The sequence below is a fragment of the Pararhodobacter sp. CCB-MM2 genome, from assembly GCF_001691415.1.
GTDB lineage: Bacteria > Pseudomonadota > Alphaproteobacteria > Rhodobacterales > Rhodobacteraceae > Pararhodobacter.
Map to the genome: position 1 here is coordinate 54,526 of NZ_LRRR01000010.1, position 56,364 is coordinate 110,889.

Below are 56,364 nucleotides of genomic sequence, written 5' to 3' on the forward strand. Positions count from 1 at the left end.
CATGTCGAGACCGTGACCCTGACCGCCTCGGGCGGGGGGCTGCGCGACTGGCCGCTGGAGAAGCTGGCGCTTGCCACGCCCGAGGAAGCCGGCCGTCACCCGAACTGGGACATGGGCCAGCGCATCACCATCGATAGCGCCTCGATGTTCAACAAGGCGATGGAAGTCATTGAAGCGCATGAGTTCTTCGGCCTGCTGCCTGAGCAGGTCGAGGTGCTGATCCACCCGCAATCGCTGGTGCATGCGCTGGTTGCCTTCCGCGATGGCGCCGTCATGGGCCATCTCGGTGCGCCCGACATGCGCCACCCGATCGGCTATGCGCTGAACTGGCCCGAGCGGGGCGATCTGCCCGTCGCGAGATTGAACCTCGCCAAGGCCGGGCGGCTCGATTTCGCCGAGCCCGATCTGGCCCGCTACCCGGCGCTGGGTCTGGCGCGGCAGGTGATGGAAACGGGCGGGGCGGCCGGGGCGGTGTTCAATGCCGCGAAGGAAATCGCACTCGACCACTTTATTGCCCGAAACATCGGGTTTCTGGACATGGCTGCCGTGGTCGAGGCCACGCTGTCTGCCTATGCCGCGCGTCATGCCATCGGCAAGACCCCGGCCTCGCTCGATGAGGTTCTGTGTGTCGATGCCGAGGCCCGCGCGCTGGCCGGCACGGCTGCCACGGAGCGCGCCACCGCGCGCGTCTGAGGTTCTGAGGAAAGGAACGATCCATGGGGTTCTTGCCCGAATTCGGCAACCTGTTCTTCACGCTCGGCGCCTTCGTCGTGGCGCTGTCGATCATCGTGACCGTGCATGAATACGGCCATTACATCGTCGGCCGCCTCTCGGGCATCCATGCCGAGGTGTTCAGCCTCGGCTTCGGCCCGGTCCTGCTGAAGCGCACCGACAAGCGCGGCACGCAATGGCAGATCGCGCTTCTTCCGTTTGGCGGATACGTCAAGTTTCTGGGTGATGCCGATGCGGCCTCGGCGGGCGCGGATGAAGAGGTGATGTCGCATCTCGACGCCAAGCAGCGCCGCCGGACCATGCATGGCGCGCCACTTTGGGCGCGGGCGGCGACGATCTTCGCGGGGCCTGCGTTCAATTTCATCTTCTCGATTATCGTCTTCGCAGGTTTCCTGGCCTTTCAGGGCCTGCCTGCCGACACCCCGCGCGTGGGCGCCCTGTACCCGATGCCCGGCGTTGTCGAGCTTCAGGAAGGCGATCTGATCACTGCGGTCGATGGCCAACCGGTGCCGGAGCTGTCGGACTATTACACGGTCGCCTCGGAATTGGAGCCGGCCGGCGAAGTCACCTATACCGTCGAGCGCGACGGCGCGATGCTGGACGTGATCGGCCCGCATCCCTTGCCCGCACGGGCGGCCGGGATTGCGCTGAACTCGGCCGCGCGCGATGCCGGCCTGCAAGTGGGTGACGTGGTGACCGCCGTTGGCGACACGCCGGTCTGGTCCTTTGCCGAACTGCCGCCGATGGTTGGTGCCGCCGAGGGGGCGCCGGTCGATCTGGCCCTGTGGCGCGATGGCGAGACGCTGGAGGTCCAGCTGACCCCGCGCCGCACCGATCTTCCGCTGCCCGATGGCGGGTTCGAGACGCGTTGGCTGATCGGCCTGCAATCGGGCACGTTCTTCGACCATCCGACCCGCGCGGTCGGGCTGGGCGAAGCCGTGCCGATGGCCGTGGCGCAGATCGGCGGTATCGTCAGCAACTCGATTTCCGGTCTGTGGCACATGGTCACGGGGGCGATCAGCACCTGCAACCTGTCGGGCCCCGTCGGCATCGCCACCACCTCGGGCGAGATGGCGTCGGACGGTCTGGCCAGCTTCATCTGGTTCATTGCCGTGCTGTCTACGGCGGTGGGGCTGCTGAACCTCTTCCCGATCCCGGTCCTCGACGGCGGGCATCTGGTCTTCCACGCCTACGAGGCGATCCGGGGCCGTCCGCCCAGCGACCGTGTCATGGGCGCGCTGATGACCACGGGCCTCGTGTTGCTGGCAGCCATGATGCTGTTCGCGCTCGGGAATGACCTGTTCTGTTAAGGGCGGATTAACCATTAACGGCTATTAGGGAAGAGATGGGGCCCCCGGTCGGGAGCCCCATTTGTGCCATTTTTGGCGGCGATACAGGGGGGACACGACCCTGTGGAGCCGAAGATGCATATCGTCCTGCCCGCCGCCCGTTCCTTGCGCAGCCTCTATGTTCTGGGCTCTGACCGGCTGTGGTTCACGCTGGCCGTCGCCGGCGGGCTGATTCTGGCAGGCGAGTTGGTGCAGCTGTTGCTGCTGAATTCGCTGCCGCCGATCGAAGTGATCGGCTACTGATCGCCGTCTTCGGAGCCCATCTGCGCAATCTTTCACGTCACGCTCCTGTTTCCGTTGTCGAAACACCTATCTGCGCGATGCGAAGGGCAGGGGGCGCGCTACCGATCAACTGACATTGAGAAAACGGCGTTGCTGCGGTGCGGAAATGCCCTTGTCGACGGTGCGGCGTCGCGGTCGCCCCTGCCGTTGATCGGTGCATTGAATCCCCACATGTCGCGAAAAGCATCATCGGGTGCCGCAACTCTTTGACATTCAATCCCCGTCTCGCTAGCAAGAGCAAAACAAACGGCGGTAAACACGGGGCTTTGGGATGCGCGTCTCACACGTGGAAATTCATGCGCGCGATCTCGGGGGGGTTATGAAACCTCTGCGGGGGCTTGCAGCAGTTCTTCTTTTCACTTCTGTCATTTCGATCGGGGCCGCGACCAATGCGCAGGCCCAGACGTTCCAGTTCAACACGATCACCGTGAACGGCAACCAGCTGATCGATGACGATCAGATCGTGGCCTTCGCCCGGATCATGCGCGGCCGCAGCGTCAGCGCCTCGGAACTGAACGCCGCCTACCAGCGTGTGGCTGGCACCGGCTTCTTCCGTGAGGTGGACTTCGTTCCGCAGGGCGGCACGCTGGTCATCAACGTTCAGGAATATCCGCTGATCAATCAGGTCGCGATCGAGGGCAACCGCCGTCTCGACGACGAGCGCCTGACGGCCGTCATCACCTCGCGTTCGGGCGGCGTCTATTCGCCCTCGGTTGCCGAGGCCGATGCCAACTCCATCGCCGAGGCCTATGCCCAAGCTGGTCGACTGTCGGCCCGTGTGACCCCGCGCATCATCGAGCGTCGCGGAGGCCGTGTGGATCTGGTGTTCGAAGTCACCGAAGGCGCTGTCGTCGAGATCGAGCGTATCTCGTTCGTCGGCAACCGCGCTTTCAGCGAGCGCCGTCTGCGCAATGCCATCGACTCGGCGCAGGCCGGTCGTCTGTCGACCCTGTTCCGGGTTGATAACTACAACGAAGAGCGCGTCGCGCGTGACCGCCAGACGCTGGAAGACTTCTACCTGTCGCGCGGCTTCATCGACGCTCAGGTGCTGTCGGGCACGACCGAACTCTCGCGTGAGCGCGATGGGGCTTTCGTGACCTTCACCATCCGTGAGGGTCAGCAGTACCGCGTCGGCCGCGTGACCGTCGTGTCCGAAATTGCGGGTGTCGATCCGGCCGCCTACCAAGCCGGCCTGACCGATCGCACCGGTGCGCTGTTCACGCCGTCGGTGCTGGAGAGCCTTATCCAGCAGGCCGAGCAGGTTGGCTACGAATCCGGTCGCCGCTTCGTGCGCGCCGACCCGCGCCTTGTTCGCAACGAGCGTGACGGCACCATCGACGTCGAGCTGGCGCTGATCCGCGGCGAACGTGTGTTCATCGAGCGTATCGACATTCAGGGCAACGCCACCACGCAGGACCAGGTGATCCGTCGCCAGTTCGACGTGGCCGAGGGCGATCCGCTGAACCCGCGCGAGCTGCGGGAAGCCGCGTCGCGCATCCGCGCGCTGGGGTATTTCTCGGACGTGCAGGTGAACCCGGTTCAGGGTTCCTCGGGTGATCAGGCGGTTGTCGATGTTCAGGTCGATGAGACCTCGACCGGCTCGCTCGGCTTCGGTCTGAGCTACGGCGCGGACGACGGCATCGGCGGCAACATCTCGTATAACGAGACGAACTTCCTTGGTCGTGGTCAGCGTTTGAACCTGTCGTTCTCGACGGTGTCGAGCGCTCGCAGCCTGTCGATGAGCTTCACCGAGCCAGCCTTGCTGGGTCGCGACTTGGCATTCGGGCTGAACGTCGGTCTCAGCTCGACCACGGAATCTGATACCGCGCGCTTCGCGTCTGAAACGGTTCAGTTCTCGCCGTCCTTGACGTTCCCGGTCAGCGAGTATGGCCGTCTTGGCGTCCGGTTCGGTTTGCAGCGTGTCGGCCTCACGCCTGGCGCCAATGCAATGCAATATGTGTCGCCCCGTCTGCGCCAGGACCGCGGTGTCTATGACACCTCCACTGTGGGGTATACCTACACGTTTGACACGCGCGGCAACGACATCGACCCAGATCGCGGTTTCGTATTCCGCTTCGGTCAAGACGTTGCGGGCCTTGGCGGCGACCGCCGTTGGCTGCGCTCGACCCTGATGACCGGGTACGAACAGCGCGTGATGAACGGCGACGTGACCCTGCGGGCCGAGTTCGAAGCCGGTGCCGTGACCCATAGCTCGGACACGCCGAGCACGATCAACGAGCGCTTCGTTCTCACGTCGTCGCAGTTCCGCGGGTTCCGCAGCTACGGCATTGGCCCGGTGGGCTACTCTGCCAACGGCACGCGTAATGGTCTTGGCGGTAACTTCTTCGCCGTCGCCCGTCTTGAAGCAGAGTTCCCGATCGGTCTGCCGCAGGAATACAACATCCACGGCGGTCTGTTCCTTGACGTCGGTTCGGTCTGGGGGGTCGACAGCCCCGGCACTCTGTGTGGCGGCGGTGTCACCACCAACTGCGTGATCGACGACAACGCCCTGCGCGCCTCGGCCGGTTTCTCGCTGTTCTGGGACTCGCCGATGGGGCCGCTGCGCTTCAACTTCGCGACCCCGGTCAGCAGCGAGGATTACGACCAGTTCCGCAGCTTCGACCTGTCGCTGGCCACCCGGTTCTGATGGCCCGGCTTGCGGCCATTCTCTTGGCGGGGGCGCTGATCAGCGCCCCCGTTTCGCTGTTCGCACAGACGGACAGCGCCACGTCCGAGGCTGCGCCGCAGCTGCTCACGGCCACGCCGCGCAACCTGTCCGGGCTGCCCTACCGCATTCTCGATCAGGATCGGCTCCTGCGGGGCTCGCAATTGGGCCAACAGATCCTCGCCGGTATTCGCGCCGCCGAGGCGCGGCTCGAGGCTGAGAACCAGACACTCTTCGATCAACTTGCCGCCGAGGAGCGCGCCTTGACTGAAGCGCGCGCCAGCCTCAGCACCGAGGAGTTCCGCGCGCGCGCCGATGCCTTCGATGCGCGGGTCGAGGAGATCCGCACCGAACGCGCCCAGATCAGCCAGCAATTGGCGCGCTGGTCCGAAGGCGAAGCGCAACGCTTCTACGATGCCGCGCTGCCTATCCTCGTGGACATGATGAACGATGAGGGCGTTTTGGCCCTGCTGCGGCCTGAAACGGTGATCTTGGGCTCGGATGCCCTTGACCTGACAAGCGAGGCGATCGCGCGCCTCGATGCTGCAGGCGTTGACACTGGCGAGCCCGCGCCGTTCCCTCCCCTGACCGAAACGGCCCCCGATCAGGCACCCGCGCCGCAGAGCACGCCCTGATCGGCAAAGGGGCTGTCCGGGGGACTCCCTTGTCGGGGCAGGGCATCCTTGCTAGTGCTGGCAGGCCGGGGCGTAAGCCCTGTGCCCCCTGACAAGACCCGATTTTCTGCGGAGAGAGAAGATGCAAGACAAAGTTGACGCCCGCGACTGGTCGGCCACCACCGACGCCGATCTCTCGCTGATCATGCGCATCATCCCGCATCGCTATCCCTTCCTGCTGATCGACAAGGTCAAGGACATCAAAGTCGGCGAAAGCGCCATCGGCGTGAAGAACGTCACCTTCAACGAGCCGCATTTCCAGGGCCATTTCCCCGGCGCCCCGATCATGCCGGGCGTCACCATCATCGAGGCGCTGGCGCAGACCTCGGCGGTGCTGGTGGGCCTGACGTTGGACCTCGTGGACAAGGAGCCGCTGGTCTATTTCATGTCGATCGACAAGGCCAAGTTCCGCCGCAAGGTCGTCCCTGGTGACGTGCTGGAGCTGAAGGTCGATGTGCTCCGTGGCTCGTCGAAGATCTGGAAATTCCAGGGCACGGCCACCGTCAACGGCGAGATGGCGGCCGAGGCCGAGTTCATGGCGATGATCGACCTGACGAAGAAGGGTTGAGGCCATGAGCGTGGATCCCTCGGCAAAGGTCCATCCCTCGGCCGTGGTCGAGGAAGGCGCGGTGATCGGTCCGGATTGCCAGATCGGCCCGTTTGCGGTGATCGGCCCGGAAGTGACCCTCGGTCGCGGCGTCGTGGTCAAGTCGCATGCCGTGCTGACCGGCTGGACCGATATCGGCGATGAAACCGTGATCTATCCCTTCGCCTCGGTCGGCGAGGTGCCGCAGGACCTGAAGTTCAAGGGCGAGCGTACCCGGCTGATCGTCGGCAAGCGCAACCGCATCCGCGAGGGCGCGACGCTGAACACCGGCACCGAAGGCGGCGGCGGCGTGACCCGTGTGGGTGACGATTGCCTGCTGATGACGGGCGCCCATGTCGGCCATGACAGCCAGATTGGTGACCGGGTCATTCTGGTGAACCAAGTGGCCATCGCCGGCCATTGCCATATCGGCGACGACGTGATCGTTGGCGGCCTCTCGGGCGTGCATCAATGGGTGCGCATCGGCAAGGGCGCGATCATCGGCGCGGTCACGATGGTGGCGAACGACGTCGTGCCCTATGGTCTGGTACAGGCCCCGCGCGGCGAGCTGGAAGGCCTGAACCTCGTCGGTCTGAAGCGCCGGGGTGTCGAACGCTCCGAGATCACCGCGTTGCGGGCGGCCTATCAGATGCTGGCGCAGGGCGAGGGGACTTTCATGGACCGCGCGCGTCGTCTGTCCGAGGAAACTGACAGCGCCCATGTCCGCGAGATCACCGATTTCATCCTCGCGGCCTCGGACCGGTCGTTCCTGACCCCGAAATGATGACGGATCGCACGACCGCCCTCATCGCCGGTGCCGGCGGCCTGCCGGCAGCGGTGGCCGCACGGCTGGAGAACCCGGTGATCTGCGCGCTCTCGGGCCTTGCGCCTGAGGGGCTGGAAACCGACCTCACCTTCCATTTCGAACGCCTTGCGCCCTTCCTGCGCTCGCTCTCCGGTCAGGGGGTGCAGCGCGTGGGCCTCGTCGGCGCGATTGCCCGCCCGAAACTGGACCCGGCTTTGTTCGACCGGGAAACCGCCGCGCTGGTGCCGGCGCTGATGGCGGCCCTGCAGGGCGGCGACGATGGCGCGCTGCGCTGGTTCATCGAGTTGATCGAGAGCTATGATATGACAGTTGCAGGCCTGACCGAACTGGCGCCGGACCTTCTGGCGGGCGAGGGCGTGCTGGGCGCCCGCGCGCCGACCCCGGCCGAGGAAGCCGATGCCGCGCGGGGCAGGGCGATCCTGCAGGCGCTGGACGCGGTCGATGTGGCGCAGGGCTGCGTCGTGGCCTCGGGCCTCTGTCTGGCGGTCGAGTCGATCTATGGCACCGACGCGATGCTGGGCGACGTCGCTCGTCACCGACCCGAGCGCGAGCCGCAAAAGGGCGGCGTCTTCACCAAGCGCGCCAAGGCCGGGCAGGATCTGCGCGTCGACCTACCGACCATCGGTCCCGACACCGTGACCGCCGCGCAGGCCGCGGGCCTAACCGGCATCGCGCTGGAGGCCGGCAAGGTCGTCCTCTTCGACCGCCCCGCGCTGATCGCCGCCGCCGATGCGGCCGGCATCGCGGTCTGGGCGTCGTCGTGAAGCTGTTCCTCATCGCGGGCGAGCCCTCGGGCGATGCCTTGGGCGCCGCGTTGATGGAGGGGCTGAAGGCGCTTGCGCCGGGCGTCCAGTTCACCGGAATCGGCGGCCCGCTGATGCAGGCGCAGGGCATGGGCAGCCTGTTCCCGATGGAAGAGCTTTCGGTCATGGGCCTGGCCGAGATCCTGCCGAAGTATTTCCACTTGAAGCGCCGTATCCGCGAGACAGCCGCCGCCATCGCCGCCGAGGCCCCGGATGCGGTCGTCACCATCGACAGCCCGGATTTCTGCCTGCGGGTGCTGGCCATCGCCAAGACCGCGAACCCGGCGTTGAAGACCGTGCATTACGTCGCGCCCTCGGTCTGGGCCTGGCGACCGGGCCGCGCGCAGAAGATGGCGAAGCATGTGGATCATGTGCTGGCCCTGCTGCCGTTCGAGCCGCGCTATATGACCGATGCCGGCATGACCTGCGATTTCGTCGGCCATCCGGTGACGACGCAGCCCGTCGCGAGCGAGGACGAAGCCTCCGCCTTCCGTGCCGCGCAGGGCATCGCGCCGGACGCGCCCCTGCTGTTGGTCCTGCCGGGTTCGCGCCGCGGCGAGGTGGAGCGTCTGGGACCGATCTTTGGCGCGGCGTTGAAGCAGGTGGCGATCCCCGGTTTGCGCGTGGTCGTACCGACGGTCTCGGCCCGGGCCGAACAGGTGCGCGCGCTGGTGGCCGATTGGCCCGGCGCGCCGGTGGTGCTGGACGCGGCCTCGACCCCGCCCGACATCAAGCGCGCGGCGTTCCGGGCGGCGGATGCGGCGCTGGCGGCCTCGGGCACGGTGTCGCTGGAGCTGGCCGCGGCAGGCACGCCGATGGTCATCGCCTATCGCCTGAACAAGCTGAGCGAGATGATTATCTCGCGCCTGCTGCGGGTAGATACGCTGACGCTGGTGAACCTCGTCAGCGACACCCGCGCCGTGCCGGAGTTTCTGGGCGAGGATTGCCAACCCGCGCCGGTGGCCGAGGCCGTGACGAGCCTTCTGGCCGGCGGTCCGGCCCGCAAGGCGCAGCTGGCCGCGATGGAATTGAGCATGCAGCGGCTGGGTCGCGGCGGCGAGGCTCCGGGTTTGCGCGCCGCACGCTCGGTTCTGGCCGCGATCGGCTGACGAGAGGGGAACGGAACGGCGCCTTCGTGGGTTGGTCCTGCAAAGGAGGTGTCCATGCCGTTTTTCAAATCCCGCAGCCGAGAATTGGCCGAGAGCATCGATGCCGACGTGATCCCCGCTTCACCTGCCGACCGTCTGGCCCCGGTGGGTTATGCCGGCGGCATGTTGGCCATCGGTGCGCTGCTGGTGGCGACGAAACCGCGCATCGGTCATGTGCCGGATCCACGTCAGGCGGGCACGGGGCCCGGCGCCGGGGTGATCCGCAAGGCGGCCCGCGCCGGACGCGATGGCGTCTCGGTCTTCGCGCCGGGCAATGTCACGGATTCAATCGGCCGCTCTCTGATGCTGGGTGGGGCGGCCTTGCTGGCGGCCCGGATCCTTGACGAGATTTCCGCCCCGCGACGCTGACCGCGCGTCCTTAAGGAGCGGGGTAAGGTTAACCCGGCGGCGCGGGTTAACCTTGCGATCCGCTTAAGCGGTTAATAGCCGCGCCAGATCCAGCCACCGCCGAAGACCCGGCTGCCCTCAGGTTCATAGAACACGCAGGCCTGGCCCGGCGAGACGCCATCCTCGGGCGTCAGCAATTCCACGAAGGCCGTGGTCGGGCCGGTCGGACGCAGGATCGCCTCCGCCGGCGGTTTGGTCGAGCGGATGCGGACCCGCATCGGCCATTCCGAGCGGCTCTCGAACGGCTCGTCCCCCAGCCAGTTGATCTCGCGCACCGGGACGGTCTTGGTGGCCAGCGCCTCCTTCGGGCCGACGACGACGCGTTTGTTGTCGGCGTCCAGCTTCACCACATAGAGCGGATCGGCCAGACCGCCGATCCCCAGCCCGCGCCGCTGACCGATCGTGTAGTGAATGACGCCCCGGTGCTTGCCCAGAACGTTACCCTCGGTATCGACGATCTCGCCGGGATCGGCGGCGCCCGGGCGCAGTTTCTCGATCACCGCCGCATAATTGCCGTTCGGCACGAAGCAGATGTCCTGACTGTCCGGCTTGTCGGCGACCGAGAGCCCGTATTTCGAGGCCAGCGCCCGCGTCTCCGCCTTCGAGGCCAGATGCCCCAGCGGGAAGCGCAAGTAGTTCAGTTGTTCCTGCGTGGTCGAGAACAGGAAGTAGGATTGGTCGCGCGCGGGGTCGGCGGCCATGTGCAGCTCGGCCTGCGAATCACCAGCGTGGCGTTGGATATAGTGGCCGGTCGCCATGCAATCGGCATCCAGATCGCGCGCGGTTTCCAACAGATCCTTGAATTTCACCCGCTCGTTGCAGCGGATGCAGGGCACCGGGGTGGCGCCCGCCAGATAGGATTCGGCGAATTCCTCGATCACCGCCTCGCGGAAGGTGTTCTCATAATCCAGCACGTAATGCGGAAAGCCCAGCGTCTCGGCCACGCGGCGCGCGTCATGGATGTCGCGCCCGGCGCAGCAGGCCCCGGCTTTGGCCAGCGCCGCGCCGTGGTCATACAACTGCAGGGTGACTCCGATCACGTCGTAGCCCTGCGCGTGCAACTCGGCGGCGACCACGGAGCTGTCCACGCCGCCGGACATGGCGACGACGACGCGGGTTTCGGACGGGGGCTTGGCGAAGCCCAGGGAGTTCACGCTCATGTCGCGAAGCCTCCTGATGTCTAGTGATTGCGGCAGGTTTGCTTGGGTATGCGCGAGATATAGTAAAATGCTTCATACTCTCAAGGCCTGAGCCCCGACAGTATCAACGCCTCCTTAAGCCTGTCTTGCCAATTTCGAAGGTGGGATGAAGGAAAGGGGTGAAACCTATGTTTCTCAAGAAGATTGACGGCCCCCGTGCCGTGACGCTGCCCGACGGGACAGTGATCAGCCGCGCTGATCTGCCACCGTCAACGACCCGTCGATGGGTCGCAAGCCGGAAAGCGGTGGTCGTTCAGGCCGTCGCGCATGGGCTGATTCCCCGGGAGGAGGCGCTTGATCGCTACGCCCTCTCGGATGAGGAGTTCGATTCGTGGGCTGTTGCCGTTTCGACACATGGGGTGGATGCGCTTAAGGTAACTGCTCTCCAAAAGTATAGACAACTTTAGAGAGAGTGTTATTGGTTAAAGGACCCGGTAACCGTGCGTTAACGAATGTTGTTCATGGTTAGTGAAATCGAGGGTTAATGCGGAGTCCGAACTATGCGAGTCCTTCTCGTCGAAGACGATCCGACGACGTCGCGCAGCATCGAATTGATGCTGACGCACGCGAATTTCAACGTCTACTGCACCGATCTTGGTGAAGAAGCCGTGGAGCTGGGTAAGCTCTACGACTACGATCTGATCTTGCTGGACCTCAACCTGCCGGACATGGCAGGGCTCGAGGTCCTGCGTCAGATCCGGCTTGCGCGTGTCAACACGCCGATCCTGATCCTGACGGGCGAGGACAGCACTGACATCAAGCTCAAGGGCTTCGGTCAGGGTGCGGATGATTACATGACCAAGCCGTTCCACCGCGATGAGCTGGTGGCGCGCATTCATGCGATCATCCGGCGCAGCCAGGGCCATGCCCAGGCGATCATCCACACCGGCCAGATCTCGGTGAATCTGGATGCCAAGACCGTCGAGGTCGAAGGCAAGTCGGTCCATCTGACCGGCAAGGAATACCAGATGCTGGAGCTGTTGAGCCTGCGCAAGGGCACGACGCTCACCAAGGAGATGTTCCTGAACCATCTCTACGGCGGCATGGACGAGCCTGAGCTGAAAATCATCGACGTTTTCATCTGCAAGCTGCGCAAGAAGCTGGCAGAGGCGACCGGTGGCGAGAACTACATCGAAACGGTCTGGGGCCGTGGCTATGTGCTGCGCGATCCGGTCCGGGACAGTGATCGCGCCCGCGCCGTCGGTGCCTGACCGACGGCTGCACTGAACCGGCGCGTAAGATCTGGAAAATCCTCTCTCCGGCCCCTATCACGGGTCTAACAGACGGAGGGGAGCATGCAGAACGAGCGCCCGGTAGAAGACCTGACCAAGGCCGAGGCCGGCGAAGAGCTGGCCCGCCTTGCCGAGGTCCTGAGCCAAGCGGACGCCGCCTATCATCAGGCGGATGCTCCTATCCTGAGCGATGCGGAATATGACGCGCTGAAGCGCCGTAACCGCGCGCTCGAGGACCGTTTCCCTGACCTGAAGCGCGTCGATTCCCCGTCTGACCGGGTGGGCGCCGCGCCGGCCGAAGGCTTCGGCAAGATCCGCCATGAAAAGCGCATGCTGTCGTTGGGCAACGCTTTCGCGGATGAGGATGTGCAGGAGTTTGACCTGCGTATCCGCCGCTACCTCAATCTCTCAGCCGATGCTCCGCTGGCCTATACGGCCGAGCCGAAAATTGACGGGCTGTCGCTCTCCCTGCGTTATGAGCAGGGTAAACTGGTTTACGCCGCGACCCGGGGGGATGGCGAGACCGGCGAAGACGTCACCGCCAATGCCCGGACCATCGCGCAAATTCCGCACAACCTTACCGGGGCGCCCGAGGTGCTGGAGGTCCGCGGCGAGGTCTATATGACCAAGGCCGATTTCGAGGCGCTGAATGCGCAGGGCAGCCGTGTCTTCGCCAATCCGCGCAACGCCGCCGCGGGATCTTTGCGCCAGATCGACCCGGAAGTCACGCGCGCGCGTCCTTTGAGCTTCTTCGCCTATGCCTGGGGTGTCCTGTCCGAACCACTGGCCGAAACGCAGTTTGACTCGATCAAGCGGTTGGAAACCCTGGGTTTCACGATCAACCCTTTGACCCGCCTTTGCTCGGGCCCGGCCGACATGCTGGAGCATTATCGGCAGATAGAGAGCCAGCGCCCGGATCTGGGCTATGACATCGACGGTGTGGTCTACAAGGTGAACGACCTCGCCTTGCAGGAGCGGCTCGGGTTCCGCGCAACGACGCCTCGCTGGGCCATTGCCCATAAGTTCCCCGCCGAAACGGCCTGGACGCGGCTTGAGGCCATCGACATTCAGGTCGGCCGCACCGGCGCCCTCAGCCCGGTCGCGCGGCTGGCGCCGATCAATGTCGGCGGGGTGCTGGTGTCCAATGCCACGTTGCACAATGAGGACTACATTGCCGGCCGCGACAGCAAGGGTGAGCCGATCCGCGAGGGGCGCGACATCCGTATCGGCGATTGGGTGCAGGTCTATCGCGCGGGCGATGTGATCCCCAAGGTCGCTGATGTCGATCTCTCGCGTCGCCCTGAGGACGCCGAACCCTACCATTTCCCGCAGACCTGTCCGGAATGCGGCTCGGCCGCGGTGCGCGAGCCGGGGGATTCCACGCATCGCTGCACCGGCGGCCTGATCTGTCCCGCGCAGGCTGTTGAAAAGCTGAAGCATTTCGTCAGCCGGGATGCGCTGGACATTGACGGTCTGGGCGCAAAGCAGATCGAGATGTTCTTCACGGACGATCAGCTGCCGATCCGCGAACCCGCCGACATCTTCACCCTGAAAGCGCGCGATGCGGGGAACCTGACCAAGCTGAAGAACCGCGACGGCTTCGGAGAACGCTCGGCCGCGAAGCTGTTCGACGCGATCGACGAGCGTCGCCGGATCCCGCTTGCCCGGCTGCTCTTCGGCCTCGGCATCCGTCATCTGGGCGAGGTTGCCGCGGCCGATCTGGCGCGTCATTTCGGCAGCTGGGAGGCGCTGATCGGAGCCGTTGATCAGGCCGCCCCGGCCGCCGCGCGCCAGCTGGCCGCCGACGAGGCCGAACATGAGGAACGCGCGCGCGCGGCAGATGCGGGGCGCCGGGCCGAGGTGAAAAAGGCGCGCGATGCGATCTGGGAGGCGCCCGGCTTGCCTGAGGGCGCGAAGGCGGCCTGGGATGATTTGGTCGGCATCGAAGGTGTCGGCGCGGTGCTGGCGGTCTCGCTTGTCACGACGTTGACGCAGGAGCGGGAACGCGCCTCGATCAATCGCTTGATCGCGCAGCTGACCGACATCTTGCCGCCCGAGGCCCGCGCCACCGAAAGCCCGGTTGCGGGCAAGACGCTGGTCTTTACCGGCACGCTCACCCGCATGACCCGCGCCGAGGCGAAGGCACGGGCCGAGGCGTTGGGGGCCAAGGTGGCGGGGTCGGTCTCGGCCAAGACCGACCTGTTGATCGCCGGTGAGGCGGCGGGTTCCAAAGCCGAGAAGGCCGCGGCGCTGGGGGTCGAGGTGATCGACGAAGACGCCTGGATCGCGCTGATCGGCGGATGAGCGGGCGGCCGGAAATCCTGTTCCCGCTGTTTGGCGCGCTGGAGGGGCTCGAGGGGATCGGGCCTAAAACCGCGAAGCTTTTCAGCGGCCTGGACGTGGAGACACCGCGCGATCTGGTCTTCGTGCTGCCCCATTCGGGCATTGACCGGCGGCTGAGGGCCTCCGTCCGGGATGTGATGCCGCCCGAGGTCGCGACGGTCGAGGTGACGGTGGGCAACCATCTGCCGCCACGGCAGAAGGGGCGGCCCTACCGGATCCTGGTCGAGGATGCGCAGCAGGAATTCCAGCTGATCTTCTTCCGTGCGCGCGGCGACTATTTACAGAAGCTGCTGCCGACGGGCGAGCGCCGGGTGATCTCGGGCAAGGTCGAGATGTTCGACGGCATTTATCAGATGCCGCATCCCGATCATGTGCTCACACCTGACGAGGCCGACACGCTGCCGCAATGGGAGCCCGTCTATCCGCTGACGGCGGGGATCACGCAGCGGATGATGGCCAAGGCCACGCGTGATGCGCTGACCCGACTGCCCGCGCTGGAGGAATGGATCGATCCGGGCCAGAAGGCCAAGGCGGGCTGGCCGGATTGGGCAGAGGCGCTGAGGCAAGCGCATGCGCCGGGCTCGGCTGCGGATCTGTCGGCCAGTGCCCCGGCGCGGCAGCGGTTGGCCTATGACGAGTTGATGGCCCATCAGCTGACGCTGGCGATCGCCCGCGCGACGCAGCGCAAGGCGGCGGGGCGGGTGACCAAGGGCGACGGGCATCTGTTGCGCAAGGTTCTGGCCGCGCTGCCCTATGCGCCGACCGGGGCGCAGACCCGCGCGATTGCCGAAATCGCCGGGGACATGGCTTCAGACAGCCGGATGAACCGGTTGCTGCAGGGCGATGTGGGTGCGGGCAAGACGCTGGTGGCGATGGCCGCGCTGCTCACGGCGGTCGAGGCGGGCGGGCAGGGCGCGCTGATGGCGCCGACGGAGATCCTCGCGCGGCAACATCTGGAGGCGCTGGCGCCGCTCGCCGCCAGCGCGGGCGTACGGGTCGAGCTGCTGACCGGCCGCGACAAGGGGCGTGAGCGCGCGCGCAAGCTGGGGGATCTGGCCGGGGGGATGATCGACATCCTCGTCGGCACGCATGCCCTGTTCCAGAAGGACGTCGTGTTCCACGACCTCAGGCTGGCGGTGATCGACGAACAGCACCGTTTCGGCGTCGCACAGCGCATGGCCTTGGGCGAAAAGGGCTCGGCCGTCGATATTCTGGTGATGACCGCGACGCCGATCCCGCGCTCGCTGGCCTTGGCGCAATATGGCGACATGGACCTGTCGATGCTCGACGAGAAGCCGCCGGGGCGGAAGCCCATCGTCACCTCGCTGGCCTCGACCGAGCGGCTGGATGAGGTGGTCGGCCATCTGCAGCGGGCGATTTCCGAGGGCAGGCAGGCCTATTGGGTCTGTCCGCTGGTAGAGGAAAGCGAGACCGTCAACCTGACCGCCGCGCAGGCGCGCTTCGAATACCTGCGCGCCCGGTTGGGGGATGCGGTTGGGCTGGTGCATGGCCAGCTGCCGCCCGCCGAGAAGGATGCGGCGATGGCGCGCTTCGTCTCGGGCGAGACACGGGTTCTGGTCGCCACCACGGTGATCGAGGTGGGCGTGAACGTGCCCAACGCGACGATCATGGTGATCGAACGCGCCGAGAGCTTCGGCCTCGCGCAACTGCATCAGCTGCGGGGGCGGGTCGGGCGCGGCTCGGGCGCCTCGACCTGTCTGTTGCTCTATGATCCGCCTTTGGGCGAGACGGCCTCACGCCGGTTGAAGCTGATGCGCGACACCGAGGACGGCTTCCGCATCAGCGACGAGGATCTGGCGATGCGCGGCGCCGGCGACATGATCGGCACGGCGCAATCCGGTCTGCCGCGTTTCCGGCTGGCCGATCTGGAGCGTCAGGCGGACCTGATGCAGGTCGCCCAGAGCGATGCGCGCAAGCTGCTGCACGACGACCCCACGCTGCAATCGCCCCGGGGGCAGGCGGCGCGCGTGCTGTTGTGGCTGATGGAGCAGGACAAGGCGATACGGTTGATGCGGATCGGTTGATCCCTCTTTGTTCTCATTTAGTTCTTGCAATGATCGTCGAATCGTGAGAACAAAATGCTAACAACAGGGGAGATTTGGAATGCGCCGTATCCTTCGCCAACTCGACGACCCGCGTGATGACCGCCTTGCGATGCTCAGCGATGCGCTGGGGGTGGTCGCCCTCTTCGTGCTGCTCTACGGCGCACTCTACATTCCCCTGATGACCTGACGGAACTGACCTGATTTCGACCTGCTTCTGCCCTGCGGTCTGGTGCGGCATCTTCTGTCCTGATGCCCATGACCCATCCAGACACGCCTACTGACCGCCGCGCTGTGACGCGGCGGTTTTTTTATGCGTGGCAAGGGGTTGGAATCAGGCGGCGGCTTCTGCCTGCCGGGCGGCCTCGGCCGCGGCCTGCACCGACAGCAGGATCGAGGCGTGGCGGTTCTTGAACTCGCGCGCGGGCAGGAGGGTTTCGTAGCCGTCGAACGGAGCTGGAGGCACGGGGCCGTCCTGCTTCAACATGGCCTCAAGGTCCTGGGCGATGCCTTCCAGTTCCTCAGCGGTGCGACCGATCACGGCCTCGCCCAAAACGGCGGCCGAGGCCTGTCCCAGCGCGCAGGCCTTCACCTCTTGTCCGAAGCGCGAGACCTTGCCGTCCTTCATGTCCAGATCGACCGTGACCGTGGAGCCGCAGAGCGGCGAGCGCTTCTTGACGCTGGCCTGCGGCGCCTCGAGCCGGCCCAGATGCGGGATTTCCGCCGCCAGCGCCAGGATCTTGGTCGAATACAGCTTGATCAGGTCGTTGGTTTCGGACACGTCTGCGGCTCCTGTTGACGGTGAGGATATAAGCTATGCCTTTCGATCCGCAATCCCTGCGCTATGACGACAAAGGTCTGATCCCGGCGATCGCGCAGGACCATGCCAGCGGCGAGGTGCTGATGATGGCCTGGATGAACGCGGAATCCGTGGCGCGGACGCTGGAGACCGGCAAGGTCACCTATTGGTCGCGCTCACGGCAAGCGTTCTGGGTGAAGGGCGAGAGCTCGGGCCACGCGCAGAAGCTGGTGGATTTCCGCGTCGATTGCGACAGCGATTGCCTGCTGGTGCTGGTCGATCAGACGGGTCCGGCGTGCCACACCAACCGCCGCAGCTGCTTCTACACCGCGATCCGCGAGGGTGAGCCGGTGGAGCTGATGCAGCCCGAGGCCTAAAGGCCGACCATGCGCCGGATATCGTCAGGCGTCGCGCCTTCGGCCCGGTAGGTGGCGATGGCGCGGGCGTCGTCGCGCTTGGCGAGGCGCTTGCCGGCCTCGTCGCGGATCAGGCGGTGGTGGTGGTAGGTCGGGGTCGGAAGGCCCAGATGGCGTTGAAGAACCACATGGATTGCCGTGGCCTCGAACAGGTCTTGGCCCCGGGTGACCTGTGTCACGCCCTGTTCCGCGTCGTCCAGCACGACCGAGAGGTGGTAGGACGTGCCCATGTCGCGGCGCGAGAGCACGACGTCGCCGATCCCCTCGATCAAGGCCGCCAGGGGCAGGGTGATCTCGCCCGTCTCGCCCATAGGGCCGGCGCCGGTCTCGGTGAAGCGGATCGCGTCCTGGCCCGCCAGTGCCATGCGCATGTTCAAACGCAGCGCCTCGCCCTCGGGCATCGCACCCGAAGTGCAATCGCGGTGACGGCAGGTGCCGGGGTAGATCACGCCGTCGGGGCCCATCAGCGGCTCGCCCTCATTCGGGGCCGAGGCGGCCGACAGGATGTCCCGGCGTGAACATTGGCAGGCGAAGATCAGACCGCGATCCCACAGCGACTGCAACGCTGCGCGATAGACCGGCAGGCGGTCCGATTGGCGCATCACCGGCTGTTCCCAGCTGAGGCCCAACCACGCTAGGTCGTCGTAGATCTGCGCTTCCCATTCCGGACGGGCGCGGGAGCGGTCGATATCCTCGATGCGCAGAAGGAACCGCCCCCCTGCCGTGCGGGCGCTGTCATGGGCAAGGATCGCCGAATAGGCGTGGCCCAGATGCAGCGGCCCGGTGGGCGAGGGGGCGAAGCGGGTGATCACCCCAACCAGCCCGTGAAGGCCTCCTTGGCGCGGTCGGTATAGCCCTTGTAGCGGTCCTTGCGGCCCCGGCGCCCGCCCTTCATGTCGATGGGCGGGAAAAGGCCGAAGTTCACGTTCATCGGCTGGAAGGTCTTCGCCTCCGCGTCGCCGGTGATATGGGCGATCAAGGCACCCATGGCGGTGACGCGCGGCGGCGGCGGCAGGTCGCGGCCTTGGATCTCGGCCACGGCGAGGCGCCCGGCAACGAGGCCCATCGCGGCGCTTTCGACATAGCCCTCGACGCCCGTGACCTGACCCGCGAAGCGCAGGTTCGGGCGCGAGCGCAGGCGCATCTGATTATCCAGAAGCGTCGGCGAGTTGAGGAAGGTGTTGCGGTGGATGCCGCCCAGCCGCGCGAAGCCCGCGTTCTCCAGCCCCGGGATCATCCGGAACACCTCGGTCTGCGCGCCGTATTTCATCTTGGTCTGGAAACCGACGATATTATAGAGCGTTCCCAAAGCGTTGTCGCGGCGCAGCTGGACCACGGCATAGGGCTTGTTCTGCGGATCATTGGCGTTGGTCAGTCCCACCGGCTTCATCGGGCCGTGGCGCAGGGTCTCGCGGCCGCGCTCGGCCATGACCTCGATCGGCAGGCAGCCGTCGAAATATCCGGCGGTCTCCCCCTCGCGGAACTCGGCCTTGTCGGCGGCCATCAGCGCGTCGATGAAGGCCTCGTATTGGTCCTTGGTCATCGGGCAGTTGAGGTAGGCCTTGCGCTCTTCCTCGGTCTCGCCCTTGTCATAGCGCGACTGGAACCAGGCCTTCGACAGATCGACCGTGTCGAAATGCACGATGGGGGCGATGGCGTCGAAGAAGGCGAGGCTCTCGGCCCCGGTCTCGGCGCGGATCGCCTGCGCCAGCGCGTCTGACGTCAGGGGGCCGGTGGCGATGATCCAATGGCCCTCAGCGGGCAGTTCGGTGATCTCGCCGGCTTCGGTGCGGATCAGCGGATGGGCGCGCAGGCGCTCAGTCACGCCCTCGGCAAAGGCTTCGCGGTCGACGGCCAGCGCGCCACCGGCGGGCAGGGAATGCTTGTCGGCCATCTCCATCAGAAGGCCACCCGCCGCGCGCATCTCCCAATGCAGGAGGCCCACGGCGTTCTGCTCGTCATCATCCGAGCGGAAGGAGTTGGAGCAGACCATCTCGGCGAAATTGCCGGTCTGGTGGGCGAAGGTGCCGACGTTGGGGCGCATCTCGTGCAGGACAACGGGCACGCCGGCCTGCGCCGCTTGCCATGCTGCTTCCGAGCCGGCCATGCCGCCGCCGATGATATGGAGTTCCTGGGTCATGGCGCTGAAATAGCGAGGCGCGGGGCATAAGGGAAGGGGCACCGCAGCGGGTGCCCCTGTGGGTCAGTTGGACGGCTGCACCGTTTGCGCGGACGGCGTGGCGTCATTCTCGACCTCGCCCCAGCTGGTCATCACGAGGCCGGCGATTCCGGCGATGATGACGGCGACAAAGATACCCAGAAGCGCCGGGCTGTGGCGCTTGGCTTCGCGTTCGGTGTTGGTATCGGGTGCGGACATGGGACCCTCCTTTCGCGAAACCAACGCGAGAGGGCAGGGTCCGTTCCGAGGCGCCTCAGATCAAGGTCATCCGCTCGACGCGTTCTTGGTCCGGGTATGGACGGTAGAGGCCCACATTGATGTGGTTGATATGCTGGCGCATCTGGTCGTAGAGCTGCGCCGCCTCTTCATCTCCACGACCGAGGAAGCGGAAGGCATAATCCAGTTGGGCGAGATCCTTGAGGTCGATCTCCAGCAGGAAATCCGAGCATTCGTCACCGCCGAGCTTCAGCTTCAGCCGCATCAGGCGCCAACCCTCGATCCGGCCTTCCTGCTGCAGAAGCGACATCCAATTGTCCAGCGCATGGGCGAAGACAAGCGCCTTGGCGCCGGGTTTGAGGTCGATCATGCAGTGGTAAACGTTCATGGCCGGGCCCTTTCACAGACCCGGCCATGGTGGCACTTGTCACTTAAGAAAGTGTCAATCCGTGCTGTCGTCCGGCGTTTCCGGTTTGGTTTCAGGCGCTTCGGCGTCGGCTTGCGGCTCGTCCTGCTCGACCACGCGGGCGACCGAAACGACGACCTCGCCCTTGGCGGTGTTGAAGACGCGGACCCCACCGGCCGAGCGCGAGCGGAAGCTCACCTGATCGACCGGAGTGCGGATCGACTGGCCGGTCGAGGTGGCCAGCATGATCTGGTCGGACGGATCGACCGGGAAGGACGCCACCAGCGCACCCCCGCGCATGGCCTTGTCCATCGCCATCACGCCCTGGCCGCCGCGACCGCGCACCGGGTAGTCGTGGCTGGACGACAGCTTGCCCGCGCCCTTCTCGGTCACGGTCAGGATCAGGTCTTCCAGCGCCGACATCTCGGCATAGCGTTCAGGCGGCAGGTCGCTCATTTCGCTCGAGGCGTCGGTCTCGTCCTCGTCGGTTTCGGATTCCTCAGTCACGCCCGCCATCAGGCGGCGTTGCTTCAGATACTCGGCCCGCTCACCCGGAGTGGCCTCGAAGTGGCGGATCACGGCCATCGAGACGACCGAGTCGCCCTCGGCCAGACGGATGCCCCGCACGCCGGTGGAATCGCGGCCCTTGAAGACGCGGACATCGACGGTCGGGAAGCGGATCGCCCGGCCCATGGCGGTGACCAGCATGACATCGTCATCCTCGTCGCAGATCCGCGCGTTCACGAGGCTGATGCCTTCGGGCAGCTTCATCGCGATCTTGCCGTTGCGCATGACATTCGTGAAGTCCGACAGCGCGTTACGGCGCACATCGCCTTCCGAAGTCGCGAAGACGATCTGCAGGTTTTCCCATTCGTCCTCGGGCTTGTCGACGGGCATGATCGCGGCGATGCCGACGCCGGTTTCCATGCCCGGAATGACGTTGGTCAGCGCGCGACCCCGCGAGGCGCGGCTCCCGAGCGGCAGTTGCCAGGTCTTCAGCTTGAACACCATGCCGCCGGTCGTGAAGATCAAGAGCGGCGTGTGGGTGTTGGCGACGAACAGCGTGGTGACCACGTCGTCGTCCTTGAGCGAGCCGCCCGACAGACCCTTGCCGCCCCGGTTCTGGGCGCGGAAATCGGCGAGCGGTGTGCGCTTGACGTAACCCGTCTGGGTCACGGTCACGACCATATCCTCACGCTCGATCAGTGCCTCGTCATCAAGGTCGCCGGCCCAGTCGACGATCTCGGTCCGGCGCGGCACGGCGAAGGCGTTGCGCACCTCGTCCAACTCGTCGGTGATGATCGCCATGATCCGGGCGCGCGAGCGCAGGATGTCGAGGTAATCCTTGATCTTCGCGGCCAGCTCTTCCAGCTCGTCCGTGACCTCTTTCACGCCGAGCGCGGTCAGGCGCTGCAGACGGAGTTCAAGGATCGCGCGGGCCTGAGCTTCGGACAGGTTGTAGGTCCCGTCGTCGTTCATCGTGTGGCTGGGATCGTCGATGAGGCGGATATAGGCCGCGATATCGGCGGCCGGCCAGCGACGAGTCATCAGCTTGTCACGGGCGTCAGCCGGGTCGGCCGAGGACCGGATGGTGGCGACCACCTCGTCCACGTTCGACACCGCGACGGCCAGACCGCAGAGGATATGGCTGCGCTCGCGTGCCTTGTTCAGCTCGAACGCGGTGCGGCGGGTGACGACTTCCTCGCGGAAGGTGAGGAAGTGGTGCAGGAAGTCGCGCAGGGTCAGCTGCTCAGGGCGGCCGCCGTTCAGCGCCAGCATGTTACAGCCGAAGCTGACCTGCATGGTCGTGAAGCGGAACAGCTGGTTCAGCACCACTTCGGGCGTGGCGTCGCGCTTGAGTTCGATCACCACACGCACGCCGATCCGGTCGGATTCGTCGGCGACCGAGCTGATCCCCTCGATCCGCTTGTCGCGGACCGCTTCGGCGATCTTCTCGACCATCTGCGCCTTGTTCACCTGATAGGGGATCTCGTCGACGACGATGGCATAGCGGTCCTTGCGGATCTCCTCGACCCGGGTCTTCGAGCGGATCAGGACAGAGCCACGCCCCTCGAGATAGGCTTTGCGCGCACCGGCGCGGCCCATGATCTGACCGCCGGTCGGGAAATCCGGGGCGGGGACGTATTGCATCAGCTCTTCGGACGACAGATCCGGGTTCGCGATCAGCGCCTTAGTCGCGTCGATCACCTCGCCGAGGTTATGCGGCGGGATGTTGGTCGCCATGCCGACGGCGATACCGCCCGCGCCGTTGACCAGCATGTTCGGGAAGCGCGCCGGCAGAACCGTCGGTTCCTGATCCTTGCCGTCATAGTTGTCCTGGAAGTTGACCGTGTCCTTCTCGATATCGGCGAGGAGGAAGTTGGCCGGCTTGTCCATGCGCACTTCGGTGTAACGCATGGCCGCGGCCTGATCGCCGTCCATCGAGCCGAAGTTGCCCTGACCATCCAGCAGTTTCAGCGACATCGAGAAGGGCTGCGCCATCCGCACCAGCGCGTCATAGATCGCGCTGTCACCATGCGGGTGGTACTTACCCATCGTGTCACCCACCGGACGCGCCGATTTGCGATACGGCTTGTCGTGGGTGTTGTTCGTCTCGTGCATCGCGAAGAGAATCCGGCGGTGCACGGGCTTGAGGCCGTCACGCAGGTCAGGAATCGCCCGGCTGACGATCACGCTCATCGCGTAATCGAGATAGGCCGTGCGCATTTCCTGCACGATCGAGACGCCCGGTCCGGAGGGGGTTTTCTCGATTTCGTCAGGGATTTCCGTATCGTCGCTCACCGGGTCCTCGCGCGCGTTTTTTCGCTAGATCTTGTTGGCGGTCTTATAGCCTGACCCCAGAGCATGGTGCAATGCCGCGACACTTGTCCCACGCGACTTTGGCAGGCGGCGTGCTATCATTTGGGCTGTCTCATCTGGGAGGAGTGACATGAAATCCCTGCTGTTCCCCGCCACCCTTGCGTTGGCGGCCCTCGGTGCCCCGGCTTTCGCCGAGCCCGTCAACATCACCCCCGACATGGCCTCGGTCACCGTCGAGACCGATTCCGGTCCCGCCGAGATCGCGCGCATTCAGGACAACGCCAATGTCGTCACCGGCGAATGGGCGATGACCTCGCGGCCCTGTCCGAATTTCTGCATCCAGCCGATGTCGCCCGCCGAAGGGGTGACCACAGTCGGCGAGCTGGAGGTCATCGCCGCGTTGCAAGACCCCGAGATGCTGGTGATCGACAGCCGGGTCGCGGCGGATTACCGCGGCGGCACCATCCCCGGCGCGCTGCACATCCCCTATAATGAGACGGCCGACCGTCTGGATGAGCTGGGCTGCGAGCTGGATTTCGACGGCTTCACCTGCGAGGCCCCGAGGCAGGTTCTTCTGTTCTGCAACGGCCCGTGGTGCGGGCAATCCCCCACCGCCATTCGCAATATGATCGATGCCGGCTTCCCTGCCGATCACATCCGCTATTACCGCGGCGGGATGCAGGTCTGGCGGATGCTGGGGCTGTCGGTTCTGGTGCCGCAGAATTGAGCTTGCACCGCGGCTGATCGCCCCCAGATCAGGGGGAGGGGCCGTGTGAACGGCCCGCCCCAAGGCCCTCGTCGGAAAGGAAAACCCATGTACGCCCGCATCCTCGTCCCGGTCGCCTACGAGCCCGATTACGACATTGAGCGTGAGCTTCAGATCGCCCGCGCCCTGTCGGCGCCGAATGCTCTGGTGATGCTGGTCCATGTCATGGAGAAGGTGCCGTTCTACGCCATCGATTACATGCCGCTGGGTTGGCGCGAGGAGCTGGTCGATGCCATCCGCGAGGATCTCGCCCGCCATGCCGCCACTTTCGATCAGGCCGGCGTTGCGGTGCTGGAGGGCGAGGCCGGGCGTTCGATCCTCGATCATGCGCAGGCAGAAGCGGTGGATTGCATCGTCCTTGCCTCGCACCGCTCGGACCGCACGCAGATCGGCTCCACCGCGACCTGGATCGCGCGGCACGCCACCTGCGCCGTCCATCTGATGCGGTGATTTGACCTCGCTCAAGGTGGCGCGCAGTCCAGGGTGCCATCCTTCCTGACGTGGCGGGACGGAGAAGCCGTCCCGCCCGCAAAGCGGAGGACGACCATGGACCGACGTGACTTCCTTTCCGGACTTGCCGTGACGGGGCTGGGGGCTCTTGGCCTTGCCCGACCGGCCCTCGGCCAGAGCTATCTGGGCAGCTACACCACCTATATCGGCACGCAGGATCTCTATAATTCCAACGGCCAGAGGCTGTGGGAGGCGTGGCAGATCCTTCGGCAGGACCGGGCAAATTACCACCGTTTCAACCGGCGCGATCCCGGCGACGCGGGCGACCCGTGGTTCGCGGATCCCAATGCGCGGGCATCGCTGGAATCATCGTTGATGCGGGGCGGAATCGATCCCAACAGCCGGGCCTTGATCCTGCAAGGCGGGGTCTGGGCGCAGGTCGATCTGTGGGGCTCGGGGAACCAGATCCAATCGGCGCAGGTCTCGGCCTATCGCTGACGCAGCAGGGTGGCTATCAGCGCCAGCGCCTCGCGCGGGATATGCCGCAGGCGCTGGCGTGGGCCGACCTCCGACCACGGCGGGCAGGACGTCTCGGCGCGCAATCCGATTTGTCTGGCAATCAGCCGGGCGCGAGGGGCGTGATACGGGTCGGTCACGATCACGACCGTCCCAATGTCGGGCAACAAGGCTTTGGCATTGATCAGATTTTCCCGCGTCGTGGTCGATCGGTCTTCGGCCAGGATCGCGCTCTCAGGGATGCCCGCAGCGCGGCAGATCTGACCGATGACCTCGGCCTCGGTCGGCGGGTGTTGCCCCAATCCGCCGCAGCCCATGATCGCATCCACGGCGCCCGCCTTGTAAAGCTCCACAGCGTGACGGGCGCGCCGCGACAGCGTGGGTGACGGCCGGCCGCCCGGCCAGACCGCAGCGCCGAGAACGAGGGCAATTCGGGGGGGCTTTGTCATGCCAATCGGCATAGCGGATCGCCACGAACAGGCAAGGGAGCGGTTACCAGATCTTAAGATGTTCGCTGGATGTTCCTTATTGTGTTGAGACCAGTAGCGGGAGTTGTACATGCATCCTGTCGATGAGTTTGCCGCCCTGAAGTCCGAGATCCGCCGGTTGGAAGCCCGAGCCGCCGCCCTCCGGATCGATTTCCTCGAAGGCGGGCCTGCTGCGCGCGGAGGCCTCCGATCGGAACGTCACGAGCTCATGGTGCGCGAGGAATTTCGCCGCACGCTGGTGCCGGACCGTTTGCCGATCCGTATCCTCGACGATCCACATTTCTGGGATACGCGCGTCGCTGCCGTCGTCACCATCCGCCGCCTGACGCCCGAGCCCGTCACGCGCTCGCGCCGGCTTCAACGCGGACGGGCGGTACCGAACTGGCAAGCGGACCTACCGGGTCTGTCCGAAGCGGATGACGACGACATCGTTCTGGTCGAATAGTCGGGAACGGGCAGTGGCGGGCAGGCCCCGCCCGCTCTGACGGCGGTCGAAAAGGGGCGTCAGCGACGCCGCCCCTTTGCCTTCGCACCCTGCTTTGCGTTGGACCCGGCCTTGCCGGCGGTCGAGCGCCCCCGGACCTTGACGGATTCCTCGACCGCTTCATCGACCGCGGCCTGCCGTGCCAAGGGATCGTCGGCCACCGCCAGCTCAACGGCCTCCAGCCGTTTGACCTCGTCGCGCAGGCGGGCGGCTTCCTCGAACTCGAGGTTCTCGGCGGCCTTGCGCATCTCGGCCCGAAGGCCGTCTAGATGGGCCGCAAGGTTGGCGCCGATCATCGGCTTCTCGACCTTGGCCGTCACGCGGGACTGGTCGGTATCGCCTTGCCACAGGCCGGCCAGCACATCCTCGACGTTCTTGCGTACGGTCGTGGGGGTGATGCCGTGTTCTTCGTTATAGGCCATCTGCTTGGCGCGGCGCCGGTTCGTCTCATCCATCGCCCGCTGCATCGACCCGGTGACCTTGTCGGCATACATGATGACCCGCCCGTCAGCGTTCCGCGCGGCGCGACCAATGGTCTGAATCAGCGAGGTTTCCGAGCGCAGGAAGCCTTCCTTGTCGGCGTCGAGGATGGCCACCAGCCCGCATTCCGGGATGTCGAGGCCCTCACGCAACAGGTTGATTCCGACCAGCACGTCGAAGGCCCCAAGCCTCAGGTCGCGCAGGATCTCGATCCGCTCGATCGTGTCGATATCCGAGTGCATGTAGCGCACCCGGATGCCCTGCTCGTGGAGGTATTCGGTCAGATCCTCGGCCATGCGTTTCGTCAGCGTGGTGACCAGCACCCGCATGCCATCGGCGGCGACGCGGCGTACCTCGTCCAGAAGGTCATCGACCTGCATCGAGACCGGGCGGATCTCGATCTCGGGGTCCAGAAGGCCCGTCGGACGGATCACCTGTTCGGCAAACACGCCGCCCGCCTGATCCATCTCCCAAGCCGCCGGGGTGGCCGAGACGAAGACCGATTGCGGGCGCATCGCGTCCCATTCCTCGAACTTCAGGGGCCGGTTGTCCATGCACGAGGGCAGGCGGAAGCCATGCTCGGCCAACGTCGATTTGCGCCGGAAGTCGCCTCGATACATGCCGCCGATCTGCGGGACGGTGACGTGACTTTCGTCGGCAAAGACGATGGCATTGTCGGGGATGAACTCGAACAGGGTGGGGGGCGGCTCGCCCGGCGCACGGCCGGTCAGATAGCGCGAGTAGTTCTCGATCCCGTTGCAGACGCCGGTCGCCTCCAACATCTCGACATCGAAGTTGGTGCGCTGCTCAAGCCGTTGGGCTTCCAGCAATTTCCCGTCACCATTCAACTGCTTCAGCCGGTGGAACAGCTCATCCTTGATACCCTTGATCGCCTGGTTCAGCGTCGGCCGAGGCGTCACGTAATGCGAATTCGCGTAGATGCGGATCTTCTCGTAGCTGTCGGTTTTGGTGCCGGTCAGCGGGTCGAATTCAGTGATCGCCTCCAGCTCCTCGCCAAAGAAGGACATGCGCCATGCGCGGTCCTCAAGGTGGGCGGGCCAGACCTCGACGACATCGCCGCGCACCCGGAAGGCGCCGCGCTGGAAGCCCGCATCGTTGCGCCGGTATTGCTGCGCCACAAGGTCGGCGATCACCTGCCGCGGGTCATAGATGGTCCCGACCACGAGGTCCTGCGACATGGCCGAATAGGTCTCGACCGAGCCGATACCGTAGATGCAGCTGACCGAGGCTACGATGATCACATCGTCGCGTTCCAACAGCGCGCGCGTGGCCGAGTGGCGCATCCGGTCGATGGCCTCGTTGATCTGGCTTTCCTTCTCGATGAAGGTGTCGGTGCGCGGCACATAGGCCTCGGGCTGGTAATAATCGTAATACGAGACGAAGTATTCGACCGCGTTGTCAGGGAAGAAGCCCTTGAATTCCCCGTACAATTGCGCGGCCAATGTCTTGTTCGGCGCCAGAATGATCGCCGGGCGCTGCGTTTCCTCGATGATCTTCGCCATGGTGAAGGTCTTGCCCGTGCCGGTCGCGCCCAGCAGTACCTGATCCCGTTCCCCCTCGCGCACGCCTTGCGACAGCTCTCGGATCGCCGTCGGTTGGTCGCCCGCCGGCTTGAACGGCGTCTGCATGACGAAACGCTTGCCGCCTTCCAGCTTCTCGCGCTTGACCGGGACGTTGGCCATCGGCGTCTCGGCAAAGGCATCCGGGCGGTTGTTGTGCATCTGGGGGCTCCAGCGGGGAAGGGGTTTGCGTCTAAGATTGTGCCTATTTTGTTCCCCTTCAAGATCCGCTGCAAGCATGTGCGGCGGAAAACGGGGGGCCGGAAGGGTGCAACGCCGAGAGGAGGGGGAAAGCGCTTGCCCTGCAAGGCGCAATTTCGGATAAGGCGGCAAGTCAGACGGAGTCTCTCATGCGCGCTCGCATCTATCGTCCCGCCCGCAACGCCATGCAATCGGGTATGGCCCGTACCAAGTTGTGGATCCTCGATTTCGCCCCGGCGGAGTCGAAGCAAAAGGACCCGCTGATGGGTTGGACCGGGTCGGGTGACACGCAAGCGCAGGTGCGCCTTCGTTTCGCAACGCAGGCCGAGGCTGAGGCTTACGCGAAGGCGCATGGCATCGACTACGTGGTCCAACAGCCGAAAGAGCGTGCGGCCAATATCCGTGCGAACGGCTACGGCGAGAACTTCGCGACGAACCGCCGGCAGGTTTGGACGCACTGAGCTGCGTAAATTGGGATCAAGTTGCGGCCGAATAGGCCACAAGATCCGGCCGAGGTCTATTTTGAAGGGCGTGGATGTACCCGCCTTCAGTCGGCTTCGCAGTTATTCCTTTCGGCATCTCGTCCAGTGAGACGCATCGACCGACCCTAAGCTCTCGGATGGACTGGCTCGGACGGTGCGCATGCTGCGCGTGTTGAAGCCACTGAAATGAGAGGCCGGTCGCTTCGGCGAGACGTACCACCTGGTGCCTCTGGGCTGCTCTCAGAAGGACGGTGATAGAGGCGCTGGGGCTGATGCTCCGGCGCCTTTCGCGTCTGTGGAGAGGAGGTTGACCGCGCTCCGGTCGAAGGGGGCCTCATCCACCTCAAGCGCCAGAAGGTGATTTCCGGCCGAAGCCTGGTCTAGCTTCTTGCTCGCCATCAGCGGGAGATCAGACCTGAGTGACGCCTCCCGAGGGCTTCCCGGGGTACTGGGCTCCATACCAGATGCGAAATACACGAAACGTTATCGCGCTTGGGAGCGAATGGTTTTCTTCAAGGGGGCGTAGTCCCTGCTCACGTCCGGCGCTGCATGATGATCTGTCCTCGAACGGCGGATAGCAGAAGGTTGCTGCGCCCAGAACCAACGACAGCTAAGGCGGAAGGTTTATGGCGACTTGCCCGATAGGCACCCCCTCCTGTGGAGGGGGCGTGTCTTCTTGGTCCTTGGTCCGTCTCCAGATACCCGGCTCGCCCGACTGCATGGGGCGCCACTTCATCGCAATCTCACTCCGAGCCCCATGCCGCCATGACGCTGCGCGCATGACCCAAGGTGCGTCCACGACCTTCAGCCGACGCGGATCTCCCGCAACCAATATTCGTGGAGTGCCTCGATATCTCCGCTTGTCAGAAGCGGCATCGCGAGGCGCAGCTGCGGCTCGGTCCAGTCCCACCACCGCATCTCGAGCAGGCGCGCGATCTGCGCGTCCGCGAAGCGCCTGCGGATGACGCGCGCGGGGTTGCCGCCCACAATGGCATAGGGCTGGACATCGCGCGTCACCACGGCCCGCGTACCGATCACCGCGCCGTCGCCGATAGTGACGCCGGGCATGATGATCGCCTCGGAGCCGATCCAGACATCGTTGCCGATCACCGTGTCGCCTGCGGGTCTGAACCCGTTCTCCGCTCCTTCAAAGGCCGGAATCTCGGACATCCAGTAGAAGGGAAAGGTGCTGATCCAGTCGGCCCTGTGGCCCTGATTGCCAGCCATGATGAAGGACGCCCCCGAGCCGATGGAGCAGAAGCTGCCGATGACAAGGCGGTCGGCCCCTTCCTCGGTTACGAGGTAGCGGGCACAGTCATCGAAACCGTGGCCGTGATAATAGCCTGAATAGTAGCTGAAGCGACCCACCGTGATGTTGGGATTGGTGACCTGCTGATCGAGCGTCACCCCGCGAAACGGGCTTTCGAAGTGGTTTTCCATGTGATGATCTCTGAAGGCATGTGACATCTGCGCAGACGCGCGAACCCGGCGCAGTCGCCTGTGGCGATGCGCGGCAGCCCCGGGACTCTGTCCGGGACCGTATTCAGGATGTTCGGTCTGCTGACTTCAGTTGTGCTCCTCCGGGGCACCGAGACCGGTGCCTGCCCTGTAGCGAGGATCGCGAAGCGCGCGTAAAGCACCGGGGTTCACCGCGATACCGCGGGCCACTGGACGATGATCGCGCCCAAGAGGACCATCGCGGTCCCGGCCAGTCGCATCGCATCCACCGGCCGTGCCGTCAGCCCGACGCCGCCCGTCCAGTCGATCAGCAGCGCCCCCACCATCTGCCCCGCGATCACAGCGATCATGAAGCTGGCCGCCCCCAGCTTCGGCATCAACAGGATCGCGGCGGTCACGTAGATCACCCCGGCAATGCCCCCGATCCAGATCCATTTCGGTTGCCCCGCCAAGCCGCCAAGCGTCGGCAGCGGCACGCGCAGGATCATCAGGACGGGCAGGATGCACAGCGCACTGACCGCAAGCGACGCAAGCGTCGCCCAGAGCGGATGGCCGAGCGCGCGCCCCAGGGCCGCATTGGCACCCCCTTGAAAAGGCACCGCGGCTCCGGCGAGGGCAGCGATGATGACGAGGGGAAGAAATTGCATGACACGCTCCATTTCGATGTCCCTCTCGTGTGCCCCACTGCAAAGCGCATTTGAAATTCGACTTGGACAAAGCAATATGCATGGCATGAATAATTTACGTGCCATCGACCTCAATCTGCTCGTCGTGCTCGACGCGCTTCTGGCCGAGCGACATCTGTCGCGCGCGGCCGAGCGATTGAACATGAGCCAGCCCGCGGTCAGCCATGCGCTTGCGCGCTTGCGGATCCTGCTGGACGATCCCCTGTTCCACCGCCGCAGGCGCGAGATGGAGCCGACGTTGCGGGCACTGGAACTGTCCGCGCCGCTGGCCGAGGCGCTGGCGCAGATCCGCACCGTGCTGGCACCCGAGGGCTTCGACCCGACCGAACGCCATGTCTTTCGCCTTGCCATGTCTGACTATGGCACTGCACTCCTGCTTCCAGACCTCATGCGGCGCCTGCGCGCGGAGGCGCCGGGCATTGACCTCGTGGTTACGCAGAAAAGCCGCGAAGGAATGATCGGCGCGGTGGTCGATGGCGAGATCGACATGGCCTTCGGGGTCTTCCCCGATCTGCCGTCGCGCTGCGTGGCAGAGACCCTGTTCGAAGACGACTATGCCTGTCTTCTCGATCCTTTGGCCCAGCCGCAGCCCTACCACGGCCTGACCGAAGCGCTCTACTGGGCCGCGCCCCATGTCCTCACGGCGGTCCATGGCGAGGCGGCGACGGAGCTCGACCTCCACCTTCGATCGCACCAAAAGCATCGGCGCATCGCATTGGTTCTTCCTCACTGGAACGTGGCGCCTCAGGTCGTTCGTGGCACCGACCTGATCCTGACAGTTGCGCGGCGGTGCCTGGATGTCACCGACCCAGGCTTGGAAGTTGCCGCTCCGCCCCTTGCGATGCCCTCGATCCGCTTCGCCGCGATCTCTGCTAAGCGTCGGCGCACCGACCCTGCGCTGCGCTGGTTAATTGAGCAGGTGCGGCAAGCTATCGCGGCACGGCCTGCGCGCTGATCGGGATCGAGCCTGCACCAACGACAGCCTCTTAAGGTCGCGAGAAGGGCGTTCTTTTGACTGGGGCTGTAGGACCGCTCGCGGCCCTTCTGCGACGATCATGCCGTGCGCGACTTTACGCTAGCTGCCGGTGTCGAGGGCGGAGAGCGGTCGTTCGCTGCGTCGGTCACAAACGGTTGCGACAGTCGAGAAAAGAGCTGACCCCGCGGACAATCTTATTGGTAGAATACCTGGGACTGACGGGCCAAAAAACCCTACTGGGCGGCGCTGTTGCACAAAAGAGCTGACGTCAGGCACCGTCCAGTCAAGGCCAACCAACGGCAGCAGGCTCTCGACGAAGCCGGTCGTCTGCCTGAGCGCTATGCCAAACAGGACCTTCATCGAAAGGCGCGCCTGAATGGCGACATCGCTGAAGGCTGGCCAGTTTCTGGACCTGTAGATCGTGGGTGTCGGTCTGCTTAGGCATCCCAGCTACCGCAATAGATCAACGAGATGAATCCCTCATAGAATCTCTGCAACAGAGCCTTACAGAATGTCGGCCATCGCAAGGTCTTTCTGTGCGAAGTCCATAAGGGCGCGGACCTTGCGGGGCAGGACGCGCCCCTCGAGGTAGATTGCGCTGATCGGGCCCGTTTCGCCCTCGTATTCCGGCAGCAGCGGCACCAGCGTACCGGCGTTGATGGTGTCGCCGAGGGCAAATCGCGGCACATAGGCGATGCCGAATCCCGCCGCTGCCAGCTGAACCGCAGCCCGGGCGGAGTTCACCTGGAACTGCCCTTGAATGGTGACGACTTTCTCTTCGGCACCGGCGCGAAAGGTCCAGCGGCGCGGCATTCGGCGGTTGGTGTCGACGATGCAGCGCGCCTTCGCCAGATCGTCCAGCGTTTCCGGGCGGCTCTGTGCCTCAAGGTAGGCGGGGCTCGCCACCACGAGCGACCGGAACGCCCCGAGCTTGCGGGTCTTCAGTGACAGCATGTCCGACTGGCCGATGCGGATCGCCAGATCGATCCCTTCGCCGGCCAGATCGGCATAGCGGTCGCTCAGGCGCAGATCGATCGTCAGCTCGGGGTTGGCGGCGGCAAAACGCCCGAGCATCCCGCTGACATAGATCTCGCCAAACGTGACCGGGGCCGAGACGCGGATCACCCCGGAAAAGCCGCGCGACCCTTCCGAGACCTCGGCCAGCAGCGCATCGAGCTCGTCGAGGAGGGCCGGTGCGCGGGCCAGCAGGTCTTCACCCGCCGGGGTCAATCCGACGCGCCGGGTGGTGCGCTGAAATAGCCGCACGCCCAGCCGCGCCTCAAGCTCTGCTACGTATTTGGACGTCAAGCGGTTCGACACACCAAGCTGGTCTGCCGCCCCGGTGAAGGAGCCGGTCTGCGCCGTGGCCACGAAGGCCTTGAGTTCATCGACAATGTCCATGCGCCACCATTCAGAACAAAATGGGGATATTCATTCTATTAAATCGCCATTTTGTTGGTGATCCGCAAGCCGTATCTCTGGTTGCAGATGAAGACACGCCGCCATGGCGCGGCACAGAAAGGACGACGACATGAACATCGCAATCATTGGCAACGGCAACATCGGCTCGGGCCTCGCAGGCGCACTCGGCAAGACCGACCACAAAGTCACCCTCTTGGGCAAAGGCGACGACCTTGCGGCCGTTGCGGCGGCCGAAATCGTCATCCTCGCCACCCCCTATGGCACGGTGAACGAGCTCGTCGGCACGGTGGATTTCACCGGCAAGACGGTGATTGACGTCTCCAACCCCGTGAATGCGGATTTCTCGGGCCTGCAAGTGGGCCACGCCACCTCGGCCGCCGAAGAGATTGCCGCGGCGCTGCCCGGGGCCTCGGTGGTCAAGGCGTTCAACACGATCTTCGCCCAGCATTATGCAACCGGCCTGCAGATCGACGGCCGCCCGCTGCAAACTTTCGTTGCCTCGGATGACGCCGTGGCGCGGGAGCGCGTCAAGAAACTCGCGACCGAGATCGGCCTTGTGACGGTCGACGCCGGCCCGCTGAAGAACGCCCGTTACCTTGAGCCACTTGGCTTCCTGAACATCCAGTTCGGCTATGTGCTGGGCCAGGGCACGGGTATCGCGCCGCAATGGCTGGCCGCTGCCTGATCCCGGCAGGGCCGTCCCGGCGGCGGCCCGCTTTCCAACGGAGGACCCGATATGAGCCTGACCCAAGACCTTGCCGCCCTGCGCGACGGCTTTGCGCGCACCGCGCGGATGCCCGTCGTCTTCCTCGGCCATGGCAGCCCGATGAACGCCATTCAAGACACGCCCTTCAGCCGGGTCTGGACGGGCCTCGGCGCCCAGCTGCCGCGACCGCAGGCGATCCTCGTCGTCTCGGCCCACTGGATGAGCCGGGGCACCACTTTGGTGAACGTGACAAACACACCCAGCACGATCCACGACTTCTACGGCTTCCCCGAGGCGCTGTTCGCCCAACAATACCCGGCCCCCGGTGCGCCGGATCTGGCGCGTGAGGTGGTGACGCTGCTGGCCAGCCACCACGGCGAGGCGGACGAGACTTGGGGCCTCGACCACGGCGCCTGGACGGTGCTGAAATTCCTCTACCCCGAGGCTGATGTGCCGGTGTTCCAGGTCTCGATCGACATGACGCGGGGGCTCGACTACCAGCTCGAGGTCGGCAAAGCGCTGTCCGAGCTTCGCGACCGGGGCGTGTTGATCCTCGGCTCGGGGAACGTGGTGCATAACCTGCACGCGGTCCGTTGGGGGGCAGGCAGTGCACCGCATGATTTCGCGCTGGCGTTCGATGGGCTGTTTGCCAACAAGCTGGTCGACCGCGACTTTGCCGCCCTCAGCGACCGCGCTGGCCTGGGCTCACTGCTCGACATGGCGCATCCGACCGTCGACCATTACCTTCCCGCGCTGACGGTGGCCGGGGCGTCGGATCAACGTGATGCCCTTACCTTCATGACCGACGCGATCGACCTCGGCTCGGTGTCGATGCGGTCTTTCATCTTCCACCCCGCCTGAGGAGGCCCATCATGCTTGTGAACGGAAAATGGACCAAGGACTGGCAGCCGGTGCAGAAGGCCGACAGCAAGGGGCGCTTCGTGCGTCAGGTGTCGAGCTTCCGCAACTGGATCACCCCCGACGGCGCGCCGGGGCCGACCGGGGTGGGCGGGTTCAAGGCCGAGCCCGGGCGCTATCGGCTTTACGTGGCCTACATCTGCCCCTGGGCCTCGCGCACCCTGATGGCGCGCAAGCTCAAAGGGCTTGAGAAGATGATCGACGTCACCGTGGTCAACCCGGTGATGACGGATCAGGGTTGGGCTTTCGGCGGCTATCCGGGCGCGGACGAGGATCCGCTGTTCGGGTCCCGCTACATGCATGAGATCTACACCCGCGCCGACGACAATTTCACCGGGCGGGCCACCGTTCCGGTGCTGTGGGACACCCATGGCGACGTGATGGTCAGCAACGAAAGCGCGGACATCCTGCGCATGTTCGATACCGCGTTCGAACATCTGGTGCCAAGCGAGTTGCGCCTTTACCCCGCCGATATCGGCGCCGAGATCGATACGCTCAATGCCGAGGTCTACGACCAGCTCAACAACGGCGTCTACAAGGCGGGATTTGCCTCCAGCCAGGCCGCCTATGACGAGGCGGTCGACGGCGTCTTTGCCATGCTCGATAACCTCGAGACCCGGCTGACCGGCGACTATCTGTTTGGCGACCGGCTGACCGAGAGCGACATCCGCACCTTCGTGACCCTGATCCGCTTCGATGCCGCCTATCACGGGCTGTTCAAGACCAACCGTCGCCAGATCGCCGAGTACCCCCGCCTGTCGGACTGGATGGCGCGGATCTATCGGCTCTCGGGCGTGGCCGAGACCGTCAACATGGACCACATCACGCGTGGCTATTACTCGATCAAGGCGCTCAACCCGACGGGTATTCGCCCGGTAGGCCCCGCCCATATCGAGGCCTTGCTGCGGACGGCCTGAGCGCCGTCCGCACATACGGGATGACCGGCTGTCTTCTTCGAGCCCGACAGGAATGTTGCGCGGCGGCCGAGAAACGGCCGTTCGCGTCGTTCGGCATTTCGGGTGACCGGGAGAACATTGCCGACCCTGCCGTGTTCTGAAAAACTCGGCGGCATGGACCTGCCTGACCTCCGCCCTGATATCCGATTTGCCCGGCTTGGGGACGATCCAAGCGACATTGCTTTCGCGTTCGAGGCCAAACGAGCCGCCATGGGGCCGCACATCATCAAGCGTTGGGCCTGGGACGAAGCCTTCCAACGCGCGCTCCATGAGCGCCACTTCCGTGAGAAACCATTCTTCGAGATCAGGCGATCCGAGCAGCGACTGGGAACGCTATCCTTTCAGATAAAGCCGGATCACGTACGGTTCGGGGAATTCTATCTGTTTCCGGCGCATCAGGGGCGGGGAACCGGTTCTGCCATTCTCGCGCATTGTCTGTCGGTCGCAGATCGCCTGAGCTTACCCGTTCGATTGGAGTATTTGCACTGGAACCCGGTCGGCGCGCTGTACCGCCGACATGGTTTCAAGGAAGTCAGTCGCTCCGAGACCCACTGTTTCTTGCAAAGGGAAGCGGTCCGCTTGTAGCCCACGGCAGGCTCGACGCTTCTATTGGATGGACGCGGCGCATTAGCCCGCCTTTTCCCGCTTTCACGTTGTCGGCGGTCCTCGGCAATTTTAGTGTGCCGGGATGAAATTTGCCGTGACTCTTCTGATCTCTCTCGTTGCTGTCTGCTTTTTGCTCGTACTGGGCGGTTTGTGGGTCTTGTCCGGGGCCCCGATGCCCGCAATTCCCCCTGAACGGACGGCCGCTCCGGAGGGGTTCGACGCTTCCGTTTATGTGGATATTGCAGCCCTTTCCTCGACTGAGCAGGCGACGGTGCTGCGGATCAACGATTTCGGACGCCCTTTCGAGCATCACATGATCACCGATCTGGCGGTCACCTATTTCACGCTGTTCGCCGGGGACGAGAGGAGGCGGGTCATTTTCGTCGACGACCAGGGTACGGTGATCGGCGACATCACCGACCAGCCGCAACTCTTTCCGATGGGTCAGTTCATGGTGACGCTGGACAGCTATTACGTGATCTCTCGTGACAGCGTCTCAGCGCGCCAGCCGATCGTTGACCGCGTTGTTGCCGCGCCGAACGAACTGGCGCAGATGATCGCGCGAAGTACTCATTACCGGTCGTATTCCGGAACCGACCTTCCCGATAACGATCTTGCGGCGGGCGTGAATACCCGCCTGCACGTCATGCGCCTTGACGGGGTCTGGACACGCGTGGCGACCGACGATGCGACGTTCTACGAATGGAAAGGCGTCCCGTTCGACCGACTAGATGCGCAATATCGGTTCCCGCGCCCCGCGGACACGGTGACGGCGGCTCCGGATTTCTTCGGCGGACGCTATCGGATCGAGCTGACCCATTTCGACCAGCGGGAATTCTTGCCCGAGCGCGGCGCCCCCATCGGCAGCCCCACCGGGCAGGGCCGGCTCGCGCAATGGACGGGCACGGGGTATTACACGGTCTTCATCGACGAGGCCCCAGCGCTGCGTTTTCGGATCGAGAATGATCGCGAGGTCCTGTCGGGTTCCAGGTCCATCTCTCTGACCATCCACGGCGGGGCTGCGCTGGATTTCATCGTGATCGAGCAGGCCGATCCGCGTGGTGACAAGCAGGTGTTTGTCGTGCGGCGCGCCACCTGACAGGCGCGCGCCCCGGTCTCGGTCACACCGTCGCGCGCAGGCGGGCCAGACCGGCGGCGCCCCCTGCAAAGACCAGCAGGACGACACCCGCGCCGAAGGCGGGGACATGGCCGCCCGCGTCGTAGAGCAGGCCTCCAAGGCTCGCCCCCAGCGTGATCGACAGCTGGATGATCGCCACCATGAGGCCGCCGCCCGCCTCTGCGTTATCCGGGAGCGTGCGTGCAAGCCAGGTCCAGTAGCCCACCGGGGCCGAAGTCGCCAGGAACCCCCAGCCGATCATCAGCGCAGCGGTCCCGATCAGGCTGGCGCCGAAGGCGATCAGCCCCAGCCCCACGGCAGCCAGCAGCAAGGGCCAAGCGATGAGGACCGGGTACAGCGCGCGCTCCAGCGGTTTGCCGATGACGATGGTCCCGACAAAACCGGCGAGGCCAAGCATCAGCAGCATTGCCGTCAGGTTCGACACCGCCACGCCGGTGACGCTCTCGAGGAAAGGGCGCAGGTAGGTGAACAGCGTGAACTGTCCCATGAAGAACAGCGCCGTAGCCAGCATTCCAAGGCTGATGGCGGGTGATTTCAGCAAGCCGAACAGCGTGCCACCTTCTGTGAGCTGCACGGGGGCCATGCGCGGCAATCTGGCCAACAGCCAGAGAAAGGCGATCCCCGCGACCGGGATCAGGCACAGGAAGGCCATGCGCCAGCCAAAAAGCCCGCCAAGCAGGCTGCCCAGTGGCGCCGCGACCACCGTGGCCAGCGCGTTGCCGCCATTGAAGATCGCCAGCGCGCGCGGCACTGAGCGCTCTGGCACCAGACGCATGGCAATGGCGGCCGACATCGACCAGAAGCCACCGATGGCGACACCGATCAGCGCCCGACCCACGAGGAAGACGCCGAAGCTGGGAGCCAGTGCCGCGAGGGTGCCTGAGGCCAGCATCAGCGCCACGAGGCCGAGCAACACATGCTTGCGGTCCATCCTGCGGGTAACAGCACTCAGGCAGAGGCTGGTGATCACGGCGAAGGCCCCGGAGACGGAAATCGCCTGTCCGGCCTGACCTTCGCTGATCGACAGGTCCGAGGCGATGGGCGTGAGGATGCTGACCGGCATGAACTCCGACGCGACGAGGGCAAAGGCTCCGAGCGACAGGGCGACGACAGCGCCCCAGTTGGCACCGGTTTCGGGGGGATCGGCGAGGGTTGCGTCGGACACAGGGGACATGAGGGGCTCCGCGGGTGATGCCATTTGGCGCGCCGTAAGACGGCACGCGGCTTTCCCGCTGGATACGCCCGTCGCCGCGCATGCGGCAGGCACAAAAATCCCATACACTCCATGAATGAAATTCATGCTCGAACGCGTGGCCTGTCGATCCGAAGCCGCAGCGCGAGGCTGAACTTCCTCCGCCTTGACGAGCACAGGAAATTGCCGTCGAAGGGCGGGCACCAGCCCGCCAGAACCCGGACAAGGCGGCCTGAAACCAGATCCTCGTCAAGCTCGGGGGCGGCCCTCCGCGCACGGCGATCATGTCCGGCCCGAGAGGCCCGCCAAGGCGAATGGCGCAGTCGAAGCGGTCCTCGGCAAGATCTGACAGACGGCCGTCGGTGCTGATCTCGATGCTGATGTCCGGGAAGTCCTGCCCCAGCTGCGCGGCGACTGACCAGACGATCTGGCGCACGGCAAGCCTGCTGCCCGTAACTCGAACCGCGCCCGAGAGACGTACGCCAAGCAAACGCTGTTCCGCTTCTGCAACCCCAAGACCGGTGCTTCGGTACGGTCATGGAGCGGCGCGACGTGCAAGCGCGCTCTTTAAGGAGAACTCGCTTCCGTCAACTCGGCGATACCGATCCCCCATTCTCCCGCGACGGAGTAGAAGAGGAAAAGCCGTCCGTCGTCCTCCAGGATCGCTGGATCTCGAAGTTGATTGACCGGCTCATCGACGGGACCGATGACTGACGGTGCGATCGTCAGCTGCGCTCCCTCCCAATCACGCTCGGGCGCAAGGAGAAGCTGGCGAGGGCCCTCTGACCAGGACATCCAGTCGGGCGTGAGGTCAATTTCACATTGCCAGAGGGATTCAGGCGCGTCACCGCGGTTGGACCAGATGACCGTGAGGGAATCGCCCACGACTCTGACCGCAGAATGCCGCATATCAGGGGTGAAGAGCCGAGGCCCCGTCTCCCAAGACGTGCGGCCGTCTTTCGACCGATAGACTTGGCCGGGCATGCCGATCGCATAGGTCCAGTCCCCGTGTCGGAAAATCCGCACATAGGGATTCATCAGGTTCTCGCGCCCCCCCGTGAAGACCAACCCATCGGTCGATTCCGCAAGCCGCGTGAACTGGAACCTGATCTCGTTTCCGCCGTGATAGAACAGCCGGATACGGCGCGCCTGATGATCAATCACCACCTCGGGGGAGGCGAGGTGATGACTGAAGCCAGACAGGGCGAGCGGCAACACCCCGGGCTCGTACACAGTCCAGGGGCCGGTGAGCGCCTCCGCATAGGCGAGCCGGATGTACTCGCCGCGGTGATGGGCGAAATACAGGTAGTAGCGGCCCAACGGGTTCGGCACCCAGTCAGGCACCCGGATCACGGATGGCCCGTTGATATTGCTCCCCATTCGGGCATCCATGCCCTGCGTGATGATCGGGGCATCAAGGAGTCTACGTGCCGTCAACATGTCAGCGCGACAACTGATCGATGTAGTCTTGCATTGTCGCGCGGACCTCTGGCGACACAGATTCCACGACCCCCAGGATGCGCTGGGCTTCGTCCTGCAGCACGACTTCGGGCGTCGAGCCCAGAACATTCTGGGCGGCTTGCGCCATCGCCGGATCCTCCATCACCTCGGCATAAGCGCGGGCCACCGCGGCGGTAATGTCATCGGGCGTTTCCGGAGGGGTGACGAAGATCCAGGTCATCCCGTCGGCTGCGGTCGAGAGATAGCGCACAAGATCATAGGCCGGCCCGGAAGGTGCTTCTCCGCGTGCGGCAACGACATAGTCGTAGAAGGTCGGCAGATCCCCAAGTTCGGAATTTTCCGCCTCGGTTCCGTCTTCCTGCGGGCGGCCCCAGTAGAACAAACCGACGCTCTGACCGGGATCGACCATCTCGGGGACGACATTGGTCAACCAGTTCGAGACGGTCCCGTTTCGCAACTGGATCTCGCCGCGCTGCATCGCGGCCAAGGTCTCGGCGCCGCCTTGAAACCCGCCGACGAAGTCCATCGGGATGCCAAGAAGGTCCATCGACGCAGCCGTGCGGATCTCGCTTGATCCGGGCGTGAAGCCGCCGTAGCGGACCCGCTCGGTTTGGGCGAAATCAGCGGCGGTCGTGATCGAGGCGCCGGTGGCAACATGGGTGACCCAGGTATTGCCAAGGCCCCCGGCGAGGCCGAACTCGCCGAACGGGACACGCAGCTCTTCAGGGTCCAGCACGCGCGTGGCGCCCCCCCAGGCCAACCAGCCAAGGGTCAAGCCATCAGGCTCGGAGTGGTAGACGGCTTGAATGCCCCGCAGCAGGGCACCGCCCGGCATGGATTCCGCGATCACTTCGGGCTCGCCGGGCAGGTGGCGGCCCAAATGCGCCGCAAGGATCTGAGCAAAGAGGCCGGTCGCCCCGCCGGGGCCGGCGTTATAGACAATGCGCACGGTCTCGCCGCTGAAATCGGCCTCGGCCATGGCTGCGCCGGGCGCGACGAGGGCAAGGCTGCAGGCCGTCAGGCGCAGAAGCGCGCCGGTTTTGAATGTGGTCATGGTTCTCTCCTCCCATCGGATTTCCGCTGGCGGATACCCGGATAGACGCATTTCACTTGATGCAGAATGCGAAGGGAAGCGCACGCGTTGGCAAAGCGGTCTTCGTCAATCGCGAAAGCGAACCTGCCGCGATCTGCGAAAGCAGCCTTGCCGGATGAGCGGCTTCCGCGCGGGCGCATCGTGGATTTAGGGTCCGTTCCGACGGCTCCGTTGCGGGCCTTGCGTCAACAATGGGGGAGCCAATGGCCGACGACAAACCAAAGGTGCAGGAAATCCGGCAGAGCGAGAACCGGTTCCTTGGCTCTGATATCTTCGAATCTGGCAAGTATGTTTTCTCGGCCCGCAACGGGCGCGGGAGTGTCACCGAGCCTGCGCGTGACGTGCCGGTCTATCACGAATGCGACGTGCTGGTCGTGGGAGGGGGGCCGGCCGGAACGGCGGCGGCCTTGGCCGCGGCGCGTACCGGTGCGGATGTGGTCGTGATGGAGCGCTACAATCACCTCGGTGGCCTGTCGACAGGCGGCGTGGTGATCTGGATCGACCGGATGACAGACTGGTCAGGCAATCTAGTGATCCGTGGTTTTGCCGAAGAAGTGCTGGACCGGTTGCCGGACGAGGGCAAGGCAGGACCTGATCGCACGTTGTGGGGCCGTCGCGATGACGCGCTGGCGAAATACTGGCGTCTTCGCACCTCGGCGTTTCATGGCATCGTCACCTGGGCGCCGACCATCGATCCCGAACGACTGAAGTTGACCAGCCAGGAGATGCTGATCGGGGCCGGCGTGCGCATTGTCTATCACTCCTGGGCTGCGGTGCCGATCCTCGAAGACGGTGCGGTGACGGGGGTGATCTTCGAATCCAAGGAAGGTCGACAGGCGCTGAAGGCGAAGGTCGTGGTCGATTGCACCGGAGATGGTGATGTGTTTGCGCGAGCCGGCGCCGGCTTTGAGACCGACATCGAAGAGGGCGACGTGCACCATTCGATGAACACCGGCTTCATGCTCGGCGGTGTCGACATGCAGACCTGGCTCGACTTCCGTCTCAACGACGAGGCGGGTTTCTCGCAGATCAACCAGCTTGGCCGCGAAACCCTGGGCTTCTTCCAGGCGCCGTATGTTTCATGGCGCGATGACATCGCGCTGTTCCTGGGGCCGCGGCAATCCGGGCTCAGCGCCCTCAATGTGGACGACATCACCGAGGTCGAGATCCGCTCGCACCGTTTCATGCAAGCTCATTGCGAATTCTTCCGCCAGCATGCGCCGGGATTCAGGGACGCCTATATGTTGCTGAGTGCACCGCAACTGGGCGTTCGTCATACGCGCCGGCTTGGAGGGCTCGGTCGGATCGAACGCGGGCAGTGGAGCGCTGGGCAGGCCTTGCCGGACGAGGTCGGCGTATCGCCGTCGATGTCGCCGAAGTTCCCGGTGATTTCTGTCCCTTACAGCGCGTTGGTGCCGGTGCGCCTGAACGGTCTTTTGGCGGCAGGACGGCATATTTCCTGCGATGCCAACAGCCACGGCTTCATGCGCGAGATCCCGCAATGCTGGCTGACCGGGCATGCGGCCGGAGCGGCGGCCGGGATTGCCGCAAATCGTGCCCTCCAGCCGCGGGACATCGACATTGCCGAATTGCAGGCGACGTTGCGCAAGCAGGGTGTGTATCTGCGCGACCCGTCCGAAGCGCCGGCCCGGGCGCTGGATGCGGCGGACGCAAGCTGACTGCCGCTTGACAGCTTGGCGCCGGCCCGGCACGGCTTGAGGTATGGATTTCATCGTCAATCTCCGTACCTTTCTGGCCGTCGCGCGTCTCGGCAGCTTCTCTGCCGCGGCGCGCGAAGCCGGAACCGTGCCATCGGTCGTGTCAAAGCGTGTGTCGCAACTGGAGCACATGTGCCGGGCTCAATTGTTCGAGCGGTCGACCCGTGGGCTGGAGCTCACCTCGGTCGGCCGCACATGCCAGCAGAAATTTTCGGAACTGCTGAGCGAGATCGAGGCGACTATTCAGGCCGGGCCGGCGCGGAGCCGGCTGTCCGAGCAGTTGCGCATCAAATGCCCGACGACGATGTCGATCATGCATTTCAGCGACATTTTCTGCGACTTTCAGTTAGCCCATCCCGGCGTTCGCATAGACCTCAACTTGGTCGATCGGTCGGTGAACCCGGTCGAAGAAGGCTATGACATCGCCATAGGGGCGCTTCCGGCAACTTATCCTCAGGTCCACGAAACGGCGCTTTGCTCGCTGCCACGCAAGTTGGTCGCGGCACCGTCCTATTTCGAGGAGCGCCCGATGCCAAAGCACCCGAGCGATCTGAACCGGCTGGATGGGCTGGTGTTCCGAGCGTCCGGCAGTACTTGGTCGCTCATCGGTCCGGCTGGCGAAGTCGCCGTTGAGGTCAATGCCGTGTTCAGCGCCACCGATACGCGCATCTTGCGACATGCCGCGGAGCGGGGACTTGGCGTCGCCCTTATTGCCGAGCCGCTGACTCGTGAGGGCCTCGCTTCGGGTCGGCTCATCGAGCTGCTGCCGGAGTGGCGTGTGCCCGACTTGTACCTCAAGGCCATGGTGCCCGAACGGCGTATGCAAAGCCGGGCGGTTCGTCTGCTCCTCGATGCGTTGGTTGCGGCGACGCAGCCGGTCGCGCCGTGGGATCGTGCCTGACACCGTGCCGTTTTCGCAATTGACGAAAGGTAGCTTCGCGCCTTGCCTGCTTCCCTGAGGGCCGGTGCTGGGCTTTCTTGAGCAGGAACGGGAGCGATCGCTCCGGCGGTGGGGAGACCGCGCGTTCGTGCATGTCAGGGAGGACAGCATCATGCAGGTCGTTAGATTTAACCTTGGCGCCATCGCGGCGAGTGTCATGGTCTGCTCGTTGGCGGCTCCGGCGAGCGCCGACGTTGATTTCAGCGGCGAGACGATCGAGATCGTCTTCAACACAGGCCCCGGCGGTGCCGTCGGGCTCAGTGCTCAGGTCGCGGCGCAACATCTTGGGCGCTTCGTTCCCGGAAACCCGGAAGTCATCGCCGTCCCGATGCCCGGCGGTGCCTTGTTGCGGGGTATCCAATATGTCTACGCCTCCGACCCGGACGGGCTGACCCTGGGTTGGCTCGCCTGGGGGGGATCGACCCGGGTTCTGGATCCCGAAGCCCTGCGCGTGCCGTTTCACGAGATGGGCATCCTGGGTGGCCTCGCGACACAATGGGTCACCCATGTTCGAACCGAGACAAGTACCGGCTCTGTGGCAAGCGTCGAGGACTTTCTTGCCCTGCCATCCATTCGCAGCGGGGGGATCGCGCCCAATGTGTCGACAGATATCCGAACCGCGGCCTCGCTGGAACTTCTCGGTATCGAGAACGCCTACATCGGCGGGCATACGGGCGGATCGGATGTTCTGGCCGCAATGCGGCGCGGTGAAGTCGATCTGCGGACGGGGACGGTGTCGAATTACCTGACCACCGTGGTGCCGGAGATGGTGGAAACCGGGGAAAGCCTGCCGCTTTACTACTGGGGCCAGCCGACCGAGGGGGGAGAGGTGGCAAGTCCTGCGCTGGACAACCTGCCGACCTTCTATGACTTCCATGTCGCGCAGGTGGGGCAGGCGCCGGTTGGTCCGACCTATGATCTGCTTCGCTACCTGACGCGGACGTCCGACGGGCTTGCCTGGCTGTTCGCCGCGCCACCGGGAACGCCGGAGGAGATCCAGCTAACCCTCGCGGCCGCTTATGCCGAGATGGTCGAGGACCCGGAGTACATTGACGCCATCACCCGTATTCTGGGCACGGCCCCCGAACCCGTTCTGCGCGACGAGGCAATTGCGATCGTTGATGAGGTCCGGAATGTTTCGCCTCAGATCCTGGAGACGATGCGGGCCTTCATCGACCGCTATGCTCGCTAAGCCTACCGGGGCCCGACAGACGGTGCCCCACACTCGTTCCAAGGACAATCATCGTGATTGACAGCATTCTCGCGGGCTTTGCCCTGATCGTTCAATGGCCGACGCCCCTCTATCTGGTGGGGGGCGTGCTTTTGGGTATCTGGCTTGGGGCGGTGCCCGGACTTGGCGGTGTCACCGGCCTGGTGCTGATCCTGCCGTTCACCTTCAGCATGGAACCGGCGCAAGCGTTTGCCTTGCTGCTGGGGATGTTCGCGCCGATCACTACGGCAGACACCTTGTCGTCGGTGCTGCTGGGAACGCCCGGAACGGCGGGTTCGCAATCCACGGTGCTTGACGGCTATCCGCTGGCACAGAAAGGCCACGCCGAGCGAGCGCTGGGTGCGGCCTATACCGTTTCGGCCTTCGGCGGGGTTTTCGGTGGGTTGATGCTGTTACTGTTCCTGCCCCTGGCGATGCCGATCATCATGATGCTGGGCACCCCCGATTTCTTCCTGCTGGCCTTGCTGGGGCTGCTGATGGTGGGGTCGGTTTCGGGTGCGTCCTTGGCCAAGGGACTCGGCGCGGCGGCGATCGGCCTCTTGCGGTCGCAGGTCGGTTTCCCCGTCTCAAGCCCCACGCCACGCTACTGGTTCGGTGAGGTTTCCCTGATGGACGGGGTGCCGCTGGTCCCGGTGGTGTTGGGTTTGTTCGGAATAGCCGAGATGCTGCGACTTTCGCTGCGCGACAGTTCGATCTCGTCGGTGCCGCGTGGTCAGGCCGAGGGAGGAGGGCTCCTCGACGGGATCAAAGACGCTTTTCGGCACCGCTGGTTGGCGCTGCGTTGCGCGCTTCTGGGCACCTACATCGGCATGCTGCCGGGTATCGGCAATGCCGTAGCGGACTGGATCGCCTACGGCCATGCCGTGCAATCCGCCAAGGACAAATCGCAATTCGGCAAGGGAGACATCCGTGGCGTGATCGCGCCTGAGTCCACCAACAATGCCGTCGTCGGCGCGGCTCTGATCCCGACCTTAGTGCTCGGCATACCCGGCACCGGCGCAATGGCGATCTTGCTTGGCGCGCTGTTGATCCATGGCCTGACGCCCGGCCGGATGATGATGACCGAGCATCTGGATCTTACGGTCAGCATGATCTGGACCATCGTCAACGCCAATCTGCTGGCGGCGGGCTTGCTGATGCTCTGGGGTCGGCAATTCGCACGAGCCGCCTTCATTTCGGGTCACCTGATTGTCCCGGCCGTGTTGATCTTCCTGTTCATGGGAGCATGGCTCTTCGCGGCTGACCTGATGAGCTGGTACATGCTGCTCGGCTTCGGTGTGGTGGGCTGGTTGATGGGGCAGGCGGGCTGGCCGCGCCCGCCCTTGGTGCTGGGGTTCGTCCTCGGCAAGATCATGGAGCAATCCGCAGTGCTGGCGATCCAGTCCTATGATCTGCCCGACTTTCTGTCGCGACCGCAGACGCTGCTGCTTGCCGCCTGCGTGATCCTGTTCCTGATCTATGCCACCTGGAGCGCACTGAGAACGGCCAAGGCGGTTTCCGACAACCCGGCGCAGGAGGGGGCCGCACGCAATCCCTGGCTATCGGCGGCCTTCGGGGCTGCGATGCTGGCGCTGTTCGTCTGGGCGCTGGTGCAAGCCTTGGACTGGTCGCTTTATGCCCGGACGATGCCGTTGATCATAACGGTTTCGGGCATCTGCATCTTCGCCTTCACGACGGTGAGCGATCTGCGGCGCGCGGCGGCAGGTGCTTACCAAGGCCCCCTCATTGACGCGCCTTGGCGCACGTTGGTCTTCTTTGGCCTGCTCTTGGCGATGGTTCTGTCCGCATGGTGGATCGGCCAGATGGCGGCCATGGTGAGCTTCGTGCTGGCCTATCTTCTCTTCATCGGTCGGGTGCGTCCCCTTTGGGCGGTGGCGCTCTATGCATTGGGCACGCTGGCCCTGTTGTCCTTCGTCTATGCCGATGTCCTCAACGTCCGTTTCCTCCGGGCTCACCTGTGGTGAGTGCGGAGCGCTGCGTCCAGTGCTGCCAGATGCGCATTGACCACGGGGCGCAGCAGTTCAGGATCTAGCTTGTCGAGCGTGTCCTGTGGCGTATGAAACCAACGCGATTGGCCGAGCACCGCGAAAGCGTGTCGATAGCCCAGATCGCAGATGGACGACAATTCCCCCGCGCCAGAGATCACCGGGCGCGGGTCTTCCAATCCACTCAACCCGGCAAAGGCGGTGCGGCAGGCCTCGGTCATGGTCGGGGTCGCCATCAGCAGGCGGTTCGGATCGGCGTGACGTAGCATGACGCCGTTTCGGGTTTCCTGATGGTCATTCGCCGCAAGGGTCGCTCCGATATGGACCCACAGATCCGTTGTGTCCGGGGCAGGGGCGCTGTCCATCGCGACATGCGTCCCTGCGAAGGACAGTTCGTGGCCTGTGGTGTTCATCACGAACAACGAATGATCCGGATAGCGGGCAGGCAAGAGTCTGGCTATGGCCAGGAAGGCGGCGGTGCCGGAGCCGCGTTCAGTCAGGCAGGTGAAGAAACCGGTGCGCGGCGTCGAGAGCGCGATCCACCGCGGTCCCGCCCGGCGAGCTGCCAGGATGTTCGGGCTGACGACGGTCTCAACCCCGCCTGAGAGCGTCAAGGTGACGTCCTGCCCCTCAAGCGCTAGATATCTCGCCAGCTCGTCCGGCCGTCCGACGACCAGCGGTACATCCGCAAACGGCCGGTCGGCCCAGGTGTTGAGGCCAACAATATCGCCCGACGGACCGGTCGGCAGGACGATGACCGCCTTCGCCCCCGCGCGCGTGACGGCATCGATCCAATTCGCGATCGGGGGCAGCCAGATGGTCGAGTATCGGGCATAGGGAAGAGCCAATACCGCAATCGCGCCATTCGCCTGAGGGGCCTGCGCCACGTCATGCACGACGCACAACGGGGCCGTGACCTCGCCAGCCACCATGTTCGGCTGCGCGAACAGCGTCAGCCCGGTGTTGGATAGGCTCAGCAGGTTCACGCGGTTGCGGGGAAGGGGCACCTCCTGCCGTTGGATCTGGTAGCCGGCCAGAGCAAGCTCGCCGGCAATCCAGTCTGCGGTGGCCAGATCCCCCGGACCGCCAGTGTACTTGTCGCCGAAGTTGGCATGACGCTCGAGGTCGCGGGGAAGCTGATCAATCGGCACGGGGTTCCTCCTGAGTTTGCTCTTCGTACCGCAGGCGCGCCTCCCGAGGAATTTTCCTTCCGCGGCGACAGCTTTCCGGCAACGAGAAAGCTCAGCAAGGCGCGGCGCTGGGCGGCTGGCCCGTGGCCCCCGTGTCATCACAAATGCCTCTCTGCCGGGCGCTACCCGGCGGCAGGTCCGGCCGTGCACCCAGTCGTCATCCCAGCCTGCGGTCGCGCGGCAAGAACCTTGGTCCCGCGCTGATCGTGGCGCTCGCCAAGAACCGCGCGGGAAATTGGCGCGATACGCAAATGATCGTGGCGCAGGACGCAAAGACGCAGCTGAGACGCAGGATTACCGTTCCCGATGACGCGCTTATCGACGCATCACGGGAGGAATTCATGCTCGACAAGACCCTGACCATCGGTGGGGAACAAACCGCCACCGCCGGCACCTTCGCCGTTCACAACCCCAGCACCGGCGCCGTGGTGGCACAGGTCCCCAATGCCACCGAGGACACGCTCAACGCCGCTGTCGCCGCCGCCAAGGCGGCCTTCCCGGCTTGGGCCGCGACGCCGGATGGCGAGCGTCAGGAGATCTGTCGCAAGATCGCCGGCGTGATCGGCGCGCATGCCGAGGAACTCGCCACGCTGCTGACGCAGGAGCAGGGCAAGCCGCTCAACGGCCTCGGCTCGCGTTGGGAAGTGGGCGGTGCGCAGGGCTGGGCCGGCTATACCGCCGAGCTGTCGTTGCCGGTGAAGGTGCTGCAGGATGACGACAACGGCCTTGTGACGCTGGAGCGTCGTCCGTTGGGCGTGGTGGGCTCGATCACGCCTTGGAACTTCCCGCTGATGATCGCGATCTGGCATGTCGTGCCAGCGCTGCGGACCGGCAACACCGTGGTGATCAAGCCCTCGCCCAACACGCCGCTGGCGACGTTGAAGCTGGTGGAACTGCTCAACGAGATCCTGCCCGCGGGTGTGTTGAACATCGTCACTGGCGACGACAAGGCCGTGAACCTCGGCGCGCTGATGTCGGCGCATCCCGATATCCGCAAGATCATCTTCACCGGCTCCTGCGCCACCGGCCAGAAGGTCATGCAGAGTGCCGCACCGACGATGAAGCGGCTGACGCTGGAGATGGGCGGCAACGACGCGGGCATCGTGCTGCCCGATGCCGATCCACAGGCGATTGCCGAGGGCCTGTTCTGGGGCGCCTTCATCAACAACGGCCAGACCTGTGCGGCGATGAAGCGGCTTTATGTGCATGACAGCATCCACGATGCGGTCTGCGACGCGCTGGTCGCCTATGCCCGCAACATCCCCGTGGGCGACGGTATGGACGAGGGCAGCATCCTCGGGCCGGTGCAGAACCAGATGCAGTTCGACAAGTTCAAGCGCCTCGTCGACAGCGCCAAGGTGAACGGCCAAGTGCTGCTCGGCGGCGAGGCGGGCGAGGGGCTGTTCTTCCCGCCCACGATCATTGCCGGGCTGAAGAACGGCGATCCGCTGGTGGATGAGGAGCAATTCGGCCCGGCCCTGCCGATCATCCGCTACACCGATGTCGAACAGGCGCTGGCCGATGCCAATGCGCTGGAGACGGGCCTCGGCGGCTCGATCTGGTCGCGCGACATCGCCGCCGCCCGTGCCTTGGCCGCGCGCATGGAATGCGGGTCGGTCTGGATCAACAAGCATGGCGCGATCCAGCCCAATGCCCCCTTCGGCGGGCGCAAGCAATCGGGGATGGGCGTCGAATTCGGCGAAGAAGGCCTGCTGGAATACACCGACATTCAGGTCGTCTTTTCCTGACACAACCCTCGCGGGCGGAGGCGCGAGGAGGCGCTCCCGCCCGCTATTATCAACGGGAGGAACCCATGACGAAAGACAACGATATCAAGCGCATGAGTCGGCGCAGTTTCTTGGGGCACACGGCTGTGGCCTCGGGCGTGCTGAGCCTCGGCGGGGGGCTCTGGGGCGCTTCGGTCAATCCGGCCGACGCGCAGGAGACCGACTTCGACTATGTCATCATCGGCGCCGGTAGTGCCGGCTGCGTGCTGGCCAACCGCCTGACCGAGGACGGCGCACGGGTGCTGCTTCTGGAAGCCGGCGGGCCGGATGCGACCGAGATGATCTCGACGCCGATGCGCCTGATCGAGCTCTGGGGCACCGAATACGACTGGGGCTACCAGACCGTGCCGCAGGAACACGCCGCGAACCGCCAGCTCTACTGGCCGCGCGGCAAGACGCTGGGCGGCTCGTCCTCGCTCAACGGGATGATCTATGTGCGGGGGAATGCCTCGGATTACGACGGCTGGGCCCGCGATTTCGGCTGCGAGGGCTGGGATTACGCCTCGGTGCTATCGTACTTCCGCAAGTCCGAGGACTTCTCGCGCGGTGAGGATGAATACCATGGCGCCGGCGGCCTGCTGCATGTCACGGCCGATTTCGAACCGCATCCCGTGACCCGTGCCATTGTCGAGGCCGCGCAGGAAGCCGGCCACCCGCTGAACGAGGACACCAACGGCGCGCAGCAGGATGGCGTAGCCTATGTCGATCTGAACACGAAGGACGGGCAGCGCGCCTCGACCGCCGTGGCCTTCCTGCGCCCGGCGCTGGAGCGTGAGGGCCTGACCCTGATCACCAATGCCCGCGTCTTGAACGTCGTGCTGGACGGCGAACGCGCCACCGGTGTGCGCTACCTGCAGGAGGGTGAGGAGCGGCAGGTTTCGGCCTCGCGTGAGGTCATCGTTTGCGGCGGCGCGATCGAGAGCCCGCGCATCCTGATGATGTCCGGCATCGGCCCCCGTGCCCATCTGGAAGAGGTCGGCATCGAGGTCCGCCATGACCTGCCGGGCGTCGGCCAGAACCTTAATGACCACACGCTCTGCCCGGTGATTTACGAGGGCGCGCAAGAGATCCCGGCGCCGTCCGACATGGCGATCACCGTGCTGCATGCGCATCTGTTCCTGCGCTCGGACCCGTCGCTGCCGGGGCCGGACATGCAACCGCTGTTCTTCCACGTCCCCTATTACACGCCGGAGATGGAGCAACCGACCGGCAATGCCTTCACCCTCAATGCCTCGGGCGTGCAGCCGGCCTCGGCGGGCGAGATCCGTCTGACGGGGTCGTCGATCGACGATCCCCTGCACATCGACCCCAAGGTGCTGTCCGACAGCCATGACGTCGACATTCTGGTGATGAACATCCGCCAGATGCGCGAGATCGCGCAGCAGCCGGCGCTGGCCGCATGGAAAGGGCGCGAGATCTATCCCGGCGAGCATGTACAAAGCGACGAGGATCTGGCGGCCTATGCCCGCACGGCGGTGCTGTCCTATCACCACCAGAACGGCACCTGCGCCATGGGCACGGGCGAGAACGCGGTGGTCGATCCCGAGCTGCGCGTGCATGGCCTTCAGGGCTTGCGGGTGGTCGATGCCTCGATCTTCCCGCGCGTGCCTGCTGGCAACACCAATGCTCCGGTCATCATGGTCGCCGAGAAAGCCGCCGACATGATCAAGGCCGCGCATCGCTGACGCGGTCTGGCGTTGCGCCATCTGGCGTTACGCCGTCTGGCCCGCCCCTTGCTCCCGGGGGCGGGCTTTTTCATGCGGTTACTGAGCTCGAGACCCTTTGCGCAGCGCACCCGGCGCATGGCCGAAGCGTGCGCGGAAGCTGCGGTGAAAATGCGACAGGTCATTGTAGCCGGCATCCAGCGCGATTTCGGCCACGTTGCGTTCCGGCGTGGCCAACAGGCTGCGGCGCGCGCGCGTCAACCGGGCTTCCTGTAGGACTTCGGTCACCGTCTCGCCCACCGCCGCGAACAGCCGTTGAAGCGAGCGACGCGACATCGACATGTCACGGCAAAGCTCATCGACGCCGTATTCGGCTTGCGCGGCCTTGGCCTCTATCAACGCGCGGGCCCGAGACAGGCGCTCCGTCACCCGGCCATCGAGGCTGGGCACCTCCAACTGGCGACAACGGACATAGGTGGCCAATAGTTCGACCAGCGTGTCGGACAGCTTGGTCATGGCCGGGGGATCGGCGGTGACAATCCGCGCCAGCACCGCCTCCAGTGCCGTCGACAAAGGGTCGGCGGGGTCGATGGGCAAGCCACCGATACCGGTCAGACCCAACCGGCGCAACGTCTCTTCACGCGGAAGATGCACCGAGATCTTCCGGGTCAGGCCCCCGGTGTAGCGGAATTCGGACGGGAAGGCCGAATCCACCAGATGGAAGCTGCCGGGGAGCAGACGCGTCCGGGTCTCTCCTTGGCAGATCAGGCTCTCGCCGCTTTGCTGGTAGATCAGGAACAGATGCTTGGCCGGGTCCTTGCGGATCATCTCGGCATTGCGCCAGATCGCTTGAACCTCGGTGGCGACGATGGCTGCGTCGAACAGGCCGAAGTCGCGGGTCTCGATGGCGCCGTTGAACGTGTCAGACCGGCAGTTTGCTTCCAGATTGAACCTTCCGCAGACCGCGACCAAAGCGTCACGGGCCGCGTCGATGCTGACGGGCACGGCAGCGGAAAATGCCTCCGCACCTCGGATCGAGGCCGGTTGTACCATCTTGACTCCTCCCCTGATGCGAAGGGTCCGAAAACCTCGCATCCAAAAGTAATCTTAAGGGAATGCTGTCATCATGTGCAATCAACAAGGCGCCGTTCTCGATCGCCCGGGCGCGCAGCAGCGCGTGCCGATGCGCCTCGCCAGTGGTGCGGGTGAAGGCCGCCGGCACGAACAGCAGCTGCGCGCCAGCGGTGGCATAGCGGCGAAACAGGTCCGCGATGCGCAGGTCGTAGCAAATAGCCAGACCGCTCACCAAGCCGCCGACCACGCCCAGAACGAGGGTCTTCACGGCTTTCATATCCAGCACGTCTTCGACAACGGCCAGAGGCAGGTTGCCGTCGCCGAGAGGCGTTGTTGAGCGAATTGGCTGCCGGCCGCTATGATCCTTTTTCCGTTTTTCATTCAGCCAACGGCTATGATCTCGGGGGCGCCGAGGGCGTCGTATCTGTTCATGATGTCGATGCGGATTTGGATTTCTGCGGTCTGCCGATCTGGGGCGCGCGAGGCGATGCGCACGCTGAACGGCTTGAGGCAGTTCATCCGTGCTTCTTCCCGTCTTCGGACGTGGTAGCCGACTGAACGCTTCCAGTTGACCCTTCCCAAGCGCCGCGTCTCTTGCAGGATGTCGTTGCGTACGCCGGTGGCCGGGCAATCCTCTTTCCAGACGCGACCGTTCCGCCGGATAGGTATCCGCGCTTCGGCCCCCCGCTCGACGATCGCACCATGGCATCGTCTGGTGTCATCGGCCCCGTCCGCCGTGACCGAGCCGATCTCTTCCTCTTCGGGGAGCGGCGCCAACAGGTCTGGCAGCACCGGTCTATCGCCCTGCCTGCTCGACGTGAATTCGACGGCAGGAACATCACCGGTCTGCGTATCCATGCCGATATGAACCTTGCGCCGCACGCCATGGTTTCTCGAACTAGTGGCGAAACATGGCGCGCCTTGCGGCGGGGCGTACCATGCTTGCGCGCCAGCCACTCGCCATCGCCGCGGCACTTGATGCCAGTCCAGCCCCGCCATCTCGATCAGGCTGGCGACCAACCCGACCGTTTGTCGCAGCGGCAAGCCGAACAGCACCTTCAAAGTCAGGCAGGTCTGGATCGCGCACTCGGAGGACGTTTCCGGATGACCACGCTTTCCGGTCTTCGCTGCATGCCAAGCCATCGTCGAGTCGAACCAGATCGAGAGCGAACCTCGGCGGCGAAGCGCAGCATTGCAGGCGGGCCAGTTCGTCGTGCGGCAGCGGAAAGAAGAGGGCTTCGGCATGGTGCGACGCTAACAGTCAGGAGTCACGACGTGAATCCGTCTCGCCGATATGTGCAACAACGTCCTGAGTAGGGCAGCTGCTTGATCCTGCGCCGCTTCACACGGGGCTCAGGTGCTGGAGCGCATCACGGCCACTGTGCCCCGAGACTGGCAAGAACGGTGTCCTTGCAACCTCGTGCAGTGCCGTAGACACAGGCAAGCCAGCCGTTAATGATATAGGCGAGGCCGCGCTGGGCCTTGCACCCGGACAGGATGGCCCTCGGGCGACAACTGCTAACCGGCCCATGTCGAAAGGACAGGATCATGCCATCGCGGGCAACTCCGAATGTCGCGGAATTCTGGCGCATTGATATCGAGGGCTTCTGGGCCGGAAACTGGCGCACGTCTGTTCAGCCTTGGCGCCAGGCACTGGCCGAGATGATCGGCATCGACATCGATTACAGCGTGGTTGCTCGCAACGTCGAAGCACCGAACAGTTCTTCTTCGCCGCTCATTCAAGTCTTGGAAGCGCAAGGCAGTGGGGGATCGAATGCGGTCTCTATTACCGACGATATGCGCCGAGGCCTTTGGGAGGAGACCCCAGACGAGCCGCTCTTGGTTCTGCTCTTGCTGAACCTGCCCGGTGCGGCCCTGCCTGCCCGGCACGCAAAGGCAATACTGGGGCGCCTTCAGGAATTGACGCCGCTTATCGAGGGGCTCGATCCCTCTGCCGAATACGGGTTCCATCTCTATGATGTTCATGCTGCGGCATTGCGGTTCTTTGCTCTGCAAGCGCAAACCGAACGCGATCTTCCGGTTCGCGCAGAATACCTCAGCGCTGACGGTGATTTCTTCCTCCCGTAACGCCCATCATGCGGGCCATGAACACTTTGGCCCGCATGCGGCTATCCACTCCGGCGGGCTGTGTTCTTCTGATCACTTGCATATGGCAGTCGTCGTCGGGTTTGGGCCGTCAAAGGCCGATCATCACTTCTAGACCTCGCCCGTGCCGAGACCCTATCGCCTTCTGATCCACAGGATTTGCCCAGAGGGCTGGGAGGGCCTCCAGCAAGTCCTTCAGGCAGAATAGGAGAAAGGGCGACCGGCCGGATCACGGCACGTATCGCCCCTTCGGCGTGTTGCAGAGGGTATCAGGCGAGGAAGCTCTCGATCGTCCGGATCGTGCCGTCGAGGGCCGTGCCTTTTTCGTCCTGCAGGGCCGAGGTGATCAAGCGGCGGGCCCAGTCGGCGGCATCGTCCCGGCCCTCGACCAAGGTGATGGCAGCCATGACGCGGTCGAACTTGGCCTGTCCGCGCGCGTGGGTGTCGGAATAGCCTTTCACCAGCCGCCGGACCTGCAACGTGACGGTCGCCAGTGCCAGATCGCGCGGGGCGCGGGCTAGGGCCGCCTCGAACCAACGGTCGAGATGCGCCATCTCGTCGGCGTGGCGCAGGCTGCGCATTCGCCAGCTGCGCATCGAGGCCAGGGCATGCAGCTGCAGGAAGGGCAGCAGCCGGTCTGTCCGGAGCCTGCGCCCCTTGTTCACACGCCGGTCGATGAAGCCCAACAGCCGGGGGCGGTCCATGATCGCCTGACCCAAAGCGCGCGGCAGAAGCGAGACGACTTCCTCGGCCCGTGGATGGGTGAATTCGGTCAGTTGCATCACCTCGGCCCCGCCCATCTCGGCGCGAATGCGGTCCAGCCGTTCGGGCCGGGTCTTGGCGTCGGCGACGCGGATCACGTCGTCATAGGCCATGGCATTCGCCAGATACTTGGCCGCCGCGATCGAGAAGGCCGCGTCGCTTCCGCTGTCGGCACGAACCGCGCGTTCCAGCCGGTCGAGATACTGCGCTCCATAGGCGAGGTCCTGAAAATCGACCACCTTGCGCAGCCCGGCCATTGCCATCGGGCGCAGCGGCGCGGCGAGGCTGTCGACGCGCTCCACCAGCGTCTGCCAACCCTGCGTCAACTTTGTCGGGCCTTGGGCCGCGCCGCCGGTCTTGGGCAGCGAGGACAGGACCGGCGCGGGCACGTTCCCGGCCAGCGCGGCCTCGCGGCCCGCAGCGAAGGCGCGCAGCGAGGCGTCGACCCCCTTGCCGCTGGCGCGGATGGCGGCCTCGAAGGCTTCGGTCGGGAACGGCAGGGCGCCCGATCCCGCGAGCGCGCCGAACAGGCTGGCCGAGATCACCGAGCCGGCCTGCAACGCCGCCGCCTCGAAATCCGCCAGCACCAGCCCGCGCGCCGCGACCTCGGCGGCGGCGCGGACTTCGGCAGCGTCCGCGATGCCGTCGCCGGGCACCATCTTCTCGCTGACCGCAAGCGCGCGGTGCGTCGAGGCGATCAGC

Annotated in this window: 54 protein-coding genes and 1 pseudogene (2 of these 55 cut by a window edge); 34 read left to right on the plus strand and 21 right to left on the minus strand. The window is 64.9% G+C overall.

The window, feature by feature from the left end:
• The 10 genes from dxr to BCY78_RS12170 form a co-directional block, all read left to right on the plus strand.
• A protein-coding gene (dxr, locus tag BCY78_RS12130; protein WP_068302044.1) for a 1-deoxy-D-xylulose-5-phosphate reductoisomerase crosses the window boundary here: on the plus strand, positions 1-693 show its 3' portion. The gene continues 486 nt to the left of window position 1, outside the view; 693 of the gene's 1,179 nt are visible here — the last part of the coding sequence; its start codon lies beyond the left edge, outside the window; its stop codon occupies positions 691-693.
• A gap of 23 nt (positions 694-716) precedes the next feature.
• Entirely contained in the window at positions 717-2,042 is a 1,326-nt protein-coding gene (rseP, locus tag BCY78_RS12135) for an RIP metalloprotease RseP (RefSeq protein WP_068302047.1), read from the plus strand.
• Positions 2,043-2,156: 114 nt separating this feature from the next.
• Positions 2,157-2,324, plus strand: coding sequence for a hypothetical protein (locus BCY78_RS25590; RefSeq protein WP_158515929.1), 168 nt, complete (start codon positions 2,157-2,159; stop codon positions 2,322-2,324).
• A 358-nt stretch (positions 2,325-2,682) separates the two neighbouring features.
• Positions 2,683-5,010, plus strand: a complete 2,328-nt coding sequence (bamA, locus tag BCY78_RS12140; protein WP_083194988.1) for an outer membrane protein assembly factor BamA — start codon at positions 2,683-2,685, stop codon at positions 5,008-5,010.
• On the plus strand, positions 5,010-5,663 hold the full coding sequence (locus tag BCY78_RS12145) for an OmpH family outer membrane protein (protein WP_068302053.1): 654 nt from the start codon (positions 5,010-5,012) through the stop codon (positions 5,661-5,663). The genes bamA and BCY78_RS12145 overlap by 1 nt, the downstream gene beginning before the upstream one ends.
• 121 nt (positions 5,664-5,784) lie before the next feature.
• Positions 5,785-6,270: a 3-hydroxyacyl-ACP dehydratase FabZ gene (gene fabZ / locus BCY78_RS12150; protein WP_068302054.1), complete on the plus strand. Its 486-nt coding sequence runs from the start codon at positions 5,785-5,787 to the stop codon at positions 6,268-6,270.
• 4 nt (positions 6,271-6,274) lie between these two features.
• On the plus strand, positions 6,275-7,072 hold the full coding sequence (gene lpxA, locus BCY78_RS12155) for an acyl-ACP--UDP-N-acetylglucosamine O-acyltransferase (RefSeq protein WP_068302057.1): 798 nt from the start codon (positions 6,275-6,277) through the stop codon (positions 7,070-7,072).
• Entirely contained in the window at positions 7,072-7,878 is an 807-nt protein-coding gene (locus tag BCY78_RS12160; RefSeq protein WP_068302213.1) for an LpxI family protein, read from the plus strand. Before lpxA ends, BCY78_RS12160 begins: the two co-directional genes overlap by 1 nt.
• Positions 7,875-9,026, plus strand: a complete 1,152-nt coding sequence (gene lpxB, locus BCY78_RS12165) for a lipid-A-disaccharide synthase (protein WP_068302059.1) — start codon at positions 7,875-7,877, stop codon at positions 9,024-9,026. Before BCY78_RS12160 ends, lpxB begins: the two co-directional genes overlap by 4 nt.
• A 54-nt stretch (positions 9,027-9,080) precedes the next feature.
• Positions 9,081-9,434: a hypothetical protein gene (locus tag BCY78_RS12170; protein WP_068302061.1), complete on the plus strand. Its 354-nt coding sequence runs from the start codon at positions 9,081-9,083 to the stop codon at positions 9,432-9,434.
• A gap of 71 nt (positions 9,435-9,505) precedes the next feature.
• On the opposite strand, the gene mnmA is transcribed toward BCY78_RS12170, so the two are convergent.
• Positions 9,506-10,633, minus strand: coding sequence for a tRNA 2-thiouridine(34) synthase MnmA (gene mnmA / locus BCY78_RS12175; protein WP_068302064.1), 1,128 nt, complete (start codon positions 10,631-10,633; stop codon positions 9,506-9,508).
• Positions 10,634-10,800: 167 nt separating this feature from the next.
• Here mnmA and BCY78_RS12180 point away from each other — a divergent pair, with 167 nt between their 5' ends.
• The 5 genes from BCY78_RS12180 to BCY78_RS26175 all read left to right on the plus strand — a co-directional run bounded on the left by BCY78_RS12180 (position 10,801) and on the right by BCY78_RS26175 (position 16,500).
• Positions 10,801-11,079 (plus strand): DUF1153 domain-containing protein, encoded by a 279-nt coding sequence (locus BCY78_RS12180; RefSeq protein WP_068302067.1) that lies wholly within the window; start codon positions 10,801-10,803, stop codon positions 11,077-11,079.
• A gap of 93 nt (positions 11,080-11,172) precedes the next feature.
• Positions 11,173-11,883 (plus strand): response regulator transcription factor CtrA, encoded by a 711-nt coding sequence (gene ctrA / locus BCY78_RS12185; RefSeq protein WP_068302069.1) that lies wholly within the window; start codon positions 11,173-11,175, stop codon positions 11,881-11,883.
• A gap of 84 nt (positions 11,884-11,967) precedes the next feature.
• Positions 11,968-14,208, plus strand: a complete 2,241-nt coding sequence (gene ligA, locus BCY78_RS12190) for an NAD-dependent DNA ligase LigA (protein WP_068302071.1) — start codon at positions 11,968-11,970, stop codon at positions 14,206-14,208.
• On the plus strand, positions 14,205-16,292 hold the full coding sequence (recG, locus tag BCY78_RS12195) for an ATP-dependent DNA helicase RecG (RefSeq protein WP_068302073.1): 2,088 nt from the start codon (positions 14,205-14,207) through the stop codon (positions 16,290-16,292). Before ligA ends, recG begins: the two co-directional genes overlap by 4 nt.
• A 79-nt stretch (positions 16,293-16,371) precedes the next feature.
• Positions 16,372-16,500, plus strand: a complete 129-nt coding sequence (locus BCY78_RS26175) for a hypothetical protein (protein ID WP_255402878.1) — start codon at positions 16,372-16,374, stop codon at positions 16,498-16,500.
• A 144-nt stretch (positions 16,501-16,644) separates the two neighbouring features.
• Here BCY78_RS26175 and BCY78_RS12200 read toward each other — a convergent pair whose 3' ends face one another.
• Positions 16,645-17,091, minus strand: a complete 447-nt coding sequence (locus tag BCY78_RS12200; protein WP_068302077.1) for an iron-sulfur cluster assembly scaffold protein — start codon at positions 17,089-17,091, stop codon at positions 16,645-16,647.
• A gap of 35 nt (positions 17,092-17,126) precedes the next feature.
• On the opposite strand from BCY78_RS12200, the gene hisI reads away from it, so the two are divergent.
• A complete protein-coding gene (hisI, locus tag BCY78_RS12205) occupies positions 17,127-17,486 on the plus strand; it encodes a phosphoribosyl-AMP cyclohydrolase (RefSeq protein ID WP_068302080.1) in 360 nt (119 codons plus the stop codon).
• On the opposite strand, the gene gluQRS is transcribed toward hisI, so the two are convergent.
• The 5 genes from gluQRS to gyrA all read right to left on the minus strand — a co-directional run bounded on the left by gluQRS (position 17,483) and on the right by gyrA (position 23,053).
• On the minus strand, positions 17,483-18,337 hold the full coding sequence (gene gluQRS, locus BCY78_RS12210; RefSeq protein WP_068302083.1) for a tRNA glutamyl-Q(34) synthetase GluQRS: 855 nt from the start codon (positions 18,335-18,337) through the stop codon (positions 17,483-17,485). The genes hisI and gluQRS overlap by 4 nt on opposite strands.
• Positions 18,334-19,665 carry a methylenetetrahydrofolate--tRNA-(uracil(54)-C(5))-methyltransferase (FADH(2)-oxidizing) TrmFO gene (trmFO, locus tag BCY78_RS12215; protein ID WP_068302087.1) on the minus strand — a complete coding sequence of 444 codons (1,332 nt, stop codon included), beginning with the start codon at positions 19,663-19,665 and terminating at the stop codon, positions 18,334-18,336. Before trmFO ends, gluQRS begins: the two co-directional genes overlap by 4 nt.
• Before the next feature lie 63 nt (positions 19,666-19,728).
• On the minus strand, positions 19,729-19,902 hold the full coding sequence (locus BCY78_RS25595) for a hypothetical protein (protein ID WP_158515930.1): 174 nt from the start codon (positions 19,900-19,902) through the stop codon (positions 19,729-19,731).
• 55 nt (positions 19,903-19,957) lie between these two features.
• The gene (locus BCY78_RS12220; protein ID WP_068302088.1) at positions 19,958-20,308 is read right to left on the minus strand and encodes a DUF6614 family protein; all 351 of its coding nucleotides are present in this window, start codon (positions 20,306-20,308) and stop codon (positions 19,958-19,960) included.
• 54 nt (positions 20,309-20,362) lie between these two features.
• The gene (gene gyrA / locus BCY78_RS12225; protein ID WP_233499396.1) at positions 20,363-23,053 is read right to left on the minus strand and encodes a DNA gyrase subunit A; all 2,691 of its coding nucleotides are present in this window, start codon (positions 23,051-23,053) and stop codon (positions 20,363-20,365) included.
• Positions 23,054-23,276: 223 nt separating this feature from the next.
• On the opposite strand from gyrA, the gene BCY78_RS12230 reads away from it, so the two are divergent.
• The 3 genes from BCY78_RS12230 (at position 23,277) to BCY78_RS12240 (ending at position 24,860) form a co-directional block, all read left to right on the plus strand.
• Complete coding sequence (locus BCY78_RS12230) at positions 23,277-23,873, plus strand: rhodanese-like domain-containing protein (RefSeq protein WP_068302093.1); 597 nt, start codon at positions 23,277-23,279, stop codon at positions 23,871-23,873.
• An 87-nt stretch (positions 23,874-23,960) separates the two neighbouring features.
• Positions 23,961-24,362: a universal stress protein gene (locus tag BCY78_RS12235; protein ID WP_068302094.1), complete on the plus strand. Its 402-nt coding sequence runs from the start codon at positions 23,961-23,963 to the stop codon at positions 24,360-24,362.
• A gap of 96 nt (positions 24,363-24,458) precedes the next feature.
• Positions 24,459-24,860 (plus strand): twin-arginine translocation signal domain-containing protein, encoded by a 402-nt coding sequence (locus tag BCY78_RS12240; protein ID WP_068302097.1) that lies wholly within the window; start codon positions 24,459-24,461, stop codon positions 24,858-24,860.
• On the opposite strand, the gene BCY78_RS12245 is transcribed toward BCY78_RS12240, so the two are convergent.
• Positions 24,851-25,327, minus strand: a complete 477-nt coding sequence (locus tag BCY78_RS12245; RefSeq protein WP_083194997.1) for a YdcF family protein — start codon at positions 25,325-25,327, stop codon at positions 24,851-24,853. The two genes, BCY78_RS12240 and BCY78_RS12245, sit on opposite strands and share 10 nt — an antisense overlap.
• Before the next feature lie 109 nt (positions 25,328-25,436).
• On the opposite strand from BCY78_RS12245, the gene BCY78_RS12250 reads away from it, so the two are divergent.
• Positions 25,437-25,811: a hypothetical protein gene (locus tag BCY78_RS12250; RefSeq protein ID WP_068302105.1), complete on the plus strand. Its 375-nt coding sequence runs from the start codon at positions 25,437-25,439 to the stop codon at positions 25,809-25,811.
• A 59-nt stretch (positions 25,812-25,870) separates the two neighbouring features.
• On the opposite strand, the gene uvrB is transcribed toward BCY78_RS12250, so the two are convergent.
• Entirely contained in the window at positions 25,871-28,072 is a 2,202-nt protein-coding gene (gene uvrB, locus BCY78_RS12255; RefSeq protein WP_068302110.1) for an excinuclease ABC subunit UvrB, read from the minus strand.
• 188 nt (positions 28,073-28,260) lie between these two features.
• Here uvrB and BCY78_RS12260 point away from each other — a divergent pair, with 188 nt between their 5' ends.
• Entirely contained in the window at positions 28,261-28,572 is a 312-nt protein-coding gene (locus BCY78_RS12260; RefSeq protein ID WP_068302111.1) for an ETC complex I subunit, read from the plus strand.
• 825 nt (positions 28,573-29,397) lie between these two features.
• Here the strand turns inward: BCY78_RS12260 and catB are convergent.
• Positions 29,398-30,033, minus strand: a complete 636-nt coding sequence (gene catB / locus BCY78_RS12265) for a type B chloramphenicol O-acetyltransferase (RefSeq protein ID WP_068302112.1) — start codon at positions 30,031-30,033, stop codon at positions 29,398-29,400.
• A gap of 206 nt (positions 30,034-30,239) precedes the next feature.
• Positions 30,240-30,698, minus strand: coding sequence for a DMT family transporter (locus tag BCY78_RS12270; RefSeq protein WP_068302216.1), 459 nt, complete (start codon positions 30,696-30,698; stop codon positions 30,240-30,242).
• A gap of 85 nt (positions 30,699-30,783) precedes the next feature.
• On the opposite strand from BCY78_RS12270, the gene BCY78_RS12275 reads away from it, so the two are divergent.
• A complete protein-coding gene (locus BCY78_RS12275) occupies positions 30,784-31,692 on the plus strand; it encodes a LysR substrate-binding domain-containing protein (RefSeq protein ID WP_083194998.1) in 909 nt (302 codons plus the stop codon).
• Between the two features lie 261 nt (positions 31,693-31,953).
• Here BCY78_RS12275 and BCY78_RS25975 read toward each other — a convergent pair.
• A pseudogene (locus BCY78_RS25975) lies at positions 31,954-32,163 on the minus strand (transposase); the annotation flags it as partial.
• A gap of 54 nt (positions 32,164-32,217) precedes the next feature.
• Positions 32,218-33,114: a LysR family transcriptional regulator gene (locus BCY78_RS12280; RefSeq protein ID WP_068302114.1), complete on the minus strand. Its 897-nt coding sequence runs from the start codon at positions 33,112-33,114 to the stop codon at positions 32,218-32,220.
• A 130-nt stretch (positions 33,115-33,244) separates the two neighbouring features.
• Between BCY78_RS12280 and BCY78_RS12285 the strand changes: the two genes are divergently transcribed.
• The 5 genes from BCY78_RS12285 to BCY78_RS12305 all read left to right on the plus strand — a co-directional run bounded on the left by BCY78_RS12285 (position 33,245) and on the right by BCY78_RS12305 (position 37,420).
• Positions 33,245-33,820 (plus strand): NADPH-dependent F420 reductase, encoded by a 576-nt coding sequence (locus BCY78_RS12285; protein ID WP_068302115.1) that lies wholly within the window; start codon positions 33,245-33,247, stop codon positions 33,818-33,820.
• Positions 33,821-33,871: 51 nt separating this feature from the next.
• The gene (ygiD, locus tag BCY78_RS12290; protein ID WP_068302116.1) at positions 33,872-34,702 is read left to right on the plus strand and encodes a 4,5-DOPA dioxygenase extradiol; all 831 of its coding nucleotides are present in this window, start codon (positions 33,872-33,874) and stop codon (positions 34,700-34,702) included.
• An 11-nt stretch (positions 34,703-34,713) separates the two neighbouring features.
• Entirely contained in the window at positions 34,714-35,676 is a 963-nt protein-coding gene (locus BCY78_RS12295) for a glutathione S-transferase family protein (protein WP_068302119.1), read from the plus strand.
• A gap of 153 nt (positions 35,677-35,829) precedes the next feature.
• On the plus strand, positions 35,830-36,300 hold the full coding sequence (locus BCY78_RS12300) for an N-acetyltransferase (RefSeq protein WP_068302120.1): 471 nt from the start codon (positions 35,830-35,832) through the stop codon (positions 36,298-36,300).
• 103 nt (positions 36,301-36,403) lie between these two features.
• Positions 36,404-37,420, plus strand: coding sequence for a hypothetical protein (locus BCY78_RS12305; RefSeq protein WP_068302125.1), 1,017 nt, complete (start codon positions 36,404-36,406; stop codon positions 37,418-37,420).
• Positions 37,421-37,442: 22 nt separating this feature from the next.
• Here the strand turns inward: BCY78_RS12305 and BCY78_RS12310 are convergent, their stop codons facing one another.
• The 3 genes from BCY78_RS12310 to BCY78_RS12320 all read right to left on the minus strand — a co-directional run bounded on the left by BCY78_RS12310 (position 37,443) and on the right by BCY78_RS12320 (position 41,166).
• Positions 37,443-38,633: an MFS transporter gene (locus BCY78_RS12310; protein ID WP_068302127.1), complete on the minus strand. Its 1,191-nt coding sequence runs from the start codon at positions 38,631-38,633 to the stop codon at positions 37,443-37,445.
• A 585-nt stretch (positions 38,634-39,218) separates the two neighbouring features.
• Entirely contained in the window at positions 39,219-40,091 is an 873-nt protein-coding gene (locus BCY78_RS12315) for a hypothetical protein (protein ID WP_083194991.1), read from the minus strand.
• 1 nt (position 40,092) lies between these two features.
• Positions 40,093-41,166, minus strand: a complete 1,074-nt coding sequence (locus BCY78_RS12320) for a hypothetical protein (protein ID WP_068302132.1) — start codon at positions 41,164-41,166, stop codon at positions 40,093-40,095.
• Between the two features lie 242 nt (positions 41,167-41,408).
• Here BCY78_RS12320 and BCY78_RS12325 point away from each other — a divergent pair, with 242 nt between their 5' ends.
• The 4 genes from BCY78_RS12325 (at position 41,409) to BCY78_RS12340 (ending at position 47,058) form a co-directional block, all read left to right on the plus strand.
• On the plus strand, positions 41,409-42,884 hold the full coding sequence (locus BCY78_RS12325) for an FAD-dependent oxidoreductase (RefSeq protein WP_199523147.1): 1,476 nt from the start codon (positions 41,409-41,411) through the stop codon (positions 42,882-42,884).
• A gap of 43 nt (positions 42,885-42,927) precedes the next feature.
• Positions 42,928-43,824 carry a LysR family transcriptional regulator gene (locus BCY78_RS12330; RefSeq protein ID WP_068302136.1) on the plus strand — a complete coding sequence of 299 codons (897 nt, stop codon included), beginning with the start codon at positions 42,928-42,930 and terminating at the stop codon, positions 43,822-43,824.
• A gap of 64 nt (positions 43,825-43,888) precedes the next feature.
• Entirely contained in the window at positions 43,889-45,055 is a 1,167-nt protein-coding gene (locus BCY78_RS12335; protein ID WP_139103154.1) for a hypothetical protein, read from the plus strand.
• Positions 45,056-45,108: 53 nt separating this feature from the next.
• Positions 45,109-47,058, plus strand: coding sequence for a tripartite tricarboxylate transporter permease (locus BCY78_RS12340; protein WP_068302142.1), 1,950 nt, complete (start codon positions 45,109-45,111; stop codon positions 47,056-47,058).
• Here the strand turns inward: BCY78_RS12340 and BCY78_RS12345 are convergent.
• Positions 47,046-48,230, minus strand: a complete 1,185-nt coding sequence (locus tag BCY78_RS12345) for a hypothetical protein (protein WP_068302144.1) — start codon at positions 48,228-48,230, stop codon at positions 47,046-47,048. The two genes, BCY78_RS12340 and BCY78_RS12345, sit on opposite strands and share 13 nt — an antisense overlap.
• A 380-nt stretch (positions 48,231-48,610) precedes the next feature.
• Between BCY78_RS12345 and BCY78_RS12350 the strand changes: the two genes are divergently transcribed.
• On the plus strand, positions 48,611-50,017 hold the full coding sequence (locus BCY78_RS12350) for an aldehyde dehydrogenase family protein (RefSeq protein WP_068302145.1): 1,407 nt from the start codon (positions 48,611-48,613) through the stop codon (positions 50,015-50,017).
• Between the two features lie 65 nt (positions 50,018-50,082).
• Positions 50,083-51,741, plus strand: coding sequence for a GMC family oxidoreductase (locus tag BCY78_RS12355; RefSeq protein ID WP_083194993.1), 1,659 nt, complete (start codon positions 50,083-50,085; stop codon positions 51,739-51,741).
• Positions 51,742-51,819: 78 nt separating this feature from the next.
• On the opposite strand, the gene BCY78_RS12360 is transcribed toward BCY78_RS12355, so the two are convergent.
• The 3 genes from BCY78_RS12360 to BCY78_RS12370 all read right to left on the minus strand — a co-directional run bounded on the left by BCY78_RS12360 (position 51,820) and on the right by BCY78_RS12370 (position 54,039).
• The gene (locus BCY78_RS12360; protein ID WP_158515931.1) at positions 51,820-52,725 is read right to left on the minus strand and encodes a helix-turn-helix domain-containing protein; all 906 of its coding nucleotides are present in this window, start codon (positions 52,723-52,725) and stop codon (positions 51,820-51,822) included.
• The gene (locus BCY78_RS24630) at positions 52,697-53,071 is read right to left on the minus strand and encodes a nitrilase-related carbon-nitrogen hydrolase (RefSeq protein ID WP_083194995.1); all 375 of its coding nucleotides are present in this window, start codon (positions 53,069-53,071) and stop codon (positions 52,697-52,699) included. The genes BCY78_RS12360 and BCY78_RS24630 overlap by 29 nt, the downstream gene beginning before the upstream one ends.
• A 104-nt stretch (positions 53,072-53,175) precedes the next feature.
• Positions 53,176-54,039 (minus strand): transposase, encoded by an 864-nt coding sequence (locus BCY78_RS12370; RefSeq protein WP_068302151.1) that lies wholly within the window; start codon positions 54,037-54,039, stop codon positions 53,176-53,178.
• Positions 54,040-54,342: 303 nt separating this feature from the next.
• Here BCY78_RS12370 and BCY78_RS12375 point away from each other — a divergent pair, with 303 nt between their 5' ends.
• Entirely contained in the window at positions 54,343-54,882 is a 540-nt protein-coding gene (locus tag BCY78_RS12375) for a hypothetical protein (protein WP_068302154.1), read from the plus strand.
• Positions 54,883-55,169: 287 nt separating this feature from the next.
• Here the strand turns inward: BCY78_RS12375 and BCY78_RS12380 are convergent, their stop codons facing one another.
• Positions 55,170-56,364, minus strand: the 3' portion of a protein-coding gene (locus BCY78_RS12380; RefSeq protein WP_068302156.1) for an indolepyruvate oxidoreductase subunit beta family protein. Its footprint extends 332 nt past the window's final position; only the last 1,195 of its 1,527 coding nucleotides appear in the window; its start codon lies off the right edge, out of view; it ends in the stop codon at positions 55,170-55,172.

Bases quoted from the DNA above. Each gene is read 5' to 3' on its own strand.
- BCY78_RS12235 (WP_068302094.1), top strand. From the start codon at position 23,961: ATGTACGCCCGCATCCTCGTCCCGGTCGCCTACGAGCCCGATTACGAC.
- fabZ (WP_068302054.1), top strand. From the start codon at position 5,785: ATGCAAGACAAAGTTGACGCCCGCGACTGGTCGGCCACCACCGACGCC.
- BCY78_RS12300 (WP_068302120.1), top strand. From the start codon at position 35,830: ATGGACCTGCCTGACCTCCGCCCTGATATCCGATTTGCCCGGCTTGGG.
- BCY78_RS12350 (WP_068302145.1), top strand. From the start codon at position 48,611: ATGCTCGACAAGACCCTGACCATCGGTGGGGAACAAACCGCCACCGCC.
- uvrB (WP_068302110.1), bottom strand. From the start codon at position 28,072: ATGCACAACAACCGCCCGGATGCCTTTGCCGAGACGCCGATGGCCAAC.
- lpxA (WP_068302057.1), top strand. From the start codon at position 6,275: ATGAGCGTGGATCCCTCGGCAAAGGTCCATCCCTCGGCCGTGGTCGAG.
- BCY78_RS12260 (WP_068302111.1), top strand. From the start codon at position 28,261: ATGCGCGCTCGCATCTATCGTCCCGCCCGCAACGCCATGCAATCGGGT.
- BCY78_RS12275 (WP_083194998.1), top strand. From the start codon at position 30,784: ATGAATAATTTACGTGCCATCGACCTCAATCTGCTCGTCGTGCTCGAC.
- trmFO (WP_068302087.1), bottom strand. From the start codon at position 19,665: ATGACCCAGGAACTCCATATCATCGGCGGCGGCATGGCCGGCTCGGAA.
- BCY78_RS12180 (WP_068302067.1), top strand. From the start codon at position 10,801: ATGTTTCTCAAGAAGATTGACGGCCCCCGTGCCGTGACGCTGCCCGAC.
- BCY78_RS12245 (WP_083194997.1), bottom strand. From the start codon at position 25,327: ATGACAAAGCCCCCCCGAATTGCCCTCGTTCTCGGCGCTGCGGTCTGG.
- BCY78_RS12160 (WP_068302213.1), top strand. From the start codon at position 7,072: ATGACGGATCGCACGACCGCCCTCATCGCCGGTGCCGGCGGCCTGCCG.
- mnmA (WP_068302064.1), bottom strand. From the start codon at position 10,633: ATGAGCGTGAACTCCCTGGGCTTCGCCAAGCCCCCGTCCGAAACCCGC.
- recG (WP_068302073.1), top strand. From the start codon at position 14,205: ATGAGCGGGCGGCCGGAAATCCTGTTCCCGCTGTTTGGCGCGCTGGAG.
- ctrA (WP_068302069.1), top strand. From the start codon at position 11,173: ATGCGAGTCCTTCTCGTCGAAGACGATCCGACGACGTCGCGCAGCATC.
- BCY78_RS12330 (WP_068302136.1), top strand. From the start codon at position 42,928: ATGGATTTCATCGTCAATCTCCGTACCTTTCTGGCCGTCGCGCGTCTC.
- BCY78_RS12220 (WP_068302088.1), bottom strand. From the start codon at position 20,308: ATGAACGTTTACCACTGCATGATCGACCTCAAACCCGGCGCCAAGGCG.
- BCY78_RS12320 (WP_068302132.1), bottom strand. From the start codon at position 41,166: ATGACCACATTCAAAACCGGCGCGCTTCTGCGCCTGACGGCCTGCAGC.
- bamA (WP_083194988.1), top strand. From the start codon at position 2,683: ATGAAACCTCTGCGGGGGCTTGCAGCAGTTCTTCTTTTCACTTCTGTC.
- BCY78_RS12285 (WP_068302115.1), top strand. From the start codon at position 33,245: ATGAACATCGCAATCATTGGCAACGGCAACATCGGCTCGGGCCTCGCA.
- BCY78_RS12270 (WP_068302216.1), bottom strand. From the start codon at position 30,698: ATGCAATTTCTTCCCCTCGTCATCATCGCTGCCCTCGCCGGAGCCGCG.
- BCY78_RS24630 (WP_083194995.1), bottom strand. From the start codon at position 53,071: ATGAAAGCCGTGAAGACCCTCGTTCTGGGCGTGGTCGGCGGCTTGGTG.
- BCY78_RS12240 (WP_068302097.1), top strand. From the start codon at position 24,459: ATGGACCGACGTGACTTCCTTTCCGGACTTGCCGTGACGGGGCTGGGG.
- BCY78_RS25595 (WP_158515930.1), bottom strand. From the start codon at position 19,902: ATGTCCGCACCCGATACCAACACCGAACGCGAAGCCAAGCGCCACAGC.
- BCY78_RS12230 (WP_068302093.1), top strand. From the start codon at position 23,277: ATGAAATCCCTGCTGTTCCCCGCCACCCTTGCGTTGGCGGCCCTCGGT.
- BCY78_RS12310 (WP_068302127.1), bottom strand. From the start codon at position 38,633: ATGTCCCCTGTGTCCGACGCAACCCTCGCCGATCCCCCCGAAACCGGT.
- BCY78_RS12315 (WP_083194991.1), bottom strand. From the start codon at position 40,091: ATGTTGACGGCACGTAGACTCCTTGATGCCCCGATCATCACGCAGGGC.
- BCY78_RS26175 (WP_255402878.1), top strand. From the start codon at position 16,372: ATGCGCCGTATCCTTCGCCAACTCGACGACCCGCGTGATGACCGCCTT.
- BCY78_RS12280 (WP_068302114.1), bottom strand. From the start codon at position 33,114: ATGGACATTGTCGATGAACTCAAGGCCTTCGTGGCCACGGCGCAGACC.
- BCY78_RS12305 (WP_068302125.1), top strand. From the start codon at position 36,404: ATGAAATTTGCCGTGACTCTTCTGATCTCTCTCGTTGCTGTCTGCTTT.
- BCY78_RS12145 (WP_068302053.1), top strand. From the start codon at position 5,010: ATGGCCCGGCTTGCGGCCATTCTCTTGGCGGGGGCGCTGATCAGCGCC.
- hisI (WP_068302080.1), top strand. From the start codon at position 17,127: ATGCCTTTCGATCCGCAATCCCTGCGCTATGACGACAAAGGTCTGATC.
- BCY78_RS12370 (WP_068302151.1), bottom strand. From the start codon at position 54,039: ATGCCGAAGCCCTCTTCTTTCCGCTGCCGCACGACGAACTGGCCCGCC.
- BCY78_RS25590 (WP_158515929.1), top strand. From the start codon at position 2,157: ATGCATATCGTCCTGCCCGCCGCCCGTTCCTTGCGCAGCCTCTATGTT.
- BCY78_RS12295 (WP_068302119.1), top strand. From the start codon at position 34,714: ATGCTTGTGAACGGAAAATGGACCAAGGACTGGCAGCCGGTGCAGAAG.
- BCY78_RS12170 (WP_068302061.1), top strand. From the start codon at position 9,081: ATGCCGTTTTTCAAATCCCGCAGCCGAGAATTGGCCGAGAGCATCGAT.
- BCY78_RS12250 (WP_068302105.1), top strand. From the start codon at position 25,437: ATGCATCCTGTCGATGAGTTTGCCGCCCTGAAGTCCGAGATCCGCCGG.
- rseP (WP_068302047.1), top strand. From the start codon at position 717: ATGGGGTTCTTGCCCGAATTCGGCAACCTGTTCTTCACGCTCGGCGCC.
- ygiD (WP_068302116.1), top strand. From the start codon at position 33,872: ATGAGCCTGACCCAAGACCTTGCCGCCCTGCGCGACGGCTTTGCGCGC.
- ligA (WP_068302071.1), top strand. From the start codon at position 11,968: ATGCAGAACGAGCGCCCGGTAGAAGACCTGACCAAGGCCGAGGCCGGC.
- catB (WP_068302112.1), bottom strand. From the start codon at position 30,033: ATGGAAAACCACTTCGAAAGCCCGTTTCGCGGGGTGACGCTCGATCAG.
- BCY78_RS12355 (WP_083194993.1), top strand. From the start codon at position 50,083: ATGACGAAAGACAACGATATCAAGCGCATGAGTCGGCGCAGTTTCTTG.
- gyrA (WP_233499396.1), bottom strand. From the start codon at position 23,053: ATGCGCACGGCCTATCTCGATTACGCGATGAGCGTGATCGTCAGCCGG.
- BCY78_RS12375 (WP_068302154.1), top strand. From the start codon at position 54,343: ATGCCATCGCGGGCAACTCCGAATGTCGCGGAATTCTGGCGCATTGAT.
- BCY78_RS12325 (WP_199523147.1), top strand. From the start codon at position 41,409: ATGGCCGACGACAAACCAAAGGTGCAGGAAATCCGGCAGAGCGAGAAC.